At 60.7% G+C, this 57,671-nt stretch carries 39 protein-coding genes (1 of these 39 running past the window's edge); 17 read left to right on the forward strand and 22 right to left on the reverse strand.

Annotated elements, in window-relative coordinates:
- Positions 1 to 56 precede the first annotated feature (56 nt).
- The 6 genes from AC3CCE_RS03295 to AC3CCE_RS03320 all read left to right on the forward strand — a co-directional run bounded on the left by AC3CCE_RS03295 (position 57) and on the right by AC3CCE_RS03320 (position 15,761).
- Positions 57 to 11,591 carry an Ig-like domain-containing protein gene (locus tag AC3CCE_RS03295; RefSeq protein WP_488377096.1) on the forward strand — a complete coding sequence of 3,845 codons (11,535 nt, stop codon included), beginning with the start codon at positions 57 to 59 and terminating at the stop codon, positions 11,589 to 11,591.
- 72 nt (positions 11,592 to 11,663) lie between these two features.
- A complete protein-coding gene (locus AC3CCE_RS03300; RefSeq protein WP_352513659.1) occupies positions 11,664 to 12,032 on the forward strand; it encodes a hypothetical protein in 369 nt (122 codons plus the stop codon).
- A 264-nt stretch (positions 12,033 to 12,296) separates the two neighbouring features.
- Positions 12,297 to 12,824, forward strand: coding sequence for a lytic transglycosylase domain-containing protein (locus AC3CCE_RS03305; RefSeq protein ID WP_488377158.1), 528 nt, complete (start codon positions 12,297 to 12,299; stop codon positions 12,822 to 12,824).
- Between the two features lie 98 nt (positions 12,825 to 12,922).
- Positions 12,923 to 14,122: a type 1 periplasmic-binding domain-containing protein gene (locus AC3CCE_RS03310; RefSeq protein WP_352626993.1), complete on the forward strand. Its 1,200-nt coding sequence runs from the start codon at positions 12,923 to 12,925 to the stop codon at positions 14,120 to 14,122.
- A gap of 13 nt (positions 14,123 to 14,135) precedes the next feature.
- On the forward strand, positions 14,136 to 14,843 hold the full coding sequence (locus tag AC3CCE_RS03315) for a thermonuclease family protein (protein WP_352513656.1): 708 nt from the start codon (positions 14,136 to 14,138) through the stop codon (positions 14,841 to 14,843).
- A 165-nt stretch (positions 14,844 to 15,008) separates the two neighbouring features.
- Positions 15,009 to 15,761 carry a GGDEF domain-containing protein gene (locus AC3CCE_RS03320; RefSeq protein WP_352513655.1) on the forward strand — a complete coding sequence of 251 codons (753 nt, stop codon included), beginning with the start codon at positions 15,009 to 15,011 and terminating at the stop codon, positions 15,759 to 15,761.
- Positions 15,762 to 16,080: 319 nt separating this feature from the next.
- Here the strand turns inward: AC3CCE_RS03320 and AC3CCE_RS03325 are convergent, their stop codons facing one another.
- Complete coding sequence (locus tag AC3CCE_RS03325; RefSeq protein WP_352513654.1) at positions 16,081 to 16,491, reverse strand: hypothetical protein; 411 nt, start codon at positions 16,489 to 16,491, stop codon at positions 16,081 to 16,083.
- A 670-nt stretch (positions 16,492 to 17,161) separates the two neighbouring features.
- Positions 17,162 to 17,383, reverse strand: coding sequence for a hypothetical protein (locus AC3CCE_RS03330; RefSeq protein ID WP_023744445.1), 222 nt, complete (start codon positions 17,381 to 17,383; stop codon positions 17,162 to 17,164).
- A 97-nt stretch (positions 17,384 to 17,480) separates the two neighbouring features.
- On the opposite strand from AC3CCE_RS03330, the gene AC3CCE_RS03335 reads away from it, so the two are divergent.
- The gene (locus AC3CCE_RS03335; protein ID WP_352573804.1) at positions 17,481 to 17,741 is read left to right on the forward strand and encodes an SOS response-associated peptidase family protein; all 261 of its coding nucleotides are present in this window, start codon (positions 17,481 to 17,483) and stop codon (positions 17,739 to 17,741) included.
- 2,162 nt (positions 17,742 to 19,903) lie between these two features.
- On the opposite strand, the gene AC3CCE_RS03340 is transcribed toward AC3CCE_RS03335, so the two are convergent.
- On the reverse strand, positions 19,904 to 20,149 hold the full coding sequence (locus AC3CCE_RS03340; protein ID WP_352513652.1) for a hypothetical protein: 246 nt from the start codon (positions 20,147 to 20,149) through the stop codon (positions 19,904 to 19,906).
- Between AC3CCE_RS03340 and AC3CCE_RS03345 the strand changes: the two genes are divergently transcribed.
- The 3 genes from AC3CCE_RS03345 to AC3CCE_RS03355 are packed head-to-tail and all read left to right on the forward strand — an operon-like array spanning position 20,133 to position 21,396.
- Positions 20,133 to 20,531, forward strand: a complete 399-nt coding sequence (locus AC3CCE_RS03345; RefSeq protein ID WP_352626989.1) for a hypothetical protein — start codon at positions 20,133 to 20,135, stop codon at positions 20,529 to 20,531. The genes AC3CCE_RS03340 and AC3CCE_RS03345 overlap by 17 nt on opposite strands.
- Before the next feature lie 59 nt (positions 20,532 to 20,590).
- Positions 20,591 to 20,857 (forward strand): hypothetical protein, encoded by a 267-nt coding sequence (locus tag AC3CCE_RS03350; protein ID WP_488377097.1) that lies wholly within the window; start codon positions 20,591 to 20,593, stop codon positions 20,855 to 20,857.
- Between the two features lie 26 nt (positions 20,858 to 20,883).
- On the forward strand, positions 20,884 to 21,396 hold the full coding sequence (locus tag AC3CCE_RS03355) for a response regulator (RefSeq protein ID WP_352513650.1): 513 nt from the start codon (positions 20,884 to 20,886) through the stop codon (positions 21,394 to 21,396).
- A 1,076-nt stretch (positions 21,397 to 22,472) separates the two neighbouring features.
- On the opposite strand, the gene AC3CCE_RS03360 is transcribed toward AC3CCE_RS03355, so the two are convergent.
- Positions 22,473 to 22,709: an aminotransferase class I/II-fold pyridoxal phosphate-dependent enzyme gene (locus AC3CCE_RS03360; RefSeq protein ID WP_352573806.1), complete on the reverse strand. Its 237-nt coding sequence runs from the start codon at positions 22,707 to 22,709 to the stop codon at positions 22,473 to 22,475.
- A complete protein-coding gene (locus AC3CCE_RS03365; RefSeq protein WP_352513649.1) occupies positions 22,682 to 22,999 on the reverse strand; it encodes an aminotransferase class I/II-fold pyridoxal phosphate-dependent enzyme in 318 nt (105 codons plus the stop codon). The genes AC3CCE_RS03360 and AC3CCE_RS03365 overlap by 28 nt, the downstream gene beginning before the upstream one ends.
- A gap of 483 nt (positions 23,000 to 23,482) precedes the next feature.
- Between AC3CCE_RS03365 and AC3CCE_RS03370 the strand changes: the two genes are divergently transcribed.
- The gene (locus AC3CCE_RS03370; protein WP_352513648.1) at positions 23,483 to 24,913 is read left to right on the forward strand and encodes a coiled-coil domain-containing protein; all 1,431 of its coding nucleotides are present in this window, start codon (positions 23,483 to 23,485) and stop codon (positions 24,911 to 24,913) included.
- Between the two features lie 289 nt (positions 24,914 to 25,202).
- Here AC3CCE_RS03370 and AC3CCE_RS03375 read toward each other — a convergent pair whose 3' ends face one another.
- The 9 genes from AC3CCE_RS03375 to AC3CCE_RS03415 all read right to left on the reverse strand — a co-directional run bounded on the left by AC3CCE_RS03375 (position 25,203) and on the right by AC3CCE_RS03415 (position 35,773).
- On the reverse strand, positions 25,203 to 26,498 hold the full coding sequence (locus AC3CCE_RS03375; protein ID WP_352513662.1) for an HlyD family type I secretion periplasmic adaptor subunit: 1,296 nt from the start codon (positions 26,496 to 26,498) through the stop codon (positions 25,203 to 25,205).
- A 71-nt stretch (positions 26,499 to 26,569) separates the two neighbouring features.
- Positions 26,570 to 28,282, reverse strand: coding sequence for a type I secretion system permease/ATPase (locus AC3CCE_RS03380; protein WP_023681048.1), 1,713 nt, complete (start codon positions 28,280 to 28,282; stop codon positions 26,570 to 26,572).
- 335 nt (positions 28,283 to 28,617) lie between these two features.
- Positions 28,618 to 29,532, reverse strand: coding sequence for a class I SAM-dependent methyltransferase (locus AC3CCE_RS03385; protein ID WP_352626986.1), 915 nt, complete (start codon positions 29,530 to 29,532; stop codon positions 28,618 to 28,620).
- A 71-nt stretch (positions 29,533 to 29,603) separates the two neighbouring features.
- Entirely contained in the window at positions 29,604 to 30,863 is a 1,260-nt protein-coding gene (locus AC3CCE_RS03390) for a polysaccharide biosynthesis/export family protein (RefSeq protein WP_023706595.1), read from the reverse strand.
- Complete coding sequence (locus AC3CCE_RS03395) at positions 30,850 to 32,127, reverse strand: hypothetical protein (RefSeq protein ID WP_352513646.1); 1,278 nt, start codon at positions 32,125 to 32,127, stop codon at positions 30,850 to 30,852. Before AC3CCE_RS03395 ends, AC3CCE_RS03390 begins: the two co-directional genes overlap by 14 nt.
- Positions 32,124 to 33,128, reverse strand: a complete 1,005-nt coding sequence (locus AC3CCE_RS03400) for an SDR family NAD(P)-dependent oxidoreductase (RefSeq protein ID WP_023748029.1) — start codon at positions 33,126 to 33,128, stop codon at positions 32,124 to 32,126. The genes AC3CCE_RS03395 and AC3CCE_RS03400 overlap by 4 nt, the downstream gene beginning before the upstream one ends.
- Positions 33,129 to 33,172: 44 nt before the next feature.
- Complete coding sequence (locus tag AC3CCE_RS03405; protein WP_023681043.1) at positions 33,173 to 33,847, reverse strand: sugar transferase; 675 nt, start codon at positions 33,845 to 33,847, stop codon at positions 33,173 to 33,175.
- A complete protein-coding gene (locus AC3CCE_RS03410; RefSeq protein ID WP_023706592.1) occupies positions 33,844 to 34,995 on the reverse strand; it encodes a DegT/DnrJ/EryC1/StrS family aminotransferase in 1,152 nt (383 codons plus the stop codon). Before AC3CCE_RS03410 ends, AC3CCE_RS03405 begins: the two co-directional genes overlap by 4 nt.
- A gap of 49 nt (positions 34,996 to 35,044) precedes the next feature.
- Entirely contained in the window at positions 35,045 to 35,773 is a 729-nt protein-coding gene (locus tag AC3CCE_RS03415) for a nucleotidyltransferase family protein (RefSeq protein WP_023706591.1), read from the reverse strand.
- A 620-nt stretch (positions 35,774 to 36,393) separates the two neighbouring features.
- Between AC3CCE_RS03415 and AC3CCE_RS03420 the strand changes: the two genes are divergently transcribed.
- Complete coding sequence (locus tag AC3CCE_RS03420; protein ID WP_023681040.1) at positions 36,394 to 37,071, forward strand: LuxR C-terminal-related transcriptional regulator; 678 nt, start codon at positions 36,394 to 36,396, stop codon at positions 37,069 to 37,071.
- Between the two features lie 101 nt (positions 37,072 to 37,172).
- Here the strand turns inward: AC3CCE_RS03420 and AC3CCE_RS03425 are convergent, their stop codons facing one another.
- Positions 37,173 to 38,891, reverse strand: a complete 1,719-nt coding sequence (locus AC3CCE_RS03425) for a sensor histidine kinase (protein WP_023706590.1) — start codon at positions 38,889 to 38,891, stop codon at positions 37,173 to 37,175.
- A gap of 253 nt (positions 38,892 to 39,144) precedes the next feature.
- Between AC3CCE_RS03425 and AC3CCE_RS03430 the strand changes: the two genes are divergently transcribed.
- Positions 39,145 to 39,822, forward strand: a complete 678-nt coding sequence (locus AC3CCE_RS03430; RefSeq protein ID WP_352626982.1) for a helix-turn-helix transcriptional regulator — start codon at positions 39,145 to 39,147, stop codon at positions 39,820 to 39,822.
- 160 nt (positions 39,823 to 39,982) lie between these two features.
- Positions 39,983 to 41,119, forward strand: coding sequence for an NAD-dependent epimerase/dehydratase family protein (locus AC3CCE_RS03435; protein ID WP_081725364.1), 1,137 nt, complete (start codon positions 39,983 to 39,985; stop codon positions 41,117 to 41,119).
- Positions 41,120 to 41,168: 49 nt separating this feature from the next.
- Here AC3CCE_RS03435 and AC3CCE_RS03440 read toward each other — a convergent pair whose 3' ends face one another.
- From AC3CCE_RS03440 to AC3CCE_RS03465, 6 genes are all read right to left on the reverse strand, one after another.
- A complete protein-coding gene (locus AC3CCE_RS03440; RefSeq protein WP_352626980.1) occupies positions 41,169 to 42,374 on the reverse strand; it encodes an acyltransferase family protein in 1,206 nt (401 codons plus the stop codon).
- 215 nt (positions 42,375 to 42,589) lie between these two features.
- A complete protein-coding gene (locus tag AC3CCE_RS03445) occupies positions 42,590 to 44,761 on the reverse strand; it encodes a polysaccharide biosynthesis C-terminal domain-containing protein (protein WP_352626978.1) in 2,172 nt (723 codons plus the stop codon).
- Positions 44,762 to 44,830: 69 nt separating this feature from the next.
- Entirely contained in the window at positions 44,831 to 47,032 is a 2,202-nt protein-coding gene (locus AC3CCE_RS03450) for a GumC family protein (RefSeq protein ID WP_023741168.1), read from the reverse strand.
- 1 nt (position 47,033) lies between these two features.
- Complete coding sequence (gene asnB, locus AC3CCE_RS03455; protein ID WP_023741167.1) at positions 47,034 to 49,031, reverse strand: asparagine synthase (glutamine-hydrolyzing); 1,998 nt, start codon at positions 49,029 to 49,031, stop codon at positions 47,034 to 47,036.
- A gap of 1 nt (position 49,032) precedes the next feature.
- Positions 49,033 to 50,292: an O-antigen ligase family protein gene (locus AC3CCE_RS03460; RefSeq protein ID WP_023681031.1), complete on the reverse strand. Its 1,260-nt coding sequence runs from the start codon at positions 50,290 to 50,292 to the stop codon at positions 49,033 to 49,035.
- A complete protein-coding gene (locus tag AC3CCE_RS03465) occupies positions 50,289 to 51,515 on the reverse strand; it encodes a glycosyltransferase family 4 protein (protein ID WP_352626975.1) in 1,227 nt (408 codons plus the stop codon). The genes AC3CCE_RS03460 and AC3CCE_RS03465 overlap by 4 nt, the downstream gene beginning before the upstream one ends.
- Before the next feature lie 854 nt (positions 51,516 to 52,369).
- Here AC3CCE_RS03465 and AC3CCE_RS03470 point away from each other — a divergent pair.
- Both AC3CCE_RS03470 and AC3CCE_RS03475 read left to right on the forward strand, forming a co-directional pair.
- Complete coding sequence (locus tag AC3CCE_RS03470) at positions 52,370 to 53,848, forward strand: M10 family metallopeptidase C-terminal domain-containing protein (protein ID WP_352626973.1); 1,479 nt, start codon at positions 52,370 to 52,372, stop codon at positions 53,846 to 53,848.
- Positions 53,849 to 53,935: 87 nt separating this feature from the next.
- Complete coding sequence (locus AC3CCE_RS03475; RefSeq protein ID WP_023670889.1) at positions 53,936 to 54,148, forward strand: DUF768 domain-containing protein; 213 nt, start codon at positions 53,936 to 53,938, stop codon at positions 54,146 to 54,148.
- A gap of 79 nt (positions 54,149 to 54,227) precedes the next feature.
- Here AC3CCE_RS03475 and AC3CCE_RS03480 read toward each other — a convergent pair whose 3' ends face one another.
- Positions 54,228 to 54,953: an AAA family ATPase gene (locus AC3CCE_RS03480; RefSeq protein ID WP_031204167.1), complete on the reverse strand. Its 726-nt coding sequence runs from the start codon at positions 54,951 to 54,953 to the stop codon at positions 54,228 to 54,230.
- Between the two features lie 341 nt (positions 54,954 to 55,294).
- Between AC3CCE_RS03480 and AC3CCE_RS03485 the strand changes: the two genes are divergently transcribed.
- Positions 55,295 to 57,671, forward strand: the 5' portion of a protein-coding gene (locus AC3CCE_RS03485) for an AMP-binding protein (protein WP_488377098.1). Its footprint extends 374 nt past the window's final position; only the first 2,377 of its 2,751 coding nucleotides appear in the window; it begins with the start codon at positions 55,295 to 55,297; its stop codon lies off the right edge, out of view.

Below are 57,671 nucleotides of genomic sequence, written 5' to 3' on the forward strand. Positions count from 1 at the left end.
CGGTTGCCGACATCGACAGCATCGGGGCCGGCCTGTTCGGCCCGGCCACCGGCAATGTGCTGGTTGGCGGAACCGATGCCCTCGACGGCAACACGACCGACGGGGTTGCCGATACCAAGGGCGCCGACGGCGCTGCCGTGGTCGGCGTCGTCGCCGGCGACACCAATGCCGCCCTCGACAATACCGCAACACTCGGCGTGCAGATCCAGGGTCTCTACGGCAAGCTGACGCTGGCCGCCGACGGCACCTACACCTATACCCGCGATGCCGGCTCCGCCGGTGGCCATGACGACGTCTTCACCTACACCATCAAGGACGGCGACGGCGACACCTCGCACACCACGCTGACCATCTCGATCGGCAACTCGCCGCCGGTGATCACCGACCTGACGCCGGCCGCCAACGGCGGCGACGTCACCGTCAACGAGGATGACCTCCTGGCCAGCCGCGGCGTTGGCGAATCGGCCGGCTCCGACACCTCGAAGGAAAGCACCACCCAGGGCGGCACCTTCACCATCTCCTCGCCCGACGGCATCGCCTCGCTGACCATCGACGGCCATGCCTTCATCACCAACGGCGTGTTCACCGCCAGCTCCTTCACCACCGCGCTCGGCAATACGCTGAACGTGACCGGCTACAATCCCGCAACTGGCACCGTCAGCTATACCTACACGCTGCTCGACAACGAGGCCCATGCTACCGGCGCCTCCACCAACAGCCTGTTCGAGAACCTTGCCGTCTCGCTCACCGACCAGGACGGCCAGAACGCCACAGGCACGCTGTCCGTCAACATCGTCGATGACGTGCCGACCGCGGTTGCCGACATCGACAGCATCGGGGCCGGCCTGTTCGGCCCGGCCACCGGCAATGTGCTGGTTGGCGGAACCGATGCCCTCGACGGCAACACGACCGACGGGGTTGCCGATACCAAGGGCGCCGACGGCGCTGCCGTGGTCGGCGTCGTCGCCGGCGACACCAATGCCGCCCTCGACAATACCGCAACACTCGGCGTGCAGATCCAGGGTCTCTACGGCAAGCTGACGCTGGCCGCCGACGGCACCTACACCTATACCCGCGATGCCGGCTCCGCCGGTGGCCATGACGACGTCTTCACCTACACCATCAAGGACGGCGACGGCGACACCTCGCACACCACGCTGACCATCTCGATCGGCAACTCGCCGCCGGTGATCACCGACCTGACGCCGGCCGCCAACGGCGGCGACGTCACCGTCAACGAGGATGACCTCCTGGCCAGCCGCGGCGTTGGCGAATCGGCCGGCTCCGACACCTCGAAGGAAAGCACCACCCAGGGCGGCACCTTCACCATCTCCTCGCCCGACGGCATCGCCTCGCTGACCATCGACGGCCATGCCTTCATCACCAACGGCGTGTTCACCGCCAGCTCCTTCACCACCGCGCTCGGCAATACGCTGAACGTGACCGGCTACAATCCCGCAACTGGCACCGTCAGCTATACCTACACGCTGCTCGACAACGAGGCCCATGCTACCGGCGCCTCCACCAACAGCCTGTTCGAGAACCTTGCCGTCTCGCTCACCGACCAGGACGGCCAGAACGCCACAGGCACGCTGTCCGTCAACATCGTCGATGACGTGCCGACCGCGGTTGCCGACATCGACAGCATCGGGGCCGGCCTGTTCGGCCCGGCCACCGGCAATGTGCTGGTTGGCGGAACCGATGCCCTCGACGGCAACACGACCGACGGGGTTGCCGATACCAAGGGCGCCGACGGCGCTGCCGTGGTCGGCGTCGTCGCCGGCGACACCAATGCCGCCCTCGACAATACCGCAACACTCGGCGTGCAGATCCAGGGTCTCTACGGCAAGCTGACGCTGGCCGCCGACGGCACCTACACCTATACCCGCGATGCCGGCTCCGCCGGTGGCCATGACGACGTCTTCACCTACACCATCAAGGACGGCGACGGCGACACCTCGCACACCACGCTGACCATCTCGATCGGCAACTCGCCGCCGGTGATCACCGACCTGACGCCGGCCGCCAACGGCGGCGACGTCACCGTCAACGAGGATGACCTCCTGGCCAGCCGCGGCGTTGGCGAATCGGCCGGCTCCGACACCTCGAAGGAAAGCACCACCCAGGGCGGCACCTTCACCATCTCCTCGCCCGACGGCATCGCCTCGCTGACCATCGACGGCCATGCCTTCATCACCAACGGCGTGTTCACCGCCAGCTCCTTCACCACCGCGCTCGGCAATACGCTGAACGTGACCGGCTACAATCCCGCAACTGGCACCGTCAGCTATACCTACACGCTGCTCGACAACGAGGCCCATGCTACCGGCGCCTCCACCAACAGCCTGTTCGAGAACCTTGCCGTCTCGCTCACCGACCAGGACGGCCAGAACGCCACAGGCACGCTGTCCGTCAACATCGTCGATGACGTGCCGACCGCGGTTGCCGACATCGACAGCATCGGGGCCGGCCTGTTCGGCCCGGCCACCGGCAATGTGCTGGTTGGCGGAACCGATGCCCTCGACGGCAACACGACCGACGGGGTTGCCGATACCAAGGGCGCCGACGGCGCTGCCGTGGTCGGCGTCGTCGCCGGCGACACCAATGCCGCCCTCGACAATACCGCAACACTCGGCGTGCAGATCCAGGGTCTCTACGGCAAGCTGACGCTGGCCGCCGACGGCACCTACACCTATACCCGCGATGCCGGCTCCGCCGGTGGCCATGACGACGTCTTCACCTACACCATCAAGGACGGCGACGGCGACACCTCGCACACCACGCTGACCATCTCGATCGGCAACTCGCCGCCGGTGATCACCGACCTGACGCCGGCCGCCAACGGCGGCGACGTCACCGTCAACGAGGATGACCTCCTGGCCAGCCGCGGCGTTGGCGAATCGGCCGGCTCCGACACCTCGAAGGAAAGCACCACCCAGGGCGGCACCTTCACCATCTCCTCGCCCGACGGCATCGCCTCGCTGACCATCGACGGCCATGCCTTCATCACCAACGGCGTGTTCACCGCCAGCTCCTTCACCACCGCGCTCGGCAATACGCTGAACGTGACCGGCTACAATCCCGCAACTGGCACCGTCAGCTATACCTACACGCTGCTCGACAACGAGGCCCATGCTACCGGCGCCTCCACCAACAGCCTGTTCGAGAACCTTGCCGTCTCGCTCACCGACCAGGACGGCCAGAACGCCACAGGCACGCTGTCCGTCAACATCGTCGATGACGTGCCGACCGCGGTTGCCGACATCGACAGCATCGGGGCCGGCCTGTTCGGCCCGGCCACCGGCAATGTGCTGGTTGGCGGAACCGATGCCCTCGACGGCAACACGACCGACGGGGTTGCCGATACCAAGGGCGCCGACGGCGCTGCCGTGGTCGGCGTCGTCGCCGGCGACACCAATGCCGCCCTCGACAATACCGCAACACTCGGCGTGCAGATCCAGGGTCTCTACGGCAAGCTGACGCTGGCCGCCGACGGCACCTACACCTATACCCGCGATGCCGGCTCCGCCGGTGGCCATGACGACGTCTTCACCTACACCATCAAGGACGGCGACGGCGACACCTCGCACACCACGCTGACCATCTCGATCGGCAACTCGCCGCCGGTGATCACCGACCTGACGCCGGCCGCCAACGGCGGCGACGTCACCGTCAACGAGGATGACCTCCTGGCCAGCCGCGGCGTTGGCGAATCGGCCGGCTCCGACACCTCGAAGGAAAGCACCACCCAGGGCGGCACCTTCACCATCTCCTCGCCCGACGGCATCGCCTCGCTGACCATCGACGGCCATGCCTTCATCACCAACGGCGTGTTCACCGCCAGCTCCTTCACCACCGCGCTCGGCAATACGCTGAACGTGACCGGCTACAATCCCGCAACTGGCACCGTCAGCTATACCTACACGCTGCTCGACAACGAGGCCCATGCTACCGGCGCCTCCACCAACAGCCTGTTCGAGAACCTTGCCGTCTCGCTCACCGACCAGGACGGCCAGAACGCCACAGGCACGCTGTCCGTCAACATCGTCGATGACGTGCCGACCGCGGTTGCCGACATCGACAGCATCGGGGCCGGCCTGTTCGGCCCGGCCACCGGCAATGTGCTGGTTGGCGGAACCGATGCCCTCGACGGCAACACGACCGACGGGGTTGCCGATACCAAGGGCGCCGACGGCGCTGCCGTGGTCGGCGTCGTCGCCGGCGACACCAATGCCGCCCTCGACAATACCGCAACACTCGGCGTGCAGATCCAGGGTCTCTACGGCAAGCTGACGCTGGCCGCCGACGGCACCTACACCTATACCCGCGATGCCGGCTCCGCCGGTGGCCATGACGACGTCTTCACCTACACCATCAAGGACGGCGACGGCGACACCTCGCACACCACGCTGACCATCTCGATCGGCAACTCGCCGCCGGTGATCACCGACCTGACGCCGGCCGCCAACGGCGGCGACGTCACCGTCAACGAGGATGACCTCCTGGCCAGCCGCGGCGTTGGCGAATCGGCCGGCTCCGACACCTCGAAGGAAAGCACCACCCAGGGCGGCACCTTCACCATCTCCTCGCCCGACGGCATCGCCTCGCTGACCATCGACGGCCATGCCTTCATCACCAACGGCGTGTTCACCGCCAGCTCCTTCACCACCGCGCTCGGCAATACGCTGAACGTGACCGGCTACAATCCCGCAACTGGCACCGTCAGCTATACCTACACGCTGCTCGACAACGAGGCCCATGCTACCGGCGCCTCCACCAACAGCCTGTTCGAGAACCTTGCCGTCTCGCTCACCGACCAGGACGGCCAGAACGCCACAGGCACGCTGTCCGTCAACATCGTCGATGACGTGCCGACCGCGGTTGCCGACATCGACAGCATCGGGGCCGGCCTGTTCGGCCCGGCCACCGGCAATGTGCTGGTTGGCGGAACCGATGCCCTCGACGGCAACACGACCGACGGGGTTGCCGATACCAAGGGCGCCGACGGCGCTGCCGTGGTCGGCGTCGTCGCCGGCGACACCAATGCCGCCCTCGACAATACCGCAACACTCGGCGTGCAGATCCAGGGTCTCTACGGCAAGCTGACGCTGGCCGCCGACGGCACCTACACCTATACCCGCGATGCCGGCTCCGCCGGTGGCCATGACGACGTCTTCACCTACACCATCAAGGACGGCGACGGCGACACCTCGCACACCACGCTGACCATCTCGATCGGCAACTCGCCGCCGGTGATCACCGACCTGACGCCGGCCGCCAACGGCGGCGACGTCACCGTCAACGAGGATGACCTCCTGGCCAGCCGCGGCGTTGGCGAATCGGCCGGCTCCGACACCTCGAAGGAAAGCACCACCCAGGGCGGCACCTTCACCATCTCCTCGCCCGACGGCATCGCCTCGCTGACCATCGACGGCCATGCCTTCATCACCAACGGCGTGTTCACCGCCAGCTCCTTCACCACCGCGCTCGGCAATACGCTGAACGTGACCGGCTACAATCCCGCAACTGGCACCGTCAGCTATACCTACACGCTGCTCGACAACGAGGCCCATGCTACCGGCGCCTCCACCAACAGCCTGTTCGAGAACCTTGCCGTCTCGCTCACCGACCAGGACGGCCAGAACGCCACAGGCACGCTGTCCGTCAACATCGTCGATGACGTGCCGACCGCGGTTGCCGACATCGACAGCATCGGGGCCGGCCTGTTCGGCCCGGCCACCGGCAATGTGCTGGTTGGCGGAACCGATGCCCTCGACGGCAACACGACCGACGGGGTTGCCGATACCAAGGGCGCCGACGGCGCTGCCGTGGTCGGCGTCGTCGCCGGCGACACCAATGCCGCCCTCGACAATACCGCAACACTCGGCGTGCAGATCCAGGGTCTCTACGGCAAGCTGACGCTGGCCGCCGACGGCACCTACACCTATACCCGCGATGCCGGCTCCGCCGGTGGCCATGACGACGTCTTCACCTACACCATCAAGGACGGCGACGGCGACACCTCGCACACCACGCTGACCATCTCGATCGGCAACTCGCCGCCGGTGATCACCGACCTGACGCCGGCCGCCAACGGCGGCGACGTCACCGTCAACGAGGATGACCTCCTGGCCAGCCGCGGCGTTGGCGAATCGGCCGGCTCCGACACCTCGAAGGAAAGCACCACCCAGGGCGGCACCTTCACCATCTCCTCGCCCGACGGCATCGCCTCGCTGACCATCGACGGCCATGCCTTCATCACCAACGGCGTGTTCACCGCCAGCTCCTTCACCACCGCGCTCGGCAATACGCTGAACGTGACCGGCTACAATCCCGCAACTGGCACCGTCAGCTATACCTACACGCTGCTCGACAACGAGGCCCATGCTACCGGCGCCTCCACCAACAGCCTGTTCGAGAACCTTGCCGTCTCGCTCACCGACCAGGACGGCCAGAACGCCACAGGCACGCTGTCCGTCAACATCGTCGATGACGTGCCGACCGCGGTTGCCGACATCGACAGCATCGGGGCCGGCCTGTTCGGCCCGGCCACCGGCAATGTGCTGGTTGGCGGAACCGATGCCCTCGACGGCAACACGACCGACGGGGTTGCCGATACCAAGGGCGCCGACGGCGCTGCCGTGGTCGGCGTCGTCGCCGGCGACACCAATGCCGCCCTCGACAATACCGCAACACTCGGCGTGCAGATCCAGGGTCTCTACGGCAAGCTGACGCTGGCCGCCGACGGCACCTACACCTATACCCGCGATGCCGGCTCCGCCGGTGGCCATGACGACGTCTTCACCTACACCATCAAGGACGGCGACGGCGACACCTCGCACACCACGCTGACCATCTCGATCGGCAACTCGCCGCCGGTGATCACCGACCTGACGCCGGCCGCCAACGGCGGCGACGTCACCGTCAACGAGGATGACCTCCTGGCCAGCCGCGGCGTTGGCGAATCGGCCGGCTCCGACACCTCGAAGGAAAGCACCACCCAGGGCGGCACCTTCACCATCTCCTCGCCCGACGGCATCGCCTCGCTGACCATCGACGGCCATGCCTTCATCACCAACGGCGTGTTCACCGCCAGCTCCTTCACCACCGCGCTCGGCAATACGCTGAACGTGACCGGCTACAATCCCGCAACTGGCACCGTCAGCTATACCTACACGCTGCTCGACAACGAGGCCCATGCTACCGGCGCCTCCACCAACAGCCTGTTCGAGAACCTTGCCGTCTCGCTCACTGACCAGGACGGCCAGAACGCCACAGGCACGCTGTCCGTCAACATCGTCGATGACGTGCCGACCGCGGTTGCCGACATCGACAGCATCGGGGCCGGCCTGTTCGGCCCGGCCACCGGCAATGTGCTGGTTGGCGGAACCGATGCCCTCGACGGCAACACGACCGACGGGGTTGCCGATACCAAGGGCGCCGACGGCGCTGCCGTGGTCGGCGTCGTCGCCGGCGACACCAATGCCGCCCTCGACAATACCGCAACACTCGGCGTGCAGATCCAGGGTCTCTACGGCAAGCTGACGCTGGCCGCCGACGGCACCTACACCTATACCCGCGATGCCGGCTCCGCCGGTGGCCATGACGACGTCTTCACCTACACCATCAAGGACGGCGACGGCGACACCTCGCACACCACGCTGACCATCTCGATCGGCAACTCGCCGCCGGTGATCACCGACCTGACGCCGGCCGCCAACGGCGGCGACGTCACCGTCAACGAGGATGACCTCCTGGCCAGCCGCGGCGTTGGCGAATCGGCCGGCTCCGACACCTCGAAGGAAAGCACCACCCAGGGCGGCACCTTCACCATCTCCTCGCCCGACGGCATCGCCTCGCTGACCATCGACGGCCATGCCTTCATCACCAACGGCGTGTTCACCGCCAGCTCCTTCACCACCGCGCTCGGCAATACGCTGAACGTGACCGGCTACAATCCCGCAACTGGCACCGTCAGCTATACCTACACGCTGCTCGACAACGAGGCCCATGCTACCGGCGCCTCCACCAACAGCCTGTTCGAGAACCTTGCCGTCTCGCTCACCGACCAGGACGGCCAGAACGCCACAGGCACGCTGTCCGTCAACATCGTCGATGACGTGCCGACCGCGGTTGCCGACATCGACAGCATCGGGGCCGGCCTGTTCGGCCCGGCCACCGGCAATGTGCTGGTTGGCGGAACCGATGCCCTCGACGGCAACACGACCGACGGGGTTGCCGATACCAAGGGCGCCGACGGCGCTGCCGTGGTCGGCGTCGTCGCCGGCGACACCAATGCCGCCCTCGACAATACCGCAACACTCGGCGTGCAGATCCAGGGTCTCTACGGCAAGCTGACGCTGGCCGCCGACGGCACCTACACCTATACCCGCGATGCCGGCTCCGCCGGTGGCCATGACGACGTCTTCACCTACACCATCAAGGACGGCGACGGCGACACCTCGCACACCACGCTGACCATCTCGATCGGCAACTCGCCGCCGGTGATCACCGACCTGACGCCGGCCGCCAACGGCGGCGACGTCACCGTCAACGAGGATGACCTCCTGGCCAGCCGCGGCGTTGGCGAATCGGCCGGCTCCGACACCTCGAAGGAAAGCACCACCCAGGGCGGCACCTTCACCATCTCCTCGCCCGACGGCATCGCCTCGCTGACCATCGACGGCCATGCCTTCATCACCAACGGCGTGTTCACCGCCAGCTCCTTCACCACCGCGCTCGGCAATACGCTGAACGTGACCGGCTACAATCCCGCAACTGGCACCGTCAGCTATACCTACACGCTGCTCGACAACGAGGCCCATGCTACCGGCGCCTCCACCAACAGCCTGTTCGAGAACCTTGCCGTCTCGCTCACCGACCAGGACGGCCAGAACGCCACAGGCACGCTGTCCGTCAACATCGTCGATGACGTGCCGACCGCGGTTGCCGACATCGACAGCATCGGGGCCGGCCTGTTCGGCCCGGCCACCGGCAATGTGCTGGTTGGCGGAACCGATGCCCTCGACGGCAACACGACCGACGGGGTTGCCGATACCAAGGGCGCCGACGGCGCTGCCGTGGTCGGCGTCGTCGCCGGCGACACCAATGCCGCCCTCGACAATACCGCAACACTCGGCGTGCAGATCCAGGGTCTCTACGGCAAGCTGACGCTGGCCGCCGACGGCACCTACACCTATACCCGCGATGCCGGCTCCGCCGGTGGCCATGACGACGTCTTCACCTACACCATCAAGGACGGCGACGGCGACACCTCGCACACCACGCTGACCATCTCGATCGGCAACTCGCCGCCGGTGATCACCGACCTGACGCCGGCCGCCAACGGCGGCGACGTCACCGTCAACGAGGATGACCTCCTGGCCAGCCGCGGCGTTGGCGAATCGGCCGGCTCCGACACCTCGAAGGAAAGCACCACCCAGGGCGGCACCTTCACCATCTCCTCGCCCGACGGCATCGCCTCGCTGACCATCGACGGCCATGCCTTCATCACCAACGGCGTGTTCACCGCCAGCTCCTTCACCACCGCGCTCGGCAATACGCTGAACGTGACCGGCTACAATCCCGCAACTGGCACCGTCAGCTATACCTACACGCTGCTCGACAACGAGGCCCATGCTACCGGCGCCTCCACCAACAGCCTGTTCGAGAACCTTGCCGTCTCGCTCACCGACCAGGACGGCCAGAACGCCACAGGCACGCTGTCCGTCAACATCGTCGATGACGTGCCGACATTGGGAACCGTGCAAAGCCAGCAGGCAAGCACCGATACGTCGCAAACGCCGGCCGTTGGAACACTCCACTTCGTCGCCGGCGCCGACGGCGCCGGGGCCACCATGACGATCACTGCCAACACAACAGGCATCACTTCGGCCGGCCACAACCTCATCACGGAGCAGTCCGGCAGCGTGTTGACCGCCTATGCCGACAACAACAACAACGGAAGCCATGATGCAGGCGACACGGCGGTCTTTACCATCACCGTCACTCCGAATGCCGGTACGTCGGGGCAGTACACGTTCGACCTTTTGGCACCTTTGGACGGCACTGTCAGTAATGTCTCCGTTGCATCGAGCGGCGCCTTCGGCTCCGGCCCCAGCAATTCCATCGTGGTGACGGCGGGCGGTCAGAATGTCGTGATGGTGACCGGATGGGCGCCAACGGATGCCGGCGGCTCCTTCACCTCACCACACGAGACGGCATGGCTGGCCGGCGGCATGCCATCGTTGACACAAACAAGCAACGTCAACGGTTCGTCAGCAGGTTGGGGCCTCGGCAACAACAATTTCGACGGAGGCGAGTTCATGCGTTTCGATTTCGGGACGCCGGACGACTATGACGGCCCGGGCGGCTATACGGCTCCGGCCATCACCCTCGCGACTGTTAGCTATGCCAAGTTTTCGTTCGATGCGGTTACCGCCGGCGACAAGATCGAGTTCGTCGCCCACTACACCAACGGAACCACGGCTTCCTTCACTCCGGCGGTCGGTGCGACGTTGCTGACGATCACATCGCCTGCCGGAACGCAGATCGCATGGGTCGACGCCTATGAGTCGTCGGGCAAGACCAAGCTGAACCTGACGGATGTCGGGGTCACGAGCACCACGGTCGACCATACAATTCCGGTCGCGTTGCAACTCACGGATGGCGACGGGGACACAACAACGACGGCGAATTTCACTGTCCACGTGGCGGCCGGACTGATACCTTTTGCCATTGCCGCTCCGGTCGTACTCGACCTCAACCATGATGGAATCCACACCACCGATCTGACGCACTCCACCGTTTCGTTCGACTACAACGGCGATGGCGTCGCTTCGAAAACCGCCTGGGTCGATACGCATGACGGTATCCTGGCGATCGATCTCAATGGCGACGGCAAGGTGAACAACGGTTCGGAGATCGTGTTCACCCAACATGCCGCCGGCGCTGCGACCGACCTTGCCGCGCTCGAGCAGCTCTATGACACAAATCATGATGGCAAGCTGACTGCCGCCGACCACGACTTTGCGCAATTTGGTGTCTGGCAAGATGCCAACGGCAACGGCGTGTCGGATTCGGGCGAGTTCAAATCTCTGGCCGCCTTGGGTATCGTCGAGATCGGCCTCGATAGCAACAATCAGCACTCGGTTTCGGCGGACGGCTCGGTCTTGACCTATGGCGAAGCCACCTTCACGACCGCCGACGGTCAGATAGCCGCGGTCGGCGACATCGGCTTCGGCAACTACGATAACGCTAGCTCCGGAAGCACGGCCGCCATCGCCGGCACTTCGGGAGCCGACACGTTCAAGATCGACAATCTAAACATCAAGGATCTGATCGCCGACTACCATGCCGGTGAAGGGGACAAGATCGACTTGAGCGCGTTGTTCGACAAGGCGCCGGCCGGCAACATGGCCGACTATGTGCATTACGACACCGCGACCAGCACCGTGAGCGTCGATACCAGCGGCTCGGGCAACGCGGCCAACTTCGTGGATGTCGCCGTTCTGCAGAATGCGCCTGCCACCGGCACGATCAACATCCTCTACGACGACACACAACATCAACAGCACACGGCCACGATTTAGCACTTATGCGTGGCCGTACTCTCATGCTACATATTAGCGAAACATAAAACCGCAGTTTGGAGAGGGACTTAAATGAAGCGTTGTGCAAGATTGCTGGCTTCGGCCGCGGCGCTGCTGTTGGCTGGATCGACTGGCTTCGCCGCCGACATCATCGAAGGGCCGGTGGCCGACTATTGCCGGACCGTCGGCACATCGAACCTGGTCCTGACCGACAACATCGTCGATCTAAAGTCCGAGGTGGTGAAGCTGATGGACGAGTCGGTGGCCGTCGCCAACAGCTCGGAATGGATCAATTCTTCGCGCCCCGCCTTCATCTGGGCGTCGGAAGCCAAGGTCGCCTGCGGCATGGCCTATGGCTACCTCAAGACGAACTACAAGGACGAAGACACCCTCAACAAGTGCGAATGCTTCCACGACCGCATGGTCGAGTACATGAACTGACCGGAAGGGATCCGGCAGTGCCGGTTGGCTGACCCGATGGTCGGCGGACGATTGACGAGGGCGATCGCCGGAGCGATCGCATTGACCGGTTTTGGCCAGCTTGCCACGCAAGCCCGCGCCAACTGGCTGGAACGACCTAGCCTGGAGAGACCAGCACCGTTCGGCTTGAGGCGGCCGGTTCGCTGCGACGCCGCCTCCGAATGGACTCGCGCGACATTCAAGGCGTTTGCGACATGCCAGGCATCGCTCTACGGCTTGGAACCGGTGCTGGCGCACGCGGTGATGGAGATCGAAAGCGGGTTCGATCCCGATGTGCACGGCGCCAATGGTGAGGTCGGGTTGATGCAGGTAATGCCCGCGACGGCCCGAATGCTGGGCTTTCGTGGCTCGCTCGACGAGCTTGGCGCGCCGGCGACCAACATCGCGCTCGGCGTCAGATATCTGGCGCAGGCAAACAGCCTTGCCGCAGGCGATCTCTGCACCACCGTCATGAAGTATCGTGCCGGGCACGGTGAAACCCGGTTCTCCGAACTTTCGGTCCGCTACTGCCGGCGTGCGCGTGCAATCCTGGCGAGAGAAGGTTTTGCGGTGGCCGGGCCATTGCCGGTGGCGACGTTCGGATTCTCCGCATTCCCGACAGCAGGAGACGATGGTGCCCCTGCCCCGGCGAGGCGGATTTGTGTGCGCCGACTGTTCGTGCCGGGCCCGCGATACATGAAATGCGCGGACTATCGAAGCGCCGGGCAAGCGAGAATGATCAAGGCGCTCCGGGCAAGACTTTTCGACGGCTGAGCCATAATCCAGCAATTGCAAAGAAGGCGAGGCAAGTCTGCCGTAAGATGAACGGATGAGACCGGGACAAATACCCGGCGGGATATGAGGGAGGCATCATGGATTCTGGCCGGCAGCGACACGGTTCGTGGACGTGGGCGATCGTCTTTGCGTTCGCGGGCATGGTGTCGGGCTGCCAGTCGAAAGGCAGCGTCTCGGACGCGCTCGATCCGGCGGCGATCGCCGCACCCGGAGCGCCGGCCGCCGGCGCTGTTGCCGGTCCCGCCCAGGCGACGCAATCGCTCGGCACGGGATCGACGAAGGTCACGATGCTGCTGCCTTTGTCGGCCCCGGGCAACGCCGGCGAAAACGGCAGGAAGATGCTCGATGCGACCAAGCTGGCGATGGCCGACCTTGGAAATGTCCTGCTCACGATTACGGTCGAGGACACCAAGGGCGACAGCGCGCACGCCAGCGAATTGGCTGTGAAGGCGATCACCACTGGAACCAAGATCGTCATCGGCCCGGTCGAACTCGCGGCCGCGCAGCACATAGCCAAGCTGTCGGGATCGAAGCGACCGCCGGTGCTGGCGTTGGCCGACAATTTCGCTGGCGGCCCGGGCGTCTATGCGGTGCGCCTCAACGAGGCCGACAGCGCGGCCGCGGGCGCAGCCGGCCTGGCGGCCAAAGGCAGCAAGAAGTTCGTGTTGCTCGTTGCGGCGGGCGCGAATGCCAGCGTGGTTGAAAAGCGGGTCGCCAACAGTCTCAGCATCTATGGCGCGACGCTCGCCGTCACCGTTCCGTATCGGGCCGGCGATGGCGGCACCAAAGTGGTCAATGATGTGGGCTCGCTGGTCGAGGCTCCCGATGCCATCATCATCGCCAGTGGCGACGACAATCCGGCGCCGATCCTTGCGGCGCTCAAAACGAAAGGCATTCCTGGAAAAGCAATTGCCGTCGTTGGAACCAACCGCTGGCTGGAACATCCGATGGAGCCGCTGTTTGAAGGCTCCTACATCGCCACGCTCGACCCAACGGAAACCGGCCCGATCGCCGACCGCTTCAAGACGACCTACAATTATCCAGCCGACGCCAATGTCGCCTACGCCTATGATATGGTCGCCCTGACAGCAGGAATTGCAAGTTCGGCCGGGCCTGACGGCTTCAGCAAGCAGGTGCTCGAAAATCGGAGCGGATTTCGCGGATCGACCGGCCTGTTCCGGTTTCGGGCGGATGGCTCCAGTGAGCGATCCATGCCCTTCTATCAGGTTCAAAAAGGTGCACTCAAGCTGGTCGCCAAATCGACATCGGGGTATTGAGGGGCAAGGAACCTTGCTTGAGTTGATGGGCTGGCTGAGGCACAATCGCTTGATAGCGCTCGGAAGCCTGCTCCTCCTGGCCGGGGTCTTGTTGATCATCCGGGCCGCAGATCTGCTTCCGAACAATCGGCCGGCGCCACGTCAATCCATCGATCATAGCCAGGCAATGCGACCACCTCCGAGCGCCGCCAATACGCCATGGCGAGGACGGGCACGCAAGATTGCTCAGGACCTTATCGCGCCGCCACAGCTTGATCCGGCGCAAATCGAACGGGTCGAGCCGCGCCCGCCGCTCAGCGACCTTGGTCTGGCTTCGCCTGCAGGGATGCGGATGCCAAAGGATTGGAAAGAGGTCCTGCTGTACCAACCGGTTGCCACCTCGTCGGCAACCTTCGAATCGATGGGGCGCAAGGTAGCCATCAGCGGGATCCAAGGCATTGACCTGGATGAGACCTGTTCGTTTCGTGGCATCGCCTGGCCTTGCGGCCAGCGTGCGCGCGCGACGTTCAATTCCTGGCTGCGCGGCCGGGCGCTGAAATGCGTCGTGCCGCCGGAAATCGATCGTTTTGCCATTGCGGCACCGTGCAGCTTGGGCAAGCAGGATGTCGGCGCCTGGCTTGTTTCCAATGGCTGGGCGACGGCCCTGGCGAGTGGCATCTACGGCAAGGCGGAGGCAGTGGCCAGAGACGCGCAGATGGGGATATTCGGCCCGCCGCAATAGCCGATAATTCGGTGTCGTCCCTTTTACCGCCGTAGCCTTGCTTTTGAAGGCCTGATTTCGGGCCGATGGTAGGTGATTGCGCCATTACTAAAATTGTATGTTTCCTCGAAACTGAAAGTGCAGCACCTTGGCCTTATGACAGCCGATCAGGCGGGAGATTGGCTAATGATGACACCAATGGCGAATAGCTCGCCCCGGCAATGGAAAGATATCGCATGGCTGACTGCCCTGGGATCGGCGGGAATTCTGCTCCTCTCGGTTGGCCTCAACTATCTGCTTCTGTTTTCGGAAGTCTTGACGCCGTTTGGCCGCAGCATGGTCACAGCGATCCTGTTGCCGGTCATGGTCGGTGGCCCGCTTTTGCTGTTCATTGGCCTGCAGCGGACCGAGCTCGTCCGTTATCGAAGAGAACTCAACAAGTCGGCGACCTTTGACAGCCTGACAGGCTGCCTCAACCGGACGGTCTTCACTTCGATGGTCGAAAGGAGAGCAACCAGGCCAAAATCGTCTGGTCCAAGATCTGGCGCCTTCCTGGTCATTCATCCCGAACACATCAGGTCCATCAATCTGCGCTTCGGCCTTGGCTGGGGTGACGAAGCCTTGCGGCTCATAGCCTCGACCATCCAGTCATCGGTACGCAAGGAAGATCTGGTGGGCCGGATCGGAACCTCCATGTTCGGGGTCTTTCTGCCCGGTGCGACAGAAGACGACGCCAGGGAGATCGGCGAGCGTATCCGGGCGCGCGTGGCCCAAGCCTATTTCGCGCCAAAAGGAACCGCGGACACGCTGACCATCAGCGTCGGCGGCGTGGTGTTTGAAAACGAGTTGGAATTCGAGGACATGTTCCGATCGGCGGAATCGCTGTTATCCGGCGTGGAGCACCAGCCTGGACTTCAACTGTCGCACCTCCACAACTAGCTGAGACGACTCGTTGCCGGAGGAACACCGCCGCAAATATGTCTTGCCGCACGGCTGCGACAGCGATCATCTTGCCCTTGTTGCCAAACCGGACGATTGACCCATGGGGCGGTTTCAACCCGTGGGAGGTCTGGCTCCTGACGGTGCTGATGGCATCGGCCGCGCATCGCTGGCAGTATTGCCGGACCGATCAAGTTCTGGTTGCCGCTGGTTGCAGCAACCTTGATCGCCTTGATGGCCGGCTATGGGACCATGCTCCTGCCGCCGAACTCCTGACAGGTCGAGACACCCGCCGCGCGAGTAGCATCAGGTTCGGCGCTCAGGGCACGAGCGACAAAGCTTGAGGGCGCACAGATAGCAGCTGGATCCCCACGGCTCTCTCTTCATCCGTGGGGATCACAAGCACGTCGACGTCGGAACCAGCAAGGCTGATGACCTCGTCGCCTCGTCCATTCAGCTTGTGGTCGATATTAACCGCAAGCCAGCCGGCCACAGCCCCGGCCCTCTCTCGAATATATGGCGCGTTTTGGCCTATGCCTGCCTTGAACACCAGCGTGTCCAGTCCGCCTATCGCAGCGGCCAGCGACCCGATCTCGCGTGCGATACGATAGACGAAGAGATCGACTGCTTCGGCGGCAAGAGGATCATCGGAGTCGATTAGCGTCCGCATATCACCGGATATCCCTGACACTCCGAGCAGGCCGGATTGCTCGTAGAGAAGGGTGACCAATTGTCCGTCTGCAGCTTCCGGTCATTCAAACTTTGAGAATTAAGCGTAGTCCATTGATGTAGTAAGTTTGCAGGCCCGGAGGGTCAGCGTTTTCTACAGGAAATCAGTACGTTAGTGGATGGTTCGCCAAGCCGTTTCTCTCGTATTATCTCGTATGGTCTGGCGAACCAAAGGACCAAGAAGACAACTAGTTCCATGCGAGCTGCATTTGACCATGGTAGTATGAGCGCGGCCGCGTTTGGCCGGAAGTTGACTGGCCGCTTCTGGCGCAAAACGATAACGGACGTTTAACCTGGTCTGGTTCAAGCACCGTTGTCGGGTTCAAATCGCGTGACCACCCCAATGGTACTCCAGTATGGCGCTTCGGAACCTCCAGGTTGCGGGGCCTTGTGATCGCAAGTAAACAGTCGCGGAATTTGGTCACACGAAATGGCCAATGACCGGTTTCGAACGTCCGCAATTCGTGGCGTCAACGATATATTGCACACCGACGGGACTTTCTGACCGATGCCGGCCTGCTCGCCTGGAGGCTGGCGAGGAGCGGCCCGGGGAGTCTCTGGGCCGGCGTCGGTCACCGCTGGCATTACGCTGTTGCCGGCGGAAGCTGACAGTCATTGTGATGAGGGCAATTTGCCCACCATCGTCGTCGAACTGCGCGGCCGTGAATGACCTACTGCATTCCGCGGAGGGAATTCACGTCGGCGCAGAACTCGGCGTAGGGCTTGCTCATTGCCGCGTCATTGCATTCGCGCATGATCATTTCGCGCATGGCCTTAGGCTTGGCCATGAAGACCGCCTTGAACTCGGGCATGGACTTCAGTGTCTTCATCGAGGCATCGGTGTAGAATGGCACGATATTGTCGACGACATCAACCGCGCCGGCAACTGCCATGCTCCCTAGATTGCCGGCCGAGCACCCGCCGCGTGAACGTGCTGCTCAGGGAGAACAATAGCGAACGCGCTCATTGCCTCTCCCTTCGCTGCGCGCTTTGCCCCAGCCCGGCCACGCGCCTTTCTCGTTCGCCGGGCTTTGGGCTTACAATTCCAATCTCGACATAACCAGCTGCACCATCATCACAGAGCCTGCCGCAGAACCGATGAAGCAGTTGCATGATCAACAGCCTGTCATTCTCTACCAGGCATACTATGACGCCTGGCTGGACCCGGGGACCAAAGGACCAGCCTCAAGGACATTCTCAGCCACGACATCGACGGTCAGCTGCAGTTCAACCGCGTTGGACGTGAGGTGAACACGAGCGCCGTCAACAAATTTCCCAACGACCATCCCGGCCTGGTCGGGCGGAGCCGGCGACTTTTTCTGTTCGCCGAAATCGTCAAGCACGCCCCTGCTGGGGCGAAGCTTTCTAAAGCAGCTCCGACCACATATTTTAGGAGGGCGGGATGACAGAGCGTGAGCAAGAGATCGTCGCGAATGCATGGGCACTGGCTACGGGCGCACAACAAATCCTAGAGGCCCTTCTCATCATGCTGAAAAAGTCGGGAACGTCGCGCGACCTTCGATTGCCGGGTAGTGGACCATCAGTTAAGGGTCCGTAGCTAGAGCGTGATAAAGCAGCAAACACACTATCATAGAAACGGCGCTCTGCCTAGCAGCTGGTCTGCCGTCAGGCCGGAAAATAGACAAGATGAAACGCCACCAACGCTCTACCAATCACTACCAATCACTGCCGAAATAACCGTTAGTCGGCGCTAATGTTTCGGTCTGGACTCGCTACCGCTTTGGAAGCATTCTGCACTCGGGGGAGAGGGCGTGGGCAAAGTCCAGCGTCATCAAGGTGCGGATCAGGCCGACCGCTGGCGCAAGAACGCAAAGGGGCGGTGGATGTGGCGACGGCAATATCTGCCGGCGCTGGTGATGGTTCCCTGACCGGTTTTCAAAGTGAACCCAAGCTCTCGACAAGCTCGTCGGGCTCATCCCAGCTGGCTGGCTGAGTGGCACCCGCACGGCCGGCGCGGGGAGCTGCGATATCAAGGGCAACATTTCCACCAGTACCGACGAGCGATTTATCACGTTCCAGGGCAGGAGCATTACTGCGAGACGACGATCAGTTTCAGTACAGCGAGCGCTGGTTGTGCAGCGAGGCTAGGCATGGGCCGCAGGCTGGCGCAAAGCAAGGCGGTAGCGCGGTAGCCACCACCATGTGCAGGCCCACCAGCCCGTCATCATGGTCCGAACCTGATCGCACCCGCCGACCTTGGTCTCAACGTCGTTGATTGGCACTGCCACGCGGCTTTCCTTCATTCGCATGGTTCGCAGACATTAGCATGATCGCATACTCTCATCATCCGGCGTCGTCTCCCTCACAAAGCAGCGCCGGTAAGGCTCGGCGCCCTTCTTGTTTGTCCCATGTGCCAAAGGAGGTCGCCGGGCCTGCCGTTGCTCATCTTTGCGGGTTGCTTCTGATGGCTCCGCTTGGCGCCGTGGCCCTGCGTCTTCCTTCGGGTAAGGCCGGCGAGGCGCTTATCAGACGGCCTGGCATGTAGGATTATGGTCCTCGTTGCGGCGACGCCCTCAATGGAGAGCGCCAATGGCCAGAACAAACCTTCCGAACAGCTTTCCCGGGCTGAAATCGAAGCGCTTCCTGGCGGCAGCCGAAGCGATGCACAAGAGCATCGCCGGGCCGTTCCTGGCGTACCACAGGGAGCGCTGCCAAGCTCTACCTGAGGCCCATGGACCCCTGTTGAAGTCGATTGAGACGGTCACCTGCCAGCAGGCGCAGTTCATCCGCTGGAACGGGACAGGACCGGCACAGCCCCGGAGAAGCCTCCGGGCTGGTTCTCCTCGCGCAACTCTCGCGCCGCATCACCTCTAAGAGCAGTTCGAAGACGCTTTCGATTTCGCCGTTGATTTGGTCGGCAGGGATGCCAGGCTTCTCGGCCGCTGTCATCAATTGGTCTGCTAAGTCGCTGGCGGCGATCGGATCGCCCCGCGTCACAATCGCGGCGCAGAGGGGTTTTATTAGCTCCCCCTCATCTTGACGCCGGTGCCGGCTGCTCCAAGTCTTGGGCATGGCTCGGGGAAGTATCAAAGTTGGCGACGAGGTCGCAGTCACGGCGATTGTGCGCGGCCGGGTGACGCCCGATCGCATAAGCGTGACGATCCCCTCCTACGACTTCCCGCATTCTGTTGTCGATTCGACTTCGAAGGCTGTAATTGGCCAGCATATGGAATTGATCGGCCCTGTCACACGCATCGACGGGGGACAAGGTAACCGTCAGCCTCCGGCCATTGGTGACTGTCGAGGCCGAGCACGTGCGCCTTGTCGAAAGACATGTGGCACTTCCACGCGGGCGAAAAAAGTCGCTGGTTGACAAGGCTTAAACTTCGTTGCCGACCCCAGGAACAGCCCACTGAAACTTTCCCCATCACATCGGCTCTGGTCGCCTCCCGCTAGCTGCCGGCGCGTTGCGATATCGGCGCAGTAGACGGGTCGGCATTTTCCGAACTTTCCGACATCTCGTCGCGATGACGTTCGCGAAGGCGCTTCAGTAGTTCGCGTGAGGCTTGGATCGCCCTGCGCGATTGATCCATGTTCTGGCGAAACGTGGCGCGTTCCTCCATGGACTTCTGCCACTTCAGCAAGGTAGCCGTAGTCGCAGTGGCCGCTTGAGCGATATCTATGGGCGTTGCAACCATCGCATCCTCCCAAAAAGGCAATGGTAAACGCAATCTTTATAGGCCCGCCGAAACCCTTTCTTCAATCAAAAACGACCGTACAGATTCATACGCCAAATGGCTATTCGTCGGGGCGCTCGACGGCGGCTTCGTCGACCTCGGCCTCCATCTCGTCGTTGACGGTTTTGGTCTGCCAAAACCGTCCATCGCCACACCGTCAAAGCCCTGCAGCATGTTCCTGCCAGTAAGCTGGCACCTCACGCTCCTTGCCATGCTTGCGCGCTTGGGCGCCGTACATCCAGGCGTAGGTGGCGCGTTCCTGATCTTTCTTAGGCATGGCCATTTGCATCATCCTCCCGGAAATCCAGCAGCCTTGCGTGCCGCAGCTTCTCTTCGCCTTTGAGGGTCTCGACCCAGCCAACCAGTCCGGGCTTCAGCCACTCGGACACGATCCCAAAGCGCTTGCCGCTCAGCGGCATTGAAGTTGACGAGTGCGCCACCTTTGTAGAGGCCCTTTTCAGCCATGATCACCTGGGTAGCTTTGCCGCGCTCGCGCTGTGCACCGATGATTTGCATTTCCTTTTCCTCAAAGCACTTGATCTTGCGCCAAGCGCTCGTTTGCCGCTGCGATATGGACTGCCCTTGAGCTTCGAGACCATGCCTTCTAGCCCGTCTCGTCGACCAGGTGGCAAACGGCGTCACCAGTGCGGCATCGCTCCGCTGAATTGAATGCGCCCGCCGGCAGGGATCATTTCGTGCAGGATCTCGCCGCGATCTTCGGTCGGCATCCCGCGCAGCTCATGATGCGTGGAACCCTGCCGGTTGCTGACCGTTCTCCGTCAATGGAAGCCCCGAACCAACAGAGCCAAACGATCCTCGTGGTTGACGGCGACGTCATCGCCCGATGCGTCATCGCGGACTATCTCCGCCACTGTGGCTACAGGGTGATTGAGGCCCATTTCGCACGTGAGGCGCAACAAGCGTTGAACTATGCGGAGTTCGGTGTGGACACCGTCTTGTGTGACGTTGACCTGCCGGGCAACATGAACGGGTTCCAACTGTCGAAGTGGGTTCGCGAGAACAAGCCCGAGGTCAAAATAGTGCTTTCTGCCGCAGTAGAACGAACTGCGATCGCGGCGGGCGACCTTTGTCAGGAAGGCCCGCACCTTGCGAAGCCGTATGAGCCGGCCAACGTAGTGGACCATATCAGGCGACTGCAGCGTGTTTGGAGCTTACGATCCAGGAACCCTGGTGCAAAGCGCAATTGATCTCTGTCCAGACGCCGAGAGGCTCGTCTGCATACCAATGGTGATTTAGCCCTGCGAACTGGACGCCGCTCAAAGGAAGAACGGCGTATAAGCCGCAGTCCTGCGTGCGGCCGCAACAGTGGACGGTTGTCGCGCGCAGGACGGAGGAAATTCGCCCTCCTGCCGCGGGCGGTGAACGGGATACCGTAGGAGCGTCAGCATAGCGCCGGCCACAGGACGGGACGCGGCACCGACTGTCCCCGCCCGGAAGTCCGCATGTTTTGGCGAGGCCGACCGGCTGAGATCGTGCGCATTTTGGTTCTCGACGGTACGGCCGCTGATCGGCGATGATGCGAGGACCGAGTTGCCTGGAAGAAATCGATCTGGTCTTGCACCTTTTTTGCTTCCTCATTCGCGGGGCAGCTTGTGATTTTCCAGCCTGACAGACCCTCCCCTGTCTATAAGAAATTCCCGACGCATGAGCGCACGTCCAACACAGTGCGGGCTCCAATGCTCACCGGCTGCGCGAGAATGGTAACCACCTACCTTGAGGGGAGCGCCACGTGCGTAATCAACGATGCAGGCGCTGCCAACCTCGGCATCCCCGGCAGTAGCAGGCTTATAAATGAATATGTCGTTGATCAACGCTATCGGCGCAGCCGCCGGGAGATGGACAGACCGCGTTTCAGCTAGCTAGGGTATCGATGTTCCAGGCTAAAGGCATTGGCATGCCCGAATTAGAAAAAAGACCTGAATCCCGTAAAGCAGCAACAAAATGCCGAAAGCTATCCAGAAGCCGGGCCGCGTAAGCAATGCCAGATCTTTTCTTAGCTGCTCCATTCACATCAACTAACATGGCCAAGCGTCGTTCCCGTCCGCTGGGGACAAATTTCAACTGAGCTGATAGGCTTCGTCGCATAGTGCCGCGCCACTGCGGATCGAGACACCTCAGCGCCCCGCATGAGCACGCGCAACTCGATCGGAGGCGCAAGGAGAAAGTTCGGAACGGTTCCAAGAACCCCAAGCAAATTGAGCGCCGCAGCGGACGATAAGGTTCACGCATATCCCGGCGAACATCCGCACAGCAATGGTCAATATCAACGGCAGAAGGGCGTCCGAAAAGAAACGCATCTCTGCGTCACCGCCTCATCGAGAGTCACCGCTGCGGCATCCTGAATACAGGTCGGCGACCCGAAGAGCATGCATTGCGCAAGATTTTCCAGATGAACTGATGCCGAGACCGGCCCAAGCGTCCACCCTAGCCTCCAGCCGGTCATTGCATGAGACTTCGACAGGCTGTTCACAATTATCGTCCTCTCATTCCGGGACTGAATGCTATTGAGAGGAACTCGCCGTCGAACACTGTGCTGCGGTAAACCTCATCGCTGATGATCCATAGATTGTGCCGCTCGGCAAATGTGGCAATGGTTTCCAGATCCTCCTTGCCGAACACATATCCGCCGGGATTGTTTGGGGAGTTCAGCAAGATCGCCCGCGTTCGATCTCCTACCGCTGAACGGAGAATATCCTCGGATGCCTTCCGCCGCGCATTTTGCAGCGATAGTTTGACGGGTCGGACCACTGCTCCATCGGCGCGTATTGCCGCTTCGTATGTAGATACCAAGGCTCAAGGCAAAGCACCTCGTCGCCAGCTCCGGCAACGGAAGCTTAGTGTGATTGAGCGGCCAGGCGGCCGGTCCCCAATTCGTTCGAATGATGCGCTTGCCTCGCCAATGTCGCATGGTGAGTCAGCCGGCAAACCAAAAACACTCAACCGCCGGTTAGGCCCGGCCGCCTGATGCGCCCCACAAGAGGCTGTGCCGGGCCGTTCGTCGGGGCTTCTGCACCTGAGTTGTTAATGTGCCCAGGCAACACACCATTGACGCCAAGACGATGGCAAGAAGGGGAGCCGCGCAGTCCTCAAGAATAAGTCAGCAGGCACCTAGACCGATGTAGGGCCTTCCGATCGCAGCTCTCGGCTCCTCGCGGCGCCGGCGCCCTGGCATCGTTTGATTGAACGAAGACGCTGAGTTGAGCTCTCGATACAAAAGCATCTCAGTCCTCGTGCCTCAATGGTTCCGGGCATGCGGCTGCAGGGGATGAAGTCATGAAGTTCAGGGATTTGATCAGACGCGCCGAGGACAATGTGGAGAGGTCGTTTGACGATCTCGAAGCTGACTTGGCTAACGCTGTCGACCAGTGCCTCGATTTGGAGGATGTCGCCGACGTGCCAAACATGGCAGGCGAAAACAACGAACAGGATGACAGCGTACCAAGCGAGGACGGTGCCGGCGACGACGATGATAGCTCGCCGATACCAGCGCATCGGATGACCTCACATACGCAGAGCCGAATTGCTGCCGTGAGCTCGTTTAACGGCTTGTTCCACGATGCCAAGCTCCATTTCGAGGAGATCAACGCAAAAATCTCCGAAATTACAAGCACATGTCAACTGACGTTCGAGTTTTTTCACATCCTTCACGCGGACATTCTCCGTGCCAACGAACTGGAGTTGGCGAATCAAAATCTGATCGCAGATCAAAGGAACTTGTCGGAAACACTCAATGACCTGAACAGACGGTACTGTGAGCGTCAAGGCACCGTCGAGACATTGCAGCAGCGCCAGGCAAGCCTTGTTCAGGAGTGTGAAGTGCTCCGTGGCGCGTTGGCCGCGGCAAGGCTGGAGCTGGTCGAAGCGGCGAACACCACCACAAAGAACGAAGCGGAATTTGGCGACCTCACGAACATGCTTGCCGCCGCAAATGTCGAGGCCGACAGGCGCTCCCGAGAGAACAAACAGCTGCGTGAAAAGAATGTGAGCCTGTCTATTGACCTGGAAAAGGCCATGAAGCGGGAGGAAGAGGCACGGCATAGGCTGGATGCCTTCTCCACGATCCATGCCAACGAAGCTGCGCGAAATTCCGAAATGCTGAGTGCGCTCGGCAAGAGCGAAAAAGAGGCAATCAAATTGCACACCTCACTCGAGGTTGCGCAGGCGAAGCTATGGGAGGTGACCGAAGCAGCCAGGATTATGCAGGCGGACATGGATGGCGAGCTTAAACGCTGCCAGGCTGAGAACCGAGGATTGCGCTCAGAAATTCAAAGTCTCCAAGCGCGCTTCGAACTCGCCTCAAACGCAAACAACGAGGCCGCGGCCGAGATCGCCAGGCTCCAGCTACAATGGAGCGACGCCCTGGCCGAAAAACAGGTGACCGACGAAAGGTTGGCCGCACTCACCGAGGAGGCCGAAACCAACAAGGTGAACCTTTCCAAGATCGCCGCAGATTTTGCACAGCTGTCCATGCAGCAGGCGTCCGATCAGATTGAACTCGATGTGAGACGGCAGGAATGCGAGGACTTGCGGGTCGAGATTGCCTCGGTCAATGCTCGGGTCAGGGAATTGCTGCCCTACAAGAGGTCGCATGGAAGCGCGAACGCCTTGCCGCATACATCTGACGTGGCAAATGTAGCGGTGACTGCAGACCGAACGGTGCATGCCGCACGCCGTGTCCGCCGCAGGGCCCTCGCCGCGTCGTAGGAGTAAAGAACCTCTCCTCGTGAGGCAATTGCCCATGTCGATGATCGTGGAACGGTATGCGCTGTTTGTTGCGCGAAAGATGACAGGACACTAACGCTGTTGTTGGGGCAGGACTTGGTGAGGCGGCCAGGAAAATCCTGTTGGGGCATCCTTGTAGCCGGGACAATGTCCCAGACGAGCCTCGCGCGTCGGCCGCAGGCGTCACCCCTGTGGCATCACGTCGCCTACCCTAATATGTCAGCAAGCACGCCTGCCGTGTTCCCGCGGTCGACCGCTCACAGCCGCCATGTCATTCCCGGAAAGCCCTCGACATCTGGTCGGTAAGCGGCTTCAGCAGATAAGACCAGACGCTGTGTTCGTCCGTACTTATGTGAACCTCCGCTGGCATACCGGGTTTGAGCACTTTGGCATCGGTCAGACAGGTGGACTTGTCTTCGACATTGATGCGCGCCGAGAAATAAGAAAGCTGGCGCTGTTGATCTTTTATCAGGTCCGCCGAGATGCGCTTGACAGACCCTTGGCAGGCAGGCGTAGTGCCGGCGTCGAATGCCGGAAACCGGATCGAGACCCGCTGACCTGGACGAACGTCATCTATGCGCGACGGCGCAATCAGCGCGTCGACGACAAGGTTGCCGGTGTCAGGGACAATCATCATGAGAACCTCGCCCGCGGCAATCACGCCGCCGATCGTGTGAATGGAAGATTCCTGTACCGTTCCCGATTGCGGAGCGCGGATGGTGGTTTTGGCCAGTTCGTCCTGTGCCACAACCTTGCGCTCGCTGAGTTCGGTTTGCTTGGCTTCCGTTTCACGAAGTTCGCTCGTCACGTCACTACGCCTTTGTTCATCGAGCTGAAGAATCTGCAATTCGGTCTCGCTGATCCGGGCCTGCGCCTCGGCAACTGCCGCCGCGAGGCGCCCTGATTCTCCGTGCGCCCGGGTGGCATCCAGTCTGATGTTGCTAAGTCGCTCTTTGGACACCAGTTTCTTTGTAAAAAGCGCCTGTACATCGACAAGATCGCCATCCAGCAGGACCACGGATTGTTCTTCCGCGGTCTGTTGCGCCTTGAGGCCCTCAACTTGGCGTTCGAGTTGCTTTGAGCGGCTTTGCAACTGTGCCTTCTGCCCCTTGAGGGCCGTAGCGCGGCTGTCGAACAGCGTGCGCTCACCGTTCACCAGCGCAGCCAGCTCCGGCTCGCCCATTCGCGCTTGAAGGCTGAACGGAAGCTGCATCTCCGACAGGCCTTGCCGCTCTGCCTCCAGCCGCACAAGCCGAACCGTTGCCCGATCAAGATCCTTGCTAATTATCTGCAGATTGGCCCGTGTCAGCGTGTCGTCCAATCGTGCCATCACATCGCCGGCCCGTACATGATCCCCATCTTGCGCGAAGATGCCCCCTATCGTGCCGCCCGTCAGATGCTGGACCTTCTTTATGTTGCTCTCGATCACCACGGTCGCCGGCGCAATTACCGCGCCAGCAATCTTGGTCAGTCCGAGCCAGAGCCCGCCGCCGGCAAGCAACATAAACGTGACCGCCGCACCCAGGATCAGGTTGGCCCCGATTCCATCGCGCGTGCCCGAAATCATCGCGTTGCGCCGGCTCCCATTGCCGATCGGGGCCGATGGAGCCATCGTCGCCTCAGACAAAAAAATATTCCTCATGCGTGACCGCTCACCCCTTTGTGCATCGCGACGGCCGCTGCCGGGCGTTCAACAGGCGCAGCAAAGGGGCGGATGACGTTGGCCAGGACCTCCTCGCGTGAGCCGAAGGCGTGAAGCATCCCATTGGACATTACGAGTACCCTGTCGATGTTGGTAAGGGCAGAAGGACGGTGCGCAACTACGATGACGATGCCTCCACGTCTGCGCACTGCCAGGATCGCGCCGGCCAAGGCGGTATCGCCATCGACGTCCAGATTTGAATTCGGCTCGTCCAGAACGACGAGAAACGGATCGCCGTAAAGTGCCCTGGCAAGCCCGACGAGTTGCCGCTGTCCAGCCGACAAGGCTGTTCCTCCCTCGCCCATGCGTGTTTGAAAACCGTTCGGCAATCGCAGGATCATTTTGTCGACGCCCGCTGCCTTGGCAGCTGCAAGCACGCCCTTGGCGTCGCCCTTCCCGCCAAATCGCGAAATGTTATCGGCAACCGTTCCATCAAACAGTTCGACGTCCTGGGGCAGGTAGCCAATATGTGCGCCAAGGTGTTCTTGGTCCCATTGGTCAAGCGAGGCGTCGTCCAGCCTCACCGTGCCGCGAAGTGGCTGCCAGACGCCCACCAGCGCGCGCACAAGCGTGCTTTTGCCAGAACCGCTCGGGCCGACAACGGCCATTCCCGTCCCTGCAGCCAGGCGGAAGCTGACATTGGCTACCGTCGGTTTTTGCTGGCCCGGTGGCGCTATAGTCAGGTCCTCGACCGCAAGCTCCGCTTGGGGGCGCGGAAGTTCCATATGTTCGTCCCGGTCAGGAAAAGCGGCCAGGGCCGTTGCCAGTTGCGAATAGCTTTGCCGGAACGCGGCGAAGCCTCGCCAGTTCGCGATAGCGGCGTCAACAGGAGCCAATGAGCGGCCCAGCAAGATGGAGGATGCGATGATCACGCCTGGCGAGGCTTCGCCTCCTATCACCAGGTAGGCACCCAGTCCAAGAACGCAGGACTGCAAGGCCAAACGCAGTGCCCTAGAGAGTGCCCCGGTCGCGCCGACGACGTCGGAAAGCCTCTCTTGGTGCCGCAGATATGCGTTATTGATCTCGCCCCAGCGGTGGGCAAGCCGTGCGGAAAGGCCCATCGCGCGTACGACTTCCGCGTTGCGGCGTCCGGATTCGGCGAGATTGCGTTGCGACACCAGCGTCTCGGACGCGCGTGTCACCGATGTGCGGCCAAGAACTTCCGCCATGACCGTGAGCAGCACGACAATGATCGCACCGCTTGTGGACAACAGACCGAGCGCAGGATGCAGGAAATAGATGATCAGCAGGTAAAATGGAATCCACGGAGCGTCGAAGATGACAGTCGGCCCCATTCCGGAAAGGAAGCCGCGTAACTGATCGAGATCACGGAGGGGCTGTATCCGGTTCGCATCCTGCCCGCCAATGAGCGGCAAGGACAGTGAGAGGCCGAACACCCTCTGCTTCAAATTCCTATGGACACGATTGCCCACTCGAACCAGCAGGCGCAGCCGCACGAAATCCAGCAGCCCGTAGACAGCGTAAAGACCCAGCATTCCGATCGTGAACCCGACAAGCGTCGGAACGCTCTGCGAAGGTAAAACGCGATCGTAAATTTGCAGCATATAGACCGAGCCGGTCAGGGCGAGAAGGTTTATGACTGCCGAGAAGACGCCGACGCCTACCAGGCCAGGCACGGTCCCAAGCATTGCGCCTCGCAGATCCGACGAACTCCTTCCACCAGGGTTCATGGGTTTCGACCTCCCGTGAGAGATCGTTGCGCAAGCTCACTGGCCCCACTGGGCACGGACAATCTCTTGCTGTTCAGGAGCGTATCCCCTTAGCCTTCTAATATTACGCCCCACTAACATGCTTGGACTTTAGTCAAAATGTAGCAAAATCGTGGCGCTGACCCGAGAAACCCGGAACCCACATGTTAAATCGGGGGAAAACTGCCGTTCCACCGTATTTGGGCGGGGCTTCATGCGGCGGAGCGGCCCAAGAAAACCGCCCCCTGCCCTTTTTTTCGGGGCATTTTCGCGCTTTAGCGCTTCCTCGCAATAACCAGGAAGTGTTGCGCCAGCTGGCCAGGAACGCAAAGCCTTCTGCAGGCCTTCTCGACAGGCTGCATCATCATTTCACAGAACCCTGGCAACAGGTTTCCCGGCCGAGGCAGAAAACCGTACGGTATCGTCTGATCGACGGTGAATCCCGAGGCAGTCAGGAGGGCCTTGAACCTCGCTGCGCTCAGCGTGTTGCGAATGGTGCGTCCAGACACCCGATTGAGCAGCCGGCACGCCAGGCCGACGGGCGACGTCGCATTCATGTGAACGTTGCACACAAGCCGCCCGCCATCTTTCAGGTGCTCATTGATCGCCTTCAGTGCATGCCATTTCAGTTCATCCTCTGCGTTCAGGAAAAAACGAAATGCCGTTACCACATCGAACGTCATACCGAGCTGCTCCCTTGTCAGGTCGACGTGACGCAAACTCACATTGGGCGGTACTTGCGCGCTGTCGAGCATCGTTCTGGAAACGTCGGCGCCAACCACCTCGCTGAAGAGGCCGGCGGCTACCTCGGCGATGCGGCCTGTTCCGCATGCGAAATCGAGGCAGTTTCGGCTAGCTCCGCTCAAGGGGCGAAGAACGTCGAGGATCAGCGGCTTTTCGATGTTCTCCCAAAGCGCGCCATAATAGCCGGACCTGTGTGTTTTGTTGTAATGTTGGCCGTAGCCGGGCGCGCAATGGCTGGTCCTGTAGCCGTCCGACACGAAGCCGCCCTGCGCATTGCTCTCCTTGCTAGACGTAAATTCCTGCCAATTTCCGGACTCACCGGCGCGCGACCTGGACCGCACAATTCGCGCTGACGGCATATGGAAAGCATAACTTGACGACTGCGTCACCTGATCCGCGTTCGTTGAGGGTGTCAGGGTCGCTCCCTGGTTGAAAATGCGCCTCACCTTGGATCTCCGTTCAGTTGGGTTCGCCCCCCGATAGAACAGTAAGCTCCGCACGGACTGCAGCTGACGCCCTATTGGACTGCCACACTTTGCAGTTCACTGCTGAATCTGGCTTCGACAGTATCCCCCGGCAGCACAATCGCATCTTCGTCAACCAACAGCTTGCGCCATTCATTGCCGATCTTGCGTACGATGGTCACCTGGGCCCGTACCGTTTCGCCGGCAATCGGCAATGGCTGTGTGGATGCTCCGGTCGGCTGCAGCTTCTCGCTGGCGGCATGGAGCCTGGCGGTGACATCCGCCAGCCGGGCGTTGGTGTCCTTCAGATCCGTCAGTAGGCCAATCCTCCTTTGATTGTCGTTGCGTTCATGCTGTCTGACAAAGTCCTCCTGCTGGCGCCGCGCCCTCATCAGTTCGACCGAGGTTTGAAGCGCGCCGCTTGAAGATAAAAGCAACGCGCGCCTGACATCCGCGAGCCGGGTGTTGGTCAGATTGCCTGCATCGAATGCCTTCGTCACTCGCGCCAAATCTTGCTCATCCGCCTTCACGCTCTCGCCCTCGACTCGTTCGCGTTTCTGCAAAACGCCAATTTGCTCGGCAGCGTCCGTCCGGCCCTTCTCCAGAAAATCCTGCTCTTGCCGGAAATCACTCAGCGCAACCTTCAGCGCCTCTGCTTCAGCCTGTGCCATCGCGGCTACAACGCTCGGCGAAAGAGGTGATCCCTGTGGTGTCTTCTTGTCGAAATCCGCCTGGCCCTGAAGCTCGGCGCGAATGCGGGCGGCGTGAAGGTATTCTTTCGTGTAATCTCCCCAGAGCATTTCGTAGTCGCGCTTGAGATCAACCGGATCAGGCCCGGCCTGGCCTGCCCGTGATCGCAAAAGACTGAAGCCGCCGGAAACGGCCAGCGCCTGCCGTACAGTCATGAGCGGACGGTAGGCCTGTTGTCCCGGGGTGAGCACATCGCCCGTTACATAGATCGGGCGATAGTCCGCTATGATCGCTGTGACATCGTCGGGCTCGACAGTAACTGTCTGCTCCCGTCCATCAGTCAGACGCACGTGAAAAATCTTGCTTGGCAAGACCTCTTGCATGCGCCTTTGCAGTTGGGACGCCGTCAGGCCTGCGACCATGATCATTCCAGCCTCCGGAAGGGCGATATTGCCATCCATCTGGACTACGGCGCGCTGCGTCCGATCAGGGATCGGCGCTATTCCTATCTCGACCGTATCGCCAGGTGAGAGTTGATAGGGCTCGACCTCGCCTGCGCAAGCCATCGAGGTTAGCGACATCATCACGACTGCGCCAAGAACGTATCGTCTACTGAAGGTCATTTGCGACAATCTCCTTCCGGTCGAACACCGGCTTCAAAGGCCATTCAACACGAGTAACGAAATCGTATACCGGGCCACCGGGCACGCCCCAGTTGCTGGACCAGACCACCTGGGTGCCGTCCGGAGAGGGAGAGGCATGCGTCTCGCTCCAGTAGTCGAAGGGCGCGTTGTGCGTGTCTGCGACACGGCGGACCTCTCCACTGCCGTCTAGACGCAGAGCAATGACTTGCTGAGCGTAAGGCGCCCAATCCGGGTGCTGCGATAGTTCGGCTGGCGTGCCGCCATAACTCAGAAACACCCAGCCGGGCCTGCCGAGCGACCTGAGTGACGCATGCATGGCCTCGCCATATTTCATCAGCGAGGTAGCCTTGCCATCAGCCAAGCGGCGCTTGATCACCTGATATTTGTCAGGATCCGATTTGCTGATCCCGACATAGATTTCGCTTCCGTCGGAATCGACCGTCATGTCGCCATGGCCCGGTCGATGGTGCTCCATCCACTTCTGGCGCAATATGCCGTCGATGGAGAAGACGAAACTCGCTTCGATTCCGTCCGGTAATTGCTGGGAACACACTATGTTGATTCCGAGTGGTGAGATCGAGCAGGAGCCGGTTGTTCCCGGGAATTCGGCAAGATCGATATCCGGGAATTTCCGCCGTTGCTTGAGATCGTAGCCAAAAACCACCGCTCGGCCGTCATTGTTCGTTGCACGCACCGCAATCCGGCTGCCGTCGCGGCTCGGATTGCCTTTGTTGGGTCCAAATTTGAGGTTGGAGTACGCTCCGGAGGCGAACACGACGTCCTCATGATCGGTACGTGGGGCCCATGTCGCAATCTGCCGGCCCCCGACGCAGATCATCAACTCGGGATCAGTGGGATGCCATTCGCATTCGGTCGCGCGGTTGCGGTGGAACAAAGGCAAGTAGGTTTGTCCGTCGAGAAAGCACAGGCCACCGCAGCCATTGGCGATCAGGAGCAGGCTCTGGTCGGCATTCCAAGCCTGTGCGCTTGAGTAACGGTGGGTGCAGTACTTCTTCCCGCATACACCCGCCCGGCCGAGAACGCCCGGTCTGGTGATCCGTGCGAAAACCATGCCAGACCAAGGATCCCTTGTTTGGCGCACATAGCCTGGCAGGTTGTTCACGACCGCTGTGGCCGCCACCTCCGCTGCCTTGCTTTGACGGCCGCCGGCAACGTAGATGTTGGGAGATATGGCACCGGCAGCCAGCAACAGCGCCAACGCATGACGGCCGCCCAGGGTCATGTCATGTAACCCACTTCGCGCCGTACCCGGCCTTCACTAAGGCGCTCGCGCCACCACGTGATTGTTCGCTCCAGCCCATCGCGCAGGCTGGTCTGTGTCCGCCATCCAGTCTCACGTTCAAAGCGCGAGGAGTCGGCGAGCAAGGCGCGAACTTCGGAATTTTGCGGCCTCAGGCGGCTTTCATCACGACGGACCGGCTTTTTGCAATCGGTCAACTCAAGAACAATGGCCAATACGTCCGAGACGGTCGCAGCGCGTTGGCTGCCAGCGTTGTAGGCGTGGCCGAACTCGAGCTGGGCGAGACCTGCGGTCAGGAACGCTGTCGCGGTGTCTTCGACATAGGTCAGGTCGCGGATCGGGCTGGTATCCCCTACCATGATTGCAGGACATTTCGGGTCGAGGACCTGCCGGATAATGGTCGGCACGATGGCGCGTTCACTCTGGCGCGGGCCGTACGTGTTGAAGGGTCGCATGATCACCACAGGGACATCGAACGACCTGGCGTAAGACTCCGCCATCATGTCGGCGCCGATTTTGGATGCCGAATATGGTGACTGTCCCTGCAGGGGGTGTGTTTCGCCGATCGGCATGGTTTGGGCAGTTCCGTAGACCTCGCTCGTGGAGGTATGGATCACCCGCTCCGTCTCCCATAGGCGCGCCGCTTCGAGGACGTTCACCGTGCCTAGGATGTTGGTTTCCACATAGGACTGGGCAGCGGCGTAGGAATATGGAATCGCAATAAGCGCCGCCAGATGAAAAACCGCGACTTGGCCGCGCATGATCCGGTTAAGGAACGCACTGTCGCGGACGTCACCACGGACGAGCCTCAACTGGCTGCGGATGGTGTCCGGCAGATCGTCTAGCCATCCATGGCTGTCGAAGGAATTGTAAAGGGCAAGGGCTGTGACATCTGCCCCGTTGCGAACAAGCGCCTCCGTGACATGCGAACCGATGAATCCGTCCGCGCCGGTCACCAGGACTTTCTTTCCATTGTAGCTCATCACTGCGCATTCCCTTGGCTGTTTGGAACGCTTCCCTTGGATATTCAAACGTCGATCGGCGGTACCGGAACCCAACCGACCACTGCCAGCACTCCCCGCACCATCCACGCGAGGTCGGAGACGATGGTGCGTCGCGGATAATATGAGAGGTCCAGTGTTGCCTTGGCGGGGAACATGACCTCCCGGTAGAACACGATCGGATCTACGGATTGGGGGAAGTAATGCGCTTCGTGCCGAAAAACGACCTGGGCTGGTCCCAGCAGGCCCGGCTTGTATTGCAGCACGGCCCTAAGCTCGCCCCGGAAACAATCGGCGAAAGCCAGGCTCTCGGGCCGTGGGCCGACGATCGCCATTTCGCCTTTGAGGACATTCCACAGCTGCGGTAGTTCGTCCAGCTTCGTCGCTGCGAGAAAGCGGCCAACGGTGGTCATGCGTGTATCGCCCACGACCGTCAGCGCAAGGCCTTGAGAGCCGCAGTTCACACCGAATTTGCGAAATTTGTACATGCGGAAGGTTCGGCCGCCGGCCCCGATGCGGGTCTGAGCGAACAAGATCGAGCCACCGCCCTCGAGCAGAAGCGCTCCGGCGATCAGCAGCATCAATGGCGCCAATGCGACGGTAGCGATGCCCGCCACCGCAAGATCGATTGCGCGTCTCGCAAAGCCGTGATCAGGATTTGGAACGAACATCCGGTGAAAGGCAGGGTCTAACGCATTCATGCAGCAGTTCCTCTTTGGGCGCCTGCTTTGAGCGCGCCTGTTTTGAGCGCGGCTGCCAGGGCAGCCACGACTGATTCGGCGGCGGCGGAAGTGATCTGGGGGTGCAGCGGAATTGTGAGCTCTCGCTCAGCGAAATCCTCTGTTCGGGGCAAACTCACGCCGGGAAAGCGCTCGCGGTAGAACGTCATTTGGTGCACCGGCGGGTAGTGGATGGTGGTCTGTATGCCCTGTGTCCGCAGCTCGTCGATGACATCCTGCCGGCTCGCGTAGCGCGGCAGGACGATCGGCATGATGTGGTAAGCCGACGTCCGGGGTTCGCTAAATGGAATGACAATGGCTGGGCAACGGTCCGCGATCAGGCGTCGGTACAAGACAGCTATGATACGCCTGATTTCGTTCCACTCTTGCAGGTTCTGCAACTGAACCAGCCCTATTGCCGCTCGCATCTCGTCCATTCGGTAGTTGAACCCGAGCATCGTGACATCATATTGCGGCGTACGACTGTTCAGCCGCTGATGCGTCCCCGTGGTCATTCCGTGCCCGCGGGCCAGGCGAACCCTGTCGAGCAGATCGGGGTCACGTGCAATCACGGCGCCCCCTTCGGCCGTTGTCATGTTCTTGTTGCCATAGAAGCTGAACGCGGCCGCGGCGCCGAAGGTCCCGACTTCCCTAAGCCCGGGCGCGTGCGCAGCGTCCTCGATGATATGCAGCCCGCGAAGCCGGGCGAACCGCTGCCATTGTTCCCGATCGGGGAGATACCCGGCGAAGTGAACGAGAATGACCGCTTTCGTGCGCGTCGTGCACCGCGCTTCGGCTTCCGCAACCGAGATCAACGGCACGTCGACGGACTCGATATCGACGAAGACCGGCGTCGCCCCTACATACAGCACCGCATTCGCCGTCGCCACGAACGTCAGCGAAGGAACCAGTACTTCGTCGCCAGGGCCGATGCCCAAAGCATGGAGGAGAAGATGGAGCGCTGCGGTGCAGGAACCAACCGCAACGCAATCTCGCGCGCCATGCATGCTGGCAAAGGCCTGTTCGAACTCTCGTACCCTGTCCCCCATCGTAAGCCAGCCGCTATCAATCACCTGCGACAGGGCTGCCTTCTCTGGCACGCCTAGGATCGGGGCGCTCACCAAGAGCATCTTGACCTCCTGAAAGCCTTGTTAGTGGCTAGACCTCTGCATCAGACTTTCATGCGGCTGCAGCGGCAGCCGCGACCTCGATTGAGGACGACTGATCTTCCCAGGCAATTGCCTGTGCATTCTGGAAGTCATCGACACGACCGATGTCGAGCCAAAGACCGTCATGCTTGTAAACATGCACGGTCGTGCCGCCCTGCATCATCTGCAGCATCAGGTCATCGAACCCAAATGGGATCCCGGACGGAATGAACCGCAGGACATCTGGGTTCATGCAGTAAATCCCCATGCTGACGAGATGGGAAAGCGTCGGCTTTTCCCGGAAGAGCTGGACGGTATTGTCGATCTCGTCGATGACCCCGAAGTCCATCTTGATATGACGGCACGCCGTGGCGATCGTAACGGGATCCCTATGCAAGCGGTGCGCGGCTACAAACCGGCTCAGGCTTAGATCTGTGAGGACATCGCCGTTCAGAACGACAAATGTTTCGTTCAGTTCATCCCTAATCAGAGAGAGAGGTCCGACGGTGCCGAGTGGCTCCATTTCCTGGGTATATTTGATCTTCAAGTTCCATTGCGATCCGTCGCCGCAGACGCTACGGATCAAATGCCCTAGATACCCTGTCGTAATATACACGTCTTCAATGCCGTTGCGCCGCAGCCACTTCAAAAGCAACTCAAGAACAGGCCGGGCCCCTATCGGCATTAATGGTTTCGGCAGGACCGATGTAAACGGTCGAAGGCGCGTACCCATCCCACCACATTGAATCACCGCTTTCATTCGATCCTCCTGATCTGCAGTTGGCTTTGTTCGGGATCGGTGTTCCATTGTCCGGCCAGGGCATACCCTCAAATCCGGCCAAACCTCGGCGGCAATCCGAACATCATATGTGAAAAGGTATGTGACAGCCGGGGCGGCTGTCGTCGTGCATTCGAATGGTAGGGATTCAAAACGTTCAAGGTATTAGATGGCCACGAGATCAACAGCCGATAGAAGCGCGATTGGGCACTGATCATGACGGCGATAAAACGAAAGCAGTTGCTTTCAAAAAAGCTGCGATCCGCCCGGGCCGGGCTGGCCTACAGGTCCAGCGACAGCGGGTGGCGACATAACAGAAATGGTCCTGAACAGCTGGCTTTGGACCCACAAATGGGGAACCGGCATCGTTTTGCGGACAGGTACCGCACGCCAGGGTTAAAAATCTATGGATGAGCTTCGCAATTTAGTATTATATTAGACGTTCTGGATGTGCGTGGATGGGACGCTGCGGACATCACTGTGATGCGCTGACCAGTGGATGGCCGCCATTTTAGGACCACCACGGATTGTCGATCATAGGCGAATGGGAGGTTCCAGCGGGTTTTCTCGTCGGGAACCGAGTAACGCGTTGGGGTAGTTGCATGGCTCGGATCGTCATTGCCGACGATCACGGCTTATATCGGCGTGGTCTCCGGCTGGCACTCATGGCTGGAATTCCAAGCGCCGAAATATTCGAAGCTTCGTGTTTCGATGCCGCGGTCAATCTTCTAGAGGAGCAGGCGTCCATCGATCTTGCGATCCTCGATCTGAACATGCCTGGGCTGTTCCATCAGGAAGTGCTCAGCGACTTTATGGCTGCCTATCCTGACACTCGCTTTGCGATCGTTTCCGGGGATGATTCCCGCTCGGAGATACTGACCGCGCTTTCGATCGGACTTCACGGGTATATCGTCAAATCGCAGAGCGACGAAGAAGTCGTGCTGGCTGTAAACGAAATCCTCGCTGGCCGGATCTATGTGCCATCTCTCCTATCTCGAACGTCTGCCGACCAGAGATCGCATGCCCCCCCACCTCCGGTACAAAATGCCAGCCGCCGGCACGAGGGCTCGGGCGACGTCGCTAGGCTGACATCTAGACAGAAGGACGTCCTCAAGCTGATGGCAGAGGGGTACTCGAATAAGGAGATTGCCCGCAATCTGGACATTGCCGAGGCGACAACGAAAATCCATGCCGCAGCCGTGCTGCGTGAGCTTGGGGTTAGAAACCGTACCGAAGCAGCTGTGTTGCTCCAAAGCTGGCTGACGAGACAGGCAAGTTGACGTATGCCCCTCGAACCGGCCCGAGTTTGCTTGCAGGAAATCGCAGCAAAGGGCCCACACCATCCGTTAATTGGCCAATTCGGCTTCGACTTGGAGGGGCTCTATTGCAATCCAAATTCCTCAATTTCTTTGCGCGACACACGCAGCGAATATCGAAGGCCATCTTCGGTTATTTCCATATTCGGGGAATGACCGACAAGCGGCGTGCTGTCCACACCGATTATCAGTGACCCGAACCCGCGGCGTACGACTTTTGAACTCTTCCGTCGGCCCGATTCCACCCAATCGAACACGAGGTCGTCACCTTCGTCCTCGGATGCAAATCGCCACTTAACTTCGACCCTGCCATTCGGGTCACCCAGCGCACCATGTTTCACCGAGTTTGTCGTCAACTCGTGAAGGATCATCGCCAAGCCCTCGGCGGCGCCGCTTGGCACAGTGAGGGAAGGTCCACTGATCGTTATGTCGCGTGTCTCCTTGAAGGGCTGCAATTCCCGGTCCACGAGCTCATGGAGCATCCCTGACAGGTTGGCGTGACGAGAAAGGATGCGATGGGTCGCCTCCAGCGTTCGAATCCAATCGATCAACATCTCCTTGTATTTGGCAACGTCATTGTCGGGAATATCGATCATGTTGACCAGAGCTCTGATCACTGGAAACACATTGCTGAACCGATGGCGCTCTTCGCGCATTATGCGCTCGCGTCTCTTTACGGCGGCGCGAAGCAAAGTTGTTTGTCGACGTTCGGTCAGATCCGCCGCCACCCCGATGCGCATTTTGCGGTCGCCGTGCTCTTCCTGCCGTCCACGCAAAGCAATCCAGCGTGTGTGACCATCCACTTGCCGGACACGGATCTCGACGTCATAGTTCAATGCCGATGAAGGCTTTGCCGAGGCGGACAGCTTCGGCCAGTCGACGGGATGGATTACAGCCGAGAGTTCTTCCAAGCGGCGGACTGGGGCCGGAGGCAGACCAAGAATGTCCCAGAACTTGCTCGAGCCGGCGACTGTCCCATCGTCAATGTCTATTTGCCATGTTCCCAGGCGCCCGGCAGACACGGCGAGATCAAGCCATTCCTTCTGAGCCCGAAGGGCCTCGCGTGCCGCTTGTCGCTCGGAAATATCGTCAACCACCACGAATACGCTCTCATTTGGCGCCTCGTCCGGCCGCGACGAAGACAGGGCCAGGTGAGCCCAGAATGCCGTGCCATCCTGGCGCAAAACGCGGATATCCGTCGCAGACGCGGTCCCATTGCCCAAATCTTCCAAAAGTTTCCGCACAGTACCTCGATCGTCGGGGACAATGAGTTCCTGCAACTCGAGTTGGGCAAGTTCCTTGTGCGCGTAGCCGGTCATCTCCAAAAGCCGTCTGTTCGACTGCAGCAGTTCGCCATGGCGATTGGTATTAGCAAAGCCCAAGGCGGCAGCGTCGATGGCAGCGAGCCTCGCTTCTGCCACCCTGAGCGCACCGTGCAGATCTTGTCGCAGGCGGTGGAACACAGCTGCGATCAGGCTACCCGAACCCAGGAGGAAGACGGCCCCGGTCCAGTCTCCACCAGTGAGGTGACCGTCCAGCAGGTGTCGCATCCACAAGCCGGCGACCGCCATCAGAAGCGTTGCTGCGATGGCAACAAAACGGCCCTCAAGATACACGATGACAACGGTTATGGGGATAAACGCAACAAGCGGCAACGGCTGGCCGCCATATACCGTACTTATCGCCTCGAATGCTATCGATGCTGCAAACACCAACAGCGAAGCTAGATGAGCCAACGTAGTGCTCGACACATTCGATTTGAGCCAGCGCAGGTCCGAACCCATGCGCAAAGACTACAACTTTCGGTCTAGTCCGTCGAGACTAGTCCGAAGGGGTGGCACCTAATCCCAATGCCCGATTGCCATGACTTTGCCGGCGAATAAAATCATGTGTCAGGAGCGCTCTTCAGAAAGGTATATCCAAGAGACGCTGCGGAAAAACCATTCGCAGATTTCTCGCAGTATGTGGAAATTCAAGTTGAAGCAGCAACTTCAACCGATTTGAGTTGCGTCAGTAGCAATGGGTTGGGTGGAAGCGATGACACTGATTGAAACGCGAAACGATACGCTCGCAGGCAGGCAATACATTGTATTGAACGATACCCGCCACGAACGGCCGATAAGCCTTGTGGACCGACCGGACGCAAGGGTCGGCGGATCTCGACGACGCAGCCTGGAATCCATCACCGGCATGCTTGATCGTATGGGTTGCGGCTATTTCGTCCTGGACCGAGACAAGAAAGTAATAGAATGGAACGCTGCCGCTCGGGACACCCTCGCACGCCAGGGCGAAGCAACTGATACAGCCGTCGAGCTTGCCGCCGGGTTGAGGCGGCTGGTCGCGAATGTTCCGGTCCACCTCCAGCCGGGCTCACTCTCATGGGTAGTGATCCACAGCAGAGGCGACAGGCCGGTGACCATGAACGAGACGGGCGTCGTTACACCGGACGGGACAACCGTCGTCGCATTGCTGGACCGGGATAACAAATCGGCGGCCAACCCTCGCACGTTGCAAAGGATGTTCGGTTTGACCAGCGCGGAAACGCAGTTGGCGCTACGCCTCGCCCATGGCGACGCGCCCCTGGAGATCGCCCGCAGTTGGCATCTCAGTCGCACGACTATCCGCTCTCAGCTTGCCTCACTGTTCGCCAAGACCGACACGAGGCGTCAGGCGGAACTAGTGGCTCTTTTGGGGCGCATTTCGGTTTTGCCATGAGAAATCGACTGCTGTCTGCATCCGCTTTGATTCAGACAGCGGCGGCCCGCATTGAGCGCGCTGTCGCGTAGATCACAAGGCCGGCGGCGCCATTTCCGATCGTTCAAGGCGCTGCCGAGATAGCGCAGAACGCGGAACCTGGAAACGGGAGTGACTTGCCATGGCCGAAGCAGATTCGAAGGTCAACAAGCTGGCGGATATCGTTCACGCGCTGCAGGATGGTGCTGCGTCGAACCTTACGCACACGGGGCCGATCATCGTCACGGGCGCCGCTGGGTTCATCGGATTTCATGTTGCGTCACGCCTTTTGCGGCTCGGCGCCGAAGTCATCGGCGTCGACAACTTCACGCCTTACTACGACCTGAAGCTGAAGGAGGCGCGATTTACACGGCTCTGCGCCGAGCCGAGGTTCACGCCGATGCGCTTCGACCTGGCGGACCGGTCGCTGGTGAAAGCGCTGTTCTGCGAATTCCAGCCATCGCACTTCGTGCATCTGGCCGCCCAGGCCGGGGTGCGTCATTCGCTCGTCGACCCGCATGCCTATGTGGAGTCAAACATTGTCGCATTTCTCAACGTTCTGGAGGGCTGCCGACACGCCGGCGTCAGCCATCTCGTTTATGCCTCGTCGAGCTCCGTATATGGCGCCAATCGACGCATACCCTTCTCCGAACATCATGGTGCCAATCATCCGGTGAGCTTCTACGCCGCCACCAAGGCCGCCAATGAATGCATGGCGCATTCCTACAGCCATCTGTTCGGCTTGCCCGTAACCGGATTGCGCTTCTTCACCGTCTATGGTCCCTGGGGCAGGCCCGACATGGCAGTATACACGTTCACCCATGCCATCGCCGAGGGCCGAACGATCGAAATCGCCAATGCCGGGCGCGTATGGCGGGATTTCACCTATATCGACGACATCGTAGAGGGGGTTGTTCGCGTGCTCGCCAAACCACCGTGTCAGGATCCCGGTTGGGACGGTCGCGCTGCCGATCCTGCCACCAGTTCGGCGCCATATAGGCTCTACAATATCGGCAATGATCGGCCGGAAGAAATCAACCATCTGATCGCGCTCATCGAGACGGCCCTTGGTCGCCGCGCCGTTCGCGTCAACGTACCTTTACCGCCAGGTGACGTCCTGGAAACCCGCGCCGATGTCAGGGACCTGCGCCGCGCCGTTGGCTTCGCACCGGCGACAACACTCGAGGACGGCGTGCAACGTTTCGTGGAATGGTATCGGGAATTCCATGCACGCCCTGTCGGACAGGTGCGACCAGCTGGCCTTCCGGCAACGGCATAGTGAGCACAACGCCGCCGTTTCCCAGGTGTGGCAGGGTCGCGGCTCGCCTTCAATCTGTCTTGGGATACGCCGGCACTGGAAGGGACCCAAGCTGCCGTCCTGTGCCGTGCCCGACCTCCAAAAGGCGCCGCGCATAGCGGGTGAGCGGCTTCTCGAACAGACGGTGGGTGATAAATGCCACGCCCAGGGTTATCGCCAAGGCCGAACCGATGAAAGCCCACGGGCCGAGCACAAAGATCAAGCCTGTACGCCAGAAAATTATGCGCATGGCGCGGATCACGAATGGATGCATGAGGTAAAGAGCGTATGACGCATCGCCAACGCCAGCGGCCCACCTCGCCGCCAGGCTGTCATGCCTCAGTTTACCCGGCGGTGCCAAGGCAGCACTCCAAACTATTAGAGACGCCGGAATGCCATACACGACGGGGCGACCAAGGCCGGCCGAGATATCGGGAAACGCCGCCGCAAGCATCAGGGCACCCAGTCCCGTTGCGGCGACACAGGCCCTGATTGGGCCGGAAGGCCGCAGGCCCGAGGCGCAAATGACCCCGATCATCGCGCCGAAAGCAAATTCGAGGATGATCGGATTGGTCCAGAAACCCCAGGGCTCTGGCAAAGGAGCCGCAAGAGCGCCCGAGAGCACCATCCCAACCAGGATCGTGAGCAGGACCGTAACTGCCCACCGCATGGGCAGCACGATCGTCGCCGTGAACAACACGTAAAACAGCATCTCATAATTGAGCGTCCAACCCAACTCGTAGACCGGCTGAACGACGCCGTCAGGGCGACTGGCCGGAACGAATAAATAGGATTCGACTACAAACCTGAAATCGACGTAGCTCTGGTTGAGAAAATTTGGGGCGGCCACCGCTACCGCAATGTAGAGCGAGGTGAGCGCCCAATATAGCGGGACAATTCGCGCGATCCGGCGGGAAATGAAGAGACGCGCGCCCCCGGGCTTTGCGAACAGCTGTCGCGACGTATGCACCATGATAAGGCCGGAAATCACGAAGAAAATATCGACTCCAGCGCTCCATGGTATCGGATTCCAGCTCTGAAAGGTGCGGCCGGCCTGTAATTCCAGGGTGGCCGCATCATGCTGGGCGTGTCGCAGCGCGACCGAACTAGCCGCGAGGGCGCGCAGGACCTGAACTTGGGTGAGGGTTTCGCGTTGGCTGCGCTCGACAGGCGTCGATCTCTCCGAGCGACGGCGCACTGCAGGCGCCGAGGCGCTCGCCATTCGGGCTTGTTCCATGAATGCTCCGCAGATTGTGAGCACACCCTGGGGCGCCTCCGAAACTGATGCATCCTTCAAATGACGGACACAGCCCGCGAAGTATCGGCTGCCCGCGCGGGTGTCCGGAACAGAGATACGCCGAAGCGTCTGTGCAGCCCTATGGCCTTTGTGCGATCCGGGCTTCGTGACTTCCTGCCCGAACGACGGCAATCACCGTAGCCAAAACAGTGCTCTCATTTGCTCGCCCTCAAGAACCAATGCCATTGACGGGCATCGACCGCGCTCGGCCTGATCGACAGCAAGGCAAAAACCAAGCCTGGCATGATTTTCAGTCGCTTGCGGATATAGACGGCCATGGCAATGCTCCAGATGCTCAGTGCAAGTGCGACACCCACCGCAGCGCCAAGCAGGCCGTACACCGCAACTCCGGCTGCACAGGCAATGATATTGGCCACAGCACCCGCTATCATCGTCGTTGCCGCAGCCCATTCATTTCCAGTCATGGTCAGGAGATTCTGTTGGGGCCCGCACAGCGCGACAAAGACATATCCCAAAATCAGAACCCGTGCGATCGGCGCTCCCGCGCTATAACCCTCACCGAAATAGCTCAAGAACGGCTCGACGATCACCATCATCGGGACGGCCACCAGGATGGCACCGCCAGCAGAAAGCAGGGTTGCGCGCGCGAACAGCTGTTGTAGGCCTCTGCGATCGCCTCTGACGTAGAGATCGGCTGCTGTTGGCGAAAACATGGTTGCCACGGCGATACGGGACAGGCCCACGAGCATCGCGACATTCAAGGCCAGCGCGAAAATACCCGCTTCAGCAATATGGCTTGTCCAGCCCAAAACCAGGACTCCTGCCCGACTGACGAAAACATCGAGCCCGGTGATGAGCATGAGCGGGGGGACGGCAAGCCACCATTCCCTCGACGCATAACTTGGCTTGGCGTGTCCCAGGTCGGGTGGTTCAAACCTCCTCGCGATGATGAACACCAGGGCCGCTGTGAAAGCGGAACTCACAAGCACCGCCAGCGTCACCGAGGGCGCATCCACTGTTCGAAATCCCGACAATGCCAGGAGGGCTACCAACACGAGCAGGAGCCCGTCTCGCATGATGCGCTCCGGCAACAACGCCGAGACAACGCCGCCGAAAGCACGCACAAGCGTGGCTCCGAGAGCATAGGCGGTAACCAAGGGCACAGCCATCATGCCGAGCAGGATGCTTGTCTCAAGCCCTCTTTCCGTTGGATCTGAAAGGAACAGAACTGACGCAGCGCCGATCATCCCGAACAAGGTTGCCGCTATCAGCGATCTCTGCAGCGCAAATCTTATCACCCCGCGGGCCAGATCAAGCCTGCCACTGGCCCTATAGGCCGGGAGGAAACGCAACAATGATACATTAAAGCCAAGCGTTGCCAGATAGGCGAGCACTGACGTCCAAGCCTGAACGTAGGAATAGATGCCGTAGTTGTGAGGTCCGATAAGGCGTGCAATTGCCAACTGGGCAAGACTGGTCAAACCAGCGCCACCAATATAGATCAACAAGGCGAAGATGCTTGCCCAAGCGAGCCGCGATCCCATGTCCTTGTTGCGCGGCGGTGTGGTTGCTGAACCAGTTGTTACGTCTGCGCGATGAGATGGCAACTCAATTTGCTTTTCGCCGACCGCCCTATCGAAGCGCGACAATGCAGAAAGTATTTGTCTCTCAATCCGACAAATACTTTTAAAAGTCGATGGACCATCGGTGTATTCGACGGAGATGATTTCCCGGCCAGATGTTGTCAGGAGGTCATGCATCGCTTCAAAAACGGCGAACGAGCGCATGTTCACGTTCAAGTCGGCCTCGAAAATCCGTTCCGCCGGCGGCTCAAGCTCCATCCGCCTACGAAGGCGACTTTCCACGACCGCAGCTGGCACCAAGAGCCTGACGGTGAGATCGGCCGCCGGTGCGAGGCTGAGCGCCTTTTCCAGCGTTCTGGGGTTGGTGCTCCCATTGAACATCGCAAGCGAACCAATCGCTTGAACATATCCTTGATCGAAAATCGTAATTTCGGGCGATTGCTCCGCAGACTTCCAGCAACGCGAAAGGTGCAGGATGTATCGCCAGATTCGCGCGCGCCATATTCGGTTTTTTGGCGGTATCATCCTCACCATTGCAAAGGAATTGGAAATATCATCGGCTCGCCCTGCCGAAAAAAGCAATATTCTGGCTGTTGAAAATATCGCCGATACGATCCGTGATATGAACAGAAAGATTCCGAGATCATATTTGGCGGCCCTGGTGCTTGGCTTGTAGCTGAGGGCGACCTTGGCGTGATAGCCTTTCCCGCGCAGCTGCTGCGCAAGCGCATGTGCGAAGGTTGTTTTGCCGGATCCTGGAGGTCCGAAAAATTCAATGATCATCGTGTAGCTGGCTCGATTTAGGGACGCGATCGCTCCCTGGAGATTCTGTTGAAGATCGCAGACGCATCTTCAAACCCTCTCCAACAGAAGATCGGCGTTGTCTCCGAGCCTGGAGCCGGCTAGCCTCTTCAGGTTCACCCGGGTGAGCACACTCCCTACTGGAACGGTGGCGGATCCGCCGGCCCCTATTGCATCCAGAGCACCACGGGCAATGCTGCGCCTCGTCCTTGCCCAGCGAACGGCAAAAAGCACCGAATCGGCCCAGCGCTTAAGCAGCCTGGTTTCAGGCCCCCCGAGGCCCAGGGGACCGTTCATGATGACCACGTCGTAGGCCGAACGCAGCTCCTCGGTGAACTGGCATTTGTCGACGGTGGACAGAAGCGTCAGGAGATCATCGGAAGGTGCTGGAGCGGCCATGAGGTCGATACCGATTTCCGGCATCCTCGTAATTGCATCCTTCAGCACGCAACGTTCATTCACATAGTCGCCGAAGGAGTTCCGGGCCTTGTCGGTGCTGAATTCACCACGAAACCCGTTCGTGAGCCGTACATCCTTGCGATCGAGATCGAGGAAAAGCACTCTTCCTCCCAGCCGCGTTGCCGCCAGCGCCAGGCTCCATGCCAACTCGGTCTTGGCATCGTCCTGGATGCTGGACGTCACGAGAATGATATGCGGCGGCTGCCCCTTCCCCTGAGTTGGCGCCGCAGTGACGAGCAGCGAAGTCACGGCGCGGCTGAACGGCAAGTTCTGCTGGCTCAGAACCAGATGCCGCAGCTTTCTGGCATTAAGTCCCGCAACCCTGGGAAGCAGTCCTACGCACGGGACCCCAAGCTCGGCCTCGGCTTCGGCTTCACTGCGCAAGGTTTGGTTGAAACCGTTGCGGACCAGGACAATGACCGCCCCCATGAGACCAAAGACGACCATGCCGGGGGGAATCAGGAAAATCGGCGACAATGTCACGGGGGTCGACGGCGGCCAGGCGGTCGAAAGGACCGCTACGCCTGGCGAAGGAGCGGCGATGCGACGTATCAGATCCTGCTGCCGGCTCAGGAGTTCGTTGTAATGCTGCGTCACGATGGCTACCCTAGGCTCAAGGGAACGCAGCCCCGAAAGTTGGCTCGCCGTGTCGGCCACGGCCGCGTCGAGCATCGCCTTGCGACTTTCAAGAGCCGTAGCCTGAGACCGGTAGACATTTGCCTCGGCAGCGATTCGGGCAACGCTTTGCTCCATTTCGCGGGCGATCGCGTTGCGCAGATCGCCGTCGGCGGCGGCGCCCGACTGGCGTGTCACCAGGTCCGTCAACACAGGCGACCCGATTTCTTCAGCGATGGCCGTGACCGGGGCGCCCGCCTTGCGCAGGTCCTCAATACGGCGAAGGCGCGCTTCCGACGCGGAAAGACTGGCTTTCGATAGGAATATCTGCCGGCCGAGTTCCGCTGTCTCACTGGCTGCGTTGTTGGCCGCAGTCTGATCGACGGCGCCATGCGTGAGCCGGTATGTCTCCAGCCGATCTGTCGCTTCGACAAGATCCCTTTGTACTTGCGGAAGGCTGGCGACTATCGAATCCAGATGAACCTGATCCGATGCTCGGCTTTTTTGTACCAGATCTTGAATGTAGACTTGGGCGAACGTGTTCGCGACAAGTGCCGCACGCGCCGGACTTGGATCGGTGAACCCGATGGTGATGACGCGCGATCGCAGCTCTTGTCCGACCCTCATTCCCTTGCGTAGCGCCTTCAGCTCGGGCGCGTCCGCTGCGTCCGGATTTTCCGCCACTGTCTTATCCTGTCTCCAGGCCCTGTTCAGGAGGTCGATGAGGAACGAGCCAGCCGCGGGCGGGACGGCATTGACGACGCTCTTTCCGTTACCGTCGACTGGTTGGGCTTTGCGCAGTGCTGCCAGGACCCGACGCAGGTGGCCTTGCGAGGAGAGCATCGTCAGATGATCATCGATGTTCGATTCCAGCGAGTCCTGGGCGGATGCCACGCCACCCGAAGCACTGCTGCTCGGGGCGTCGATAATGACCTGCGTCGTTGCCTCGAACAGCACCGGGCGGGTGAAGCCTGCCAGTCCGGCCAGGATGCCGCCCAGAAGGGCCATGGCAAGCAAGAACCATTTTCGCGTCGTCAGGATGATGACGAGCTGGTGGAAGGGTGACGATTGCGTTGGCTCGCGTGGCGGCCGCATCAAGCGCAGATTGGTTTCAAGTGTCCCAGCTTCCATCTGCTTGGCGCGCGGACGCCGGGCGCGGTTGGCTATGGAACCTTCCATCTCAATCCCCTGTCAGTTCGATATGGTAAGAAGGGTGCGTGGCGACCGTCGATGGCCGCATGGCTTCGTTGCGCCACGCCTGAAACATGAGCACCGGCCACAGGTCGCGGAAATTATCTTGGCTTCCATGCAGATGATTGCGCCAGCATGCGTCGACCTTCTCACGGTCGATGACCCCGTCCCCGGAGCGGCCGATCGTGGCAATGATATCGGTTGCCCAGCCGCGCAAGGGCCCTTTCAACCAAGTCCCGACCGGAACGTCGAAACCTTGCTTGGGCCGGTCGACCAGTCGGCGTGGTACATAACGATCAAGCAGTCGGCGAAGCAACCATTTGCCCTTCCCGTTTCGGACTTTGGCACGGGCTGGCAAGCGCCAGGCGAATTCAACGACGCGATGGTCCAGGATCGGGCATCGCCCCTCGAGGCTGTTGGCCATAGTGGCTCGATCGAGCTTCACCAAAATGTCGCCCGGTAGGTAGCCTGTCATGTCGGCGAATAGGAGACGCGAGAGCAGGCCGTCGAGCTTTGTCGTGTCGGTAGGTGCTGTCGACGGCTTGCGATGAACAAGGTCGTTGGCTGAAGATTTGGTCAGTTGCAGAAGGAGTTCGTCCTCATCTCGCGCCGCGAGCAGGCGGGCAAGGCGAGCCAGGCGGTCACCGCGCAAGCCATGCCGCATATTCGATGAAAGCGGCAGATTGCCGAAGATATCTTTCTGAGAGGCTTGGGCCAGCAACCCAGCCCCCGATGCCAACAGCCGGCGAAATGACAATGGCAGCTCATGCTGCTTTGTGAGGCGGGCTGCCAGGAAGTGTCGAGAATAGCCTGCGAAGCACTCGTCGCCACCATCGCCTGAAAGCGCCACGGTTACATGTTGCCGCGCGAGCCGCGACACCAGCAGCGTCGGTATCTGCGATTCATCGGCAAACGGCTCGTCCCAAATCCGGGGCAGCTCCGGAATGACCTCAAGCGCGGCGGCCGGCGAGAGATGAAGTTCCGTATGATCGGTGCCCAGATGCCGAGCCACCGCGGCCGCATGGGGAGCTTCATCAAACCCACCTTCGCCGAACGCTATGGTGAACGTACGAACGGGGTTTCGGGACTGTGCCTGCATCAGCGCGACGACAGTCGAGCTGTCGATTCCGCCCGACAGAAAGGCGCCCAGCGGCACATCTGCAATCATTCGTTCCTTGACGGCCAGGCGGAGCAGGCTGTCGAGCTCGGTTGCGAGGTCCTCGTCGCTGGCAGCTATCGGATCGCGCTGTCCCTTGCAGGCGACATCGGCCAGCGACCACCAAGGGTGAATGCGATGCGCAAGCGAACCGGTGCCTCGGGCGTTGGCGAATTGCGCCGCAGTGACCGACAGGACTGATCCAGGTGGCAGCTTGAACACGCCCTGCCAAATGCAACGGTCATCCGGCACCCAGCCTTTGGAAACCATTGTCGTCGCCGCATCGACATCGAGTTCCGGGGTGAAGCCTGGGAAGCAAGTGATCGCCTTCAACTCCGAGGCGAAGACGAGCGCATCACGTGTCAAGGCGACATAGAGTGGCTTCTTCCCCATTCGGTCGCGGGCAAGCTGAAGCGTTCGGTTCTTCAGGTCCCACAGCCCAAAAGCAAACATGCCAGCGAAGCGCGCGAGGGCTGAATCAAGGCCCCAGCTTTCGATTGCGCACAGCATGACCTCCGTGTCGCTGGCGCCGCGGAAATGATGGCCCGCCCCTTCCAGTTCACGGCGCAGATCGCGAAAATTGTATATCTCGCCATTGAAGGTGATGACATACCGACCGCTCGCGGAGAGCATTGGCTGGCGACCCGCTTCGGACAGGTCGACGATGGCCAGTCGCCGGTGGCCGAAGGCTACTCCCCCTTCACGGCTCACCCAGAAGGCCTCACCGTCAGGTCCGCGATGACGAAGCGCCGTCGCCATCGGTCCGATGGCCCTGAGCGCACTTGCGTTGGCTGCATCGGGCGCCAACAAAATTCCGGCGATCCCACACATTCTAGCATCTCCTCTGGCGAACAATCGCGGGGATCGCTTCCGGCGTCCCAGCGGCAAGGCAGAGGGTCAGACAGAACCACACGATCGGATGGCGGATGACCAAATGCGGAGCACTGAAAACGGCGATCGATGCCACGAGCGCCACCAGAGCGTCCAGCTTCGCCCGCCAGGCGGACAACGCAGCCGAGCCGAAGATCCACATCAGGGCTAGAACCGAAATCAGGCCGCCCTGAGTGTAGAGATCCAGGATGGTGCTGTGCGCCTCGAAGGGCCGCGGCAAAAACTGTTGATTGACCACGGGCGGACTATCTAGGTGCGGGCCCGGACCCAGTCCAAGCGATCCCGATCGTGCCCCCTTCTCCAAGGCTGCATTCCAGAGGTAGAGGCGAAGCGCCGCGGTTTGGGCAGTCGCTTCCCCGCCCTTGTCTTTGGTCAGGCTCTTGGCGAAGTCTTCGGCGCTGGAGGCCTCGCTGAGGGCATAGGGCGCTATAGACAGGGCCAGCGGCAGGAAGCCAACGGCCATCAGGACGGCAAGCTGCCTTGAAAGGCTCGCCTTATTGCCGTCGCTCGTCAGCCAGGCCCGGACCCGCAGCCCGAGAAGGATCAGACAAGCCAGGACCGTGGTATAAAGGTAGGTATCGCTTTTTGTCAGCCTTCCGACGTAAACGGTGAATATGAGGCTGCATAGGGCAAGGCATCTTCCCCATTTATTGCTGGTGGTTGTGGCAAGATGCAAGGCCAGTGGACCGAGTAGGGCGCAGTAGAGCGCAAGCTGGTTCGGATTGTCGGACCATCCGCAGAAGCGGTCCCAGTACCAGGGCTCGACCCCAGCCTGATGGAGCCAGCCGAAGCCAAGCCCTACCTGAATGATGAAGCCCGCATTCGCGATAGCAACCATCCACCAGGCGATACGACGCAAACGGAAAGACGCGTTGGGCTCCGCAGCGGCCAGACAGGTGACGCACGCCAACAGCACATAGGCCAGCGTGTCGTGCAACAACGGATCCAGGAACAACGTGGTTGTCAGAAAACCGATGATGTAACCCACGCCCATGGCAAGCGCCAGGATCAGCCAGAAAAGCCCAAGCTTGGCCAGGGCCGGCGTAACCTCCAGTTGGCCGCCAGCAAGGATTCGCGTCATCGACAGCATTATCCAGAGCGTGAGGCATAGTTCGCTGTAGCCGAAGGGCAGCCCTGGGATGCTGAGTTGCGCCGCGTAGGACATCGCGACGCCGAAGGCCAGAAGCGCATCACGCATCATTGCCGCGCCTCGCCCAGTCGATGGGGGCTCGGCACCGCCTCTTCCCTCGGATTCGCCTGCGCAGCTTGAACAAGCCTGCTGCGATATCTGCCACCCAGGATTGTCTTGTACAGGTCGCAATACTGGTCGATTACCCACGACAACGAGAACCGCTCCCGCACGAATCCGACGGAACGGCTGCCCATGGTCTTGCCACGGGCGGGGTCGGAAAGAAGATCGACTATCCGGGAGGCCAAGCCATCCGCATCGCGCGGCGCCACGAGATAGCCGTTCCAGCCATCCTCAACCACATCGTTGCAGCCCGGCATATTCGAGGCGACGATCGGCAATCCGGACAATCCCGCCTCCAGCAGGACACGCGGAATTCCCTCGCGATATTGCGTCGGAAATGCAAACAGATCCGCCATCCCAAGGAGGGCTGGAATGTCGCGCCTTGGCCCCAATGCGACAACGTGGGGAACATGGCGCTCGATATCGGCTCTGCTGACGGCAAACGGACCTTCGGAGTCTTGCGGGCCGACAAGTACGAAACGCGCGTTGGGCCTCTCGCGGATAACGCGAGGAACCGCCTCGATGAGGGTTGGAATCCCCTTCTGCCGCGTGAGCCGGCCGACAAATATTATGACCTGGGCTGATTGTAGGCCAAGTTCCTCGCGCATCGTGGCAGCCGAAGGACCACGATACCTTGCCATCGAGAATGCATCGGGGTCGATGCCAGAACTCCGGATCAGTCGCCCTTTGCCGCGAGCCACCAGCCGGTAGCGCTCGAAGAAGGCCTGATCATCACTATTCTGGAAGACGGTCATGGCTGTCCAACGAGACGCCACCCCCTGAAGGCCGCAAAAGAAAGGACGCAATGCCAGGGCCCGCGGCTCCCGCGACGAGAATGTCCAACCAAGCCCGTTGATGGTGCGAACGACGGGAACGTGCCCGCGCGCCGCCAGTGGAGTTAGGAGATTGGGCTTGGTGTCGAAACTTTGAATGATGTCCGGACGCAGTTCGGACATCAGTTCACGGATCGCGCTGACAGCACCCCATTCTGCACTGCCGCTGCCAAAGCGGTCGAACCCGAATCGGCGATGGGCAATGCCATGGGGTGAAAAGGCGGCTCCGAGATCACTCGAAACGGCAGTGACTTGAAAACCCCTTTCGCGAAGCGCCAAAAGAAACGGGATTCTTAGTCTATGATCCTCGCCTCCAACGCAAACCAGATGCGGACTCATCCTGTCGCTCCTGGATGCGATACCAATCGCGTAAAACAGCTGATCCTATCCGCGGTTTCCATGGCCGGTTTCATCGCCCCTGAACACACAACAGCCAGTCCCACGCTAGGAGCACGCTTTCGTGCTGTCCTCGTCTGTTTGCATGAAGCAAGCTGATCAACGATGCGGCAATCCAGCCACAACCGCTGTCGCCTCGGTCAGTGAGTTGGATTCATCCGGTCTGACGGTGCAAGGACGACATCTTCGCGTACGGCACGGCGGGCCGGATGTAAAAAAGGGCTGTGTTCGAAAGGTCCGCGCGCCGCGTTCAAAGCAACTTCCGCCCGCCTTCTCTCGCCGGATCAACATCGCGACCAGGCGGTGTGATGACTCGCACCGCCAGTTCTCCCGATCGCTTCGTCTGGAAACAGGCTTTCACCCGGTCTCTGGATATGGTCGGACCCACCAGCCGCATCTTCCCGCGGCTAGGCGACCGCGTTGAGGAGCATCGAGCGGCTGCAATGGGAGGCTCTTCGCCAGGGCGCGATTCCTTTGCTGCCTGGGCTCAAATAAATCCTGCGGAAGCGCGCATTTCGGCGGTGCTCGTGCAACCGAAGCGCGCATTGGCCGATTGCCGCCACGGCAACGCACAAGGCGCTCCGGCAGACTCGCTGCAATGCTTTCGTTGCAGGCTTGAGCACCCCATACTTGGATCATCTACATACCTCTGAGGCAAGCGTAGCATCGAGGCTGTTGTGTTTTCCGGCGTATGATCAAAGATTCTATCAAGGGGCGCCGGTATTTGATTTGTCGCTAATGGATCCTTTCCCTAGGCAGGTGTGGGGCGCCTACCGAATCGGACGAAGGGTATGTCAATGACAACACTCCATTACGCCTCGGGCGGGTCGGCCTCCGAGGTCGCGAAAGCCGGATTCAATCTTGTTGATGTATCTTCCTTGGACCAGCTCAACGCCTTGCCGGCCGGCCAGAAAGGCCTAGTGTGGCTCAATGAAGCCGATGGTGCAACCTCCTCCTTTATCCAGAAGGTCACGCCCTTCATCGGCAATCCGAAAGTGTTTGGCTTCTTCCTGGTCGATGAGCCGGACCCGACCGGCAAATGGGGAACTTATGCCACCGCCGCTGATCTGAAGGCGGAGTCAGACTGGATCCACAGCCACCTGCCCGGCGCCAAGACCTTCATAACCATGATGAACATGGGGTCTTCCGCTAACCCCGACTTTTCAAACACATTCAATCCTGCCAACACGCATATCGACTATTACGGCTTGGATCCCTACCCGGTACGGACCGGAACAAGCACGATTGACTACAACATGATCGACAGGACTGTGGCGGCGGCCGTCGCCTCGGGCATCCCGCTCAGTCAGGTCGTTCCCGTGTATCAGACCTTCGGCGGCGGCGACTGGACGACCGACACGGGCGGTCGCTATGTCCTGCCCAGCGTTGCTCAGGAAAAGACCATGTTGGACCACTGGGCCAAGGTAGCGCCTTCGCCCGCCTTCGACTATGCCTATGCTTGGGGTTCTCAACAGGGCGACACGGCGCTTGAGAGCTCGCCGACGCTGCAGGCTCTGTTCCTTCAACACAACCAGAGCACCGCGAGCGGTCCTTCGGCCAGCGAACCGACGCAGCCGCCTACCAGCACAGTGCCTCCGCCCACAAGTGTCCCTCCGACCAGCACCGGCGATCACATTTTCTACGGCACGGGTAGCGCGGATGTGCTTCGCGGCACCGCTGGCGCGGACACGATGATGGGCCGCGGCTACAACGACACCTACTATGTCAACAACACCGGCGACAAGGTGGTGGAACTGCGACACAGCGGCAGCGACAGCGTGCTGGCATCGGTGAGCTACGCGCTGTCGGCCGGCTCGCAGATCGAGCATCTTGCGACCACCAGCAAATTGGGAACTGCCGCCATCAAGCTCACGGGAAACGAATTCGCCCAAACCATTGATGGCAATTCCGGGAGCAACACTATCAACGGCGGTGGCGGGAGAGACGTTCTGACGGGACATGGCGGCAACGACGTCTTTGTCTTCGATTCGGCTCTCAAGGTCGGCAATATCGACAAGGTCACCGATTTCAAAGTGGGCCACGACAAGATCCAACTCGACCACACCGTGTTTGCCGGCCTGCATACAGGCGCCCTTCCCTCTTCGGCGTTTTACGCCGGCAGGGCCGCGCACGACAGCGGCGATCACATCGTCTATAACAGCACGACCGGCGCGCTTTCCTTTGACAGCGACGGCTCGGGCGGCGCACATCAGATCCAATTTGCCACTCTATCGCCACATCTGGCTCTGACGGCGTCCTCGTTCATCGTGACGTGACCGTGGGACGTCAGCCTGAGCAAGATGGTCTGACGTTCTTGAATATGGCTGACGGAACCAAGAAGCCCCGCCGAGCTTGTACTTGGTATGAGCGCGCGCGGCATCGAATTCCTGCAGAAATGGGTAGAGGATAAGATCCCACTCTACACCAAGGCCGATCCGGCTCTTGCGGCGAAACTTGCGGACCAAGCAACGGCGGATGCCATCAGAGCGGGAATCCGCCCCGAGGAAATCTCTGAGGAAGTCGGAAGCATGTTGACGACCATGCTCGAAGTGCTCGATCAGCACGATTCGACATGATTGCGCGCTTGGCGGCAGATGCTGCCCGGCTTGGCGCCAAATGCATAAATGTGTCATGGATCATAGGTCATGGGCCAGCCTAGGCAGCATGACCAACATGTTCTCCCAGAACGCGCGCGACGACCCCGTCCACGTCGTGAGGTTCAGCACCATTGACTTGTATCAACGGCCATCGGTCCTGGCGCAGGCACTCGCCGACCTCTCTTGAGATTTCGGCCTGCCTTAATCCTTTGTCCACGCCAAGTTCGAACAGCATAACCTCGAGGAGCGGTTGCTGCGCATGCCTATCCACAAGACGGCGGCGTAACGTTTCCTGGGGCGCGTCGAGTTGCACAACGAGATCCGGCCGCGGCAGGAACGCCAGGCACTCGCGAACCGCGTCGAGGCTTGGAGTTCTAGCCAGCACACCCAGCGCACACAAAGCCTGAATCATGCCCTCTTCGAAGATGAAGCAACCGGGCGACTCCCGCGCTTGGCGCCAGGACTGGCACAGTTGGGCGATGTCGACCTTCATTCGCCATGACCACACGCGGCTTCGAAGAGGGATCGATGCCAGAAGCCGGGCCGCGACACTGTCCTTTGGCAAGGTCGACAGCAAGATAGGACCGGATGTGGCAATCTTTTTGCCAATTCTTCTTATGCCATGGCGGATTTCCGGAGCGTCATCCTGAGCCGATCCAGGTTCAATCAGGCGATACCCATTTACTGTCTTCACATTGATGCCGTGTCTCGCCAGCCCTTGGCAGAGGCCGCGAAGCAGCGTGGTTTTACCCGCGCCAGGCGGCCCAAACAACTCGATGATCATATGCTCAAGCGTCTCCGAACGAGCAGTCATTCCCCTACGGATCAAGCTTAGCCGGATTTCAGATCACACCAACGTTCATTTGAATGATTGTTCCAGTCAGTGAATCTGGGCACCGAGCCCGGATTCTAGCGGAGATGCCGATCGCATCCGTTCGCCTGGGCAAGCCGTCTTGCGCTCCACGGAGCTTGCAAGGAAAAACGACCGGTGCTGGACACAATGGCAAAACTTCTGAAGGACGCTCGGGAAGCGCTGGCTAGGCAAGATCGAGGCATCATCCGAATGATTGATGAAAAGATCTCCGCGGCGAGCGATGTTCGACCGACAGCTTGGCGGGGCCCTGAATGTCCTCAGTGTGTTTGCATTCGGAAGTGGCAAATCAAAACCTACAGGTGGATCTGCGACCCACCCGAAGGTGGTCAGTCGTTCCCGAATATGACCTTGACCAAGGGGGGCCAGTCTGGCGCCGTTACCGACAGATGGGTGCCAAATTTGCGGACATTCCAATCTTCGACCACCTTGGAGATGTCGCCAGGCGGCATCCTGACAAGCTCGCAATCAGCGACGGCGCGAACCGCCTGACTTTTTCTGAGCTTTTCCGGGCGGTCGAGACGCTGGCAACTCATATCGCTGCCGTCGTCCCCGAAGGGCAGGCCATCGGCATCCTGCAAGCAAACTCCGCTTGGTATCCTGTGGCGATGTTGGCGACCATGGCGGCGGGACGGCCTTCGGTTCCGCTCAACACAAGAGATCCCGCCTCTCGCATTTTCGATATAGTCAGTGCCGCGGGGCTCGGCGCGATTATAGGCGCCGAAAATGTTCGCCCGGTCGAATTGGCCCAAGAGATCATCTGGATCGAAATTGCCGCCGCCGTGGCGCCCAACGATCAACACCCAGAACAGCAGCATAAGCCCCCTATCGTTTCGGTCGATGCGCCTGCATTGGTGCTTTACACTTCAGGTAGCACCGGGCGCCCCAAGGGAATCGTCAACAGCCAACGCAGCCTGCTATGGCGGGTCCGGCAATATGTCGATGCGTGCCATATCAGTGCGGATGACGTTTTCCTGCCGCTGACCGGGCCAGCCACGATCGCCGGTTGCCGGGAGATCTTTGCGGCGCTGCTGACGGGCGCCACATTGCATCTTCTCGAGGTGGAGACTGTCGGCCTGCGCGCTACGCGCGCTCGATTGCAGTCCGAAGGTGTGACGATCGCCTATCTTGTGCCGGCACTGCTTCGAGCCCTCCTGGCTGAGGCGCCCGCCGACGCTTCCTGGCCGCTCAGAGTGGCCCGGATCGGTGGGGAGAAAGTGTCATGGATGGACATCGCTTTGCTGCGCAAAGCCGTTTCGGACCAGTGTCTGATCCAGATCGGCTACTCATCGACTGAAACCATCGGTTCGCAATGGTTCTTGCCGCCTGACTGGCCCGAGCAAGACGCGTCGGTTCCCGTCGGCAGGCTGCTACCTGGTATGACATTCGCTATCGTCGACGAAGCGGAGCGCAATGTAGGGCCAGGCGAAAGTGGAGAACTTCTGATCAAAAGCCGCTATGCCCTGCTCGGTCATTGGGAGAACGGTGTGGTCGTTCCCGCTCAGCCGGACCCCGACGATCCCAAGGCTCGGCTTTTTTCGACCGGGGACCTCGTTCGGCTGGACGATGATGGCATCTTGAGGATCGTCGGCCGCAAAGGGCGCCAGATCAAGATCAATGGTCGACGCATCGAGCCCGCCGAACTCGAACGGGTCTTGCGTTGCGCGCCTTCAGTGGCGGATGCCGTGGTGATGGTAACGGCCGCGCAGGAACTCATCGCCTTCGTGGTTCCCCAGCGCTTCGCAGGCGGCGCTTTTGCAGACGACCTTCGCCAGCTCCTCAGGATGACCTTGCCGGCACCATTGCGTCCCTTGCGATTGCACACCGTTGACGCAATCCCACGCCTGTCGGGAGGTAAGGTCGATTTGGCAACACTGGCCGAGATAGATCGTTCGCACGGAAGGAGGGCGCAAGCCGCCCGGTCGTCCACTCTCGATGCTCCGCCCGCCGGAGGAGCAAAGGACACGCGTCAAATAGTGCAGCACGCGTGGACGCAGGTTCTCAACACAGGCACTGCCGCCGGAAACTGGGATGATGTTGGGGGAGATTCGCTGCAGCTGCTGCACTGCGTCATGGCGATCGAAAACGCCATCGGGCAAGAGCTGGGCCTCGAGGCATTCACCGTCGGCATGAGCTTGGACGAGATGGTTGAGGCGGTCGTCTCTGCACGGTTAGGCGAAGGGCGCGAAAAGAAGCACCACCCCCCGGTTCTTTTCCTGTTTCCAGGGTCCGTTGGCTATGGTCCGAGCCTCGCTGCGTTCGCAGCCGCCATGGGGAAAGTCGCCCGTGTAAACCCGATCCGATATCCGAGCCTTGCGGCGATACTGGACGGACACAACACCCTCAGCGCCATGGCTGGCGCCGCACTCGAGCAGATAAGCCGCATCCAACCTGCGGGCCCCGTGCGACTTCTCGGCCATTCTCTGGGTGGCGCGGTTGCGTTCGAGGTTGCCGCACGGCTCATGAAGGCCGGGCGAACGGTGCGGTTCCTGGGCATCCTCGACACGAGCCTCCTGCACGAGCCGAGCAACCACTGGGAGACACTTACCCGTACGTTCTATCGTATTCGCACCAACCGCATATCCGCGCACCGGATGGCTTGCAGAGCCCTTGCGAAGATCACCGTCGCCG

The sequence above is a fragment of the Mesorhizobium sp. P160187 genome (assembly GCF_057766425.1).

Bases quoted from the DNA above. Each gene is read 5' to 3' on its own strand.
- AC3CCE_RS03330 (WP_023744445.1), bottom strand. From the start codon at position 17,383: ATGGCAGTTGCCGGCGCGGTTGATGTCGTCGACAATATCGTGCCATTC.
- AC3CCE_RS03460 (WP_023681031.1), bottom strand. From the start codon at position 50,292: ATGATGCGTGATGCGCTTCTGGCCTTCGGCGTCGCGATGTCCTACGCG.
- AC3CCE_RS03420 (WP_023681040.1), top strand. From the start codon at position 36,394: ATGGCTCGGATCGTCATTGCCGACGATCACGGCTTATATCGGCGTGGT.
- AC3CCE_RS03465 (WP_352626975.1), bottom strand. From the start codon at position 51,515: ATGAGTCCGCATCTGGTTTGCGTTGGAGGCGAGGATCATAGACTAAGA.
- AC3CCE_RS03300 (WP_352513659.1), top strand. From the start codon at position 11,664: ATGAAGCGTTGTGCAAGATTGCTGGCTTCGGCCGCGGCGCTGCTGTTG.
- AC3CCE_RS03430 (WP_352626982.1), top strand. From the start codon at position 39,145: ATGACACTGATTGAAACGCGAAACGATACGCTCGCAGGCAGGCAATAC.
- AC3CCE_RS03450 (WP_023741168.1), bottom strand. From the start codon at position 47,032: ATGGAAGGTTCCATAGCCAACCGCGCCCGGCGTCCGCGCGCCAAGCAG.
- AC3CCE_RS03320 (WP_352513655.1), top strand. From the start codon at position 15,009: ATGATGACACCAATGGCGAATAGCTCGCCCCGGCAATGGAAAGATATC.
- AC3CCE_RS03475 (WP_023670889.1), top strand. From the start codon at position 53,936: ATGAGCGCGCGCGGCATCGAATTCCTGCAGAAATGGGTAGAGGATAAG.
- AC3CCE_RS03470 (WP_352626973.1), top strand. From the start codon at position 52,370: ATGACAACACTCCATTACGCCTCGGGCGGGTCGGCCTCCGAGGTCGCG.
- AC3CCE_RS03415 (WP_023706591.1), bottom strand. From the start codon at position 35,773: ATGAAAGCGGTGATTCAATGTGGTGGGATGGGTACGCGCCTTCGACCG.
- AC3CCE_RS03445 (WP_352626978.1), bottom strand. From the start codon at position 44,761: ATGATCATTGAATTTTTCGGACCTCCAGGATCCGGCAAAACAACCTTC.
- AC3CCE_RS03440 (WP_352626980.1), bottom strand. From the start codon at position 42,374: ATGGAACAAGCCCGAATGGCGAGCGCCTCGGCGCCTGCAGTGCGCCGT.
- AC3CCE_RS03370 (WP_352513648.1), top strand. From the start codon at position 23,483: ATGAAGTTCAGGGATTTGATCAGACGCGCCGAGGACAATGTGGAGAGG.
- AC3CCE_RS03390 (WP_023706595.1), bottom strand. From the start codon at position 30,863: ATGACCTTCAGTAGACGATACGTTCTTGGCGCAGTCGTGATGATGTCG.
- AC3CCE_RS03395 (WP_352513646.1), bottom strand. From the start codon at position 32,127: ATGACCCTGGGCGGCCGTCATGCGTTGGCGCTGTTGCTGGCTGCCGGT.
- AC3CCE_RS03435 (WP_081725364.1), top strand. From the start codon at position 39,983: ATGGCCGAAGCAGATTCGAAGGTCAACAAGCTGGCGGATATCGTTCAC.
- AC3CCE_RS03405 (WP_023681043.1), bottom strand. From the start codon at position 33,847: ATGAATGCGTTAGACCCTGCCTTTCACCGGATGTTCGTTCCAAATCCT.
- AC3CCE_RS03425 (WP_023706590.1), bottom strand. From the start codon at position 38,891: ATGGGTTCGGACCTGCGCTGGCTCAAATCGAATGTGTCGAGCACTACG.
- AC3CCE_RS03380 (WP_023681048.1), bottom strand. From the start codon at position 28,282: ATGCTTGGGACCGTGCCTGGCCTGGTAGGCGTCGGCGTCTTCTCGGCA.
- AC3CCE_RS03345 (WP_352626989.1), top strand. From the start codon at position 20,133: ATGGGCGTTGCAACCATCGCATCCTCCCAAAAAGGCAATGGTAAACGC.
- AC3CCE_RS03310 (WP_352626993.1), top strand. From the start codon at position 12,923: ATGGATTCTGGCCGGCAGCGACACGGTTCGTGGACGTGGGCGATCGTC.
- AC3CCE_RS03340 (WP_352513652.1), bottom strand. From the start codon at position 20,149: ATGGTTGCAACGCCCATAGATATCGCTCAAGCGGCCACTGCGACTACG.
- asnB (WP_023741167.1), bottom strand. From the start codon at position 49,031: ATGTGTGGGATCGCCGGAATTTTGTTGGCGCCCGATGCAGCCAACGCA.
- AC3CCE_RS03410 (WP_023706592.1), bottom strand. From the start codon at position 34,995: ATGCTCTTGGTGAGCGCCCCGATCCTAGGCGTGCCAGAGAAGGCAGCC.
- AC3CCE_RS03480 (WP_031204167.1), bottom strand. From the start codon at position 54,953: ATGATCATCGAGTTGTTTGGGCCGCCTGGCGCGGGTAAAACCACGCTG.
- AC3CCE_RS03400 (WP_023748029.1), bottom strand. From the start codon at position 33,128: ATGAGCTACAATGGAAAGAAAGTCCTGGTGACCGGCGCGGACGGATTC.
- AC3CCE_RS03375 (WP_352513662.1), bottom strand. From the start codon at position 26,498: ATGATTTCGGGCACGCGCGATGGAATCGGGGCCAACCTGATCCTGGGT.